The 57,671-nt window shown below is 60.4% G+C and carries 49 protein-coding genes (2 of these 49 running past the window's edge); 39 read left to right on the top strand and 10 right to left on the bottom strand.

The features are described 5' to 3' along the window. The 6 genes from ATY78_RS18035 to ATY78_RS18015 all read left to right on the top strand — a co-directional run. Positions 1-8,170, top strand: partial view of a hemagglutinin repeat-containing protein gene (locus ATY78_RS18035; protein WP_245313596.1) — the 3' portion only. It extends 62 nt beyond the left edge of the window; the window shows 8,170 of its 8,232 coding nt (coding positions 63-8,232); its start codon lies off the left edge, out of view; the stop codon is at positions 8,168-8,170. A gap of 11 nt (positions 8,171-8,181) precedes the next feature. Beyond that, positions 8,182-8,589: a hypothetical protein gene (locus ATY78_RS18030; RefSeq protein WP_088683669.1), complete on the top strand. Its 408-nt coding sequence runs from the start codon at positions 8,182-8,184 to the stop codon at positions 8,587-8,589. Positions 8,590-8,842: 253 nt separating this feature from the next. After that, a complete protein-coding gene (locus ATY78_RS18025; protein WP_245313595.1) occupies positions 8,843-9,301 on the top strand; it encodes a hypothetical protein in 459 nt (152 codons plus the stop codon). Between the two features lie 146 nt (positions 9,302-9,447). Continuing rightward, a complete protein-coding gene (locus ATY78_RS18020; RefSeq protein ID WP_088683668.1) occupies positions 9,448-9,687 on the top strand; it encodes a MafI family immunity protein in 240 nt (79 codons plus the stop codon). Between the two features lie 59 nt (positions 9,688-9,746). Next, entirely contained in the window at positions 9,747-10,112 is a 366-nt protein-coding gene (locus tag ATY78_RS28240) for a hypothetical protein (protein WP_141105652.1), read from the top strand. A gap of 170 nt (positions 10,113-10,282) precedes the next feature. Continuing rightward, entirely contained in the window at positions 10,283-10,597 is a 315-nt protein-coding gene (locus tag ATY78_RS18015) for a colicin (RefSeq protein WP_088683667.1), read from the top strand. A gap of 90 nt (positions 10,598-10,687) precedes the next feature. Here the strand turns inward: ATY78_RS18015 and ATY78_RS18010 are convergent, their stop codons facing one another. Next, positions 10,688-11,272, bottom strand: coding sequence for a DUF1349 domain-containing protein (locus ATY78_RS18010; protein WP_088683666.1), 585 nt, complete (start codon positions 11,270-11,272; stop codon positions 10,688-10,690). A 226-nt stretch (positions 11,273-11,498) separates the two neighbouring features. Between ATY78_RS18010 and ATY78_RS18005 the strand changes: the two genes are divergently transcribed. From ATY78_RS18005 to ATY78_RS17945, 12 genes are all read left to right on the top strand, one after another. Continuing rightward, a complete protein-coding gene (locus tag ATY78_RS18005) occupies positions 11,499-13,025 on the top strand; it encodes an ABC transporter substrate-binding protein (RefSeq protein WP_088683665.1) in 1,527 nt (508 codons plus the stop codon). A 225-nt stretch (positions 13,026-13,250) separates the two neighbouring features. After that, positions 13,251-14,192, top strand: a complete 942-nt coding sequence (locus ATY78_RS17995) for an ABC transporter permease (RefSeq protein WP_190237485.1) — start codon at positions 13,251-13,253, stop codon at positions 14,190-14,192. Beyond that, positions 14,192-15,061, top strand: coding sequence for an ABC transporter permease (locus ATY78_RS17990; protein ID WP_088683663.1), 870 nt, complete (start codon positions 14,192-14,194; stop codon positions 15,059-15,061). Before ATY78_RS17995 ends, ATY78_RS17990 begins: the two co-directional genes overlap by 1 nt. A gap of 47 nt (positions 15,062-15,108) precedes the next feature. Continuing rightward, positions 15,109-15,621: a RidA family protein gene (locus ATY78_RS17985; protein ID WP_088683787.1), complete on the top strand. Its 513-nt coding sequence runs from the start codon at positions 15,109-15,111 to the stop codon at positions 15,619-15,621. Positions 15,622-15,690: 69 nt separating this feature from the next. Then, positions 15,691-16,887: an aminotransferase class V-fold PLP-dependent enzyme gene (locus tag ATY78_RS17980; RefSeq protein WP_088683662.1), complete on the top strand. Its 1,197-nt coding sequence runs from the start codon at positions 15,691-15,693 to the stop codon at positions 16,885-16,887. Between the two features lie 17 nt (positions 16,888-16,904). After that, complete coding sequence (locus ATY78_RS17975; RefSeq protein WP_088683661.1) at positions 16,905-18,761, top strand: ABC transporter ATP-binding protein; 1,857 nt, start codon at positions 16,905-16,907, stop codon at positions 18,759-18,761. Positions 18,762-18,816: 55 nt separating this feature from the next. Further along, positions 18,817-19,638, top strand: a complete 822-nt coding sequence (locus ATY78_RS17970; RefSeq protein ID WP_088683660.1) for a bifunctional allantoicase/(S)-ureidoglycine aminohydrolase — start codon at positions 18,817-18,819, stop codon at positions 19,636-19,638. Positions 19,639-19,763: 125 nt separating this feature from the next. Beyond that, a complete protein-coding gene (locus ATY78_RS17965; RefSeq protein WP_088683659.1) occupies positions 19,764-20,498 on the top strand; it encodes a GntR family transcriptional regulator in 735 nt (244 codons plus the stop codon). Between the two features lie 19 nt (positions 20,499-20,517). Next, the gene (locus ATY78_RS17960; RefSeq protein ID WP_088683658.1) at positions 20,518-21,303 is read left to right on the top strand and encodes a transporter substrate-binding domain-containing protein; all 786 of its coding nucleotides are present in this window, start codon (positions 20,518-20,520) and stop codon (positions 21,301-21,303) included. A gap of 77 nt (positions 21,304-21,380) precedes the next feature. After that, a complete protein-coding gene (locus ATY78_RS17955; RefSeq protein ID WP_088683657.1) occupies positions 21,381-22,052 on the top strand; it encodes an amino acid ABC transporter permease in 672 nt (223 codons plus the stop codon). Further along, positions 22,049-22,708, top strand: a complete 660-nt coding sequence (locus ATY78_RS17950; protein WP_088683656.1) for an amino acid ABC transporter permease — start codon at positions 22,049-22,051, stop codon at positions 22,706-22,708. Before ATY78_RS17955 ends, ATY78_RS17950 begins: the two co-directional genes overlap by 4 nt. After that, positions 22,686-23,411, top strand: a complete 726-nt coding sequence (locus tag ATY78_RS17945; RefSeq protein ID WP_088683655.1) for an amino acid ABC transporter ATP-binding protein — start codon at positions 22,686-22,688, stop codon at positions 23,409-23,411. The genes ATY78_RS17950 and ATY78_RS17945 overlap by 23 nt, the downstream gene beginning before the upstream one ends. 73 nt (positions 23,412-23,484) lie before the next feature. Here the strand turns inward: ATY78_RS17945 and ATY78_RS17940 are convergent, their stop codons facing one another. Further along, positions 23,485-24,414, bottom strand: a complete 930-nt coding sequence (locus ATY78_RS17940; RefSeq protein ID WP_088683654.1) for a TauD/TfdA family dioxygenase — start codon at positions 24,412-24,414, stop codon at positions 23,485-23,487. 290 nt (positions 24,415-24,704) lie between these two features. Here ATY78_RS17940 and ATY78_RS17935 point away from each other — a divergent pair, with 290 nt between their 5' ends. Beyond that, entirely contained in the window at positions 24,705-25,112 is a 408-nt protein-coding gene (locus tag ATY78_RS17935; protein ID WP_088683653.1) for a carboxymuconolactone decarboxylase family protein, read from the top strand. Positions 25,113-25,293: 181 nt separating this feature from the next. On the opposite strand, the gene ATY78_RS17930 is transcribed toward ATY78_RS17935, so the two are convergent. Beyond that, positions 25,294-26,718, bottom strand: coding sequence for a diguanylate cyclase (locus ATY78_RS17930; RefSeq protein WP_245313594.1), 1,425 nt, complete (start codon positions 26,716-26,718; stop codon positions 25,294-25,296). Here ATY78_RS17930 and ATY78_RS28900 point away from each other — a divergent pair. Continuing rightward, a complete protein-coding gene (locus tag ATY78_RS28900) occupies positions 26,710-27,027 on the top strand; it encodes a hypothetical protein (RefSeq protein ID WP_245313593.1) in 318 nt (105 codons plus the stop codon). The genes ATY78_RS17930 and ATY78_RS28900 overlap by 9 nt on opposite strands. Before the next feature lie 129 nt (positions 27,028-27,156). Here the strand turns inward: ATY78_RS28900 and yghX are convergent, their stop codons facing one another. Beyond that, on the bottom strand, positions 27,157-28,044 hold the full coding sequence (yghX, locus tag ATY78_RS17925) for a YghX family hydrolase (protein ID WP_088683651.1): 888 nt from the start codon (positions 28,042-28,044) through the stop codon (positions 27,157-27,159). A 320-nt stretch (positions 28,045-28,364) separates the two neighbouring features. On the opposite strand from yghX, the gene ATY78_RS17920 reads away from it, so the two are divergent. The 7 genes from ATY78_RS17920 (at position 28,365) to ATY78_RS17890 (ending at position 35,721) form a co-directional block, all read left to right on the top strand. Further along, positions 28,365-29,522, top strand: coding sequence for a Gfo/Idh/MocA family oxidoreductase (locus ATY78_RS17920; RefSeq protein WP_088683786.1), 1,158 nt, complete (start codon positions 28,365-28,367; stop codon positions 29,520-29,522). 13 nt (positions 29,523-29,535) lie between these two features. Continuing rightward, a complete protein-coding gene (locus ATY78_RS17915; protein WP_088683650.1) occupies positions 29,536-30,420 on the top strand; it encodes a sugar ABC transporter permease in 885 nt (294 codons plus the stop codon). Then, positions 30,417-31,274 (top strand): carbohydrate ABC transporter permease, encoded by an 858-nt coding sequence (locus ATY78_RS17910; protein ID WP_088683649.1) that lies wholly within the window; start codon positions 30,417-30,419, stop codon positions 31,272-31,274. The genes ATY78_RS17915 and ATY78_RS17910 overlap by 4 nt, the downstream gene beginning before the upstream one ends. Before the next feature lie 74 nt (positions 31,275-31,348). Further along, entirely contained in the window at positions 31,349-32,554 is a 1,206-nt protein-coding gene (locus tag ATY78_RS17905) for an ABC transporter substrate-binding protein (protein ID WP_088683648.1), read from the top strand. 92 nt (positions 32,555-32,646) lie between these two features. After that, complete coding sequence (gene ugpC, locus ATY78_RS17900) at positions 32,647-33,780, top strand: sn-glycerol-3-phosphate ABC transporter ATP-binding protein UgpC (protein WP_088683647.1); 1,134 nt, start codon at positions 32,647-32,649, stop codon at positions 33,778-33,780. Between the two features lie 445 nt (positions 33,781-34,225). Continuing rightward, positions 34,226-34,687, top strand: coding sequence for a hypothetical protein (locus ATY78_RS17895; RefSeq protein WP_088683646.1), 462 nt, complete (start codon positions 34,226-34,228; stop codon positions 34,685-34,687). Beyond that, positions 34,687-35,721: a serine/threonine-protein kinase gene (locus tag ATY78_RS17890; RefSeq protein ID WP_088683645.1), complete on the top strand. Its 1,035-nt coding sequence runs from the start codon at positions 34,687-34,689 to the stop codon at positions 35,719-35,721. Before ATY78_RS17895 ends, ATY78_RS17890 begins: the two co-directional genes overlap by 1 nt. Positions 35,722-36,043: 322 nt before the next feature. Here the strand turns inward: ATY78_RS17890 and ATY78_RS17885 are convergent, their stop codons facing one another. Continuing rightward, positions 36,044-37,645 carry an anti-phage dCTP deaminase gene (locus ATY78_RS17885; RefSeq protein ID WP_088683644.1) on the bottom strand — a complete coding sequence of 534 codons (1,602 nt, stop codon included), beginning with the start codon at positions 37,643-37,645 and terminating at the stop codon, positions 36,044-36,046. A 105-nt stretch (positions 37,646-37,750) separates the two neighbouring features. On the opposite strand from ATY78_RS17885, the gene ATY78_RS28595 reads away from it, so the two are divergent. After that, positions 37,751-37,927 (top strand): hypothetical protein, encoded by a 177-nt coding sequence (locus tag ATY78_RS28595; protein ID WP_190237484.1) that lies wholly within the window; start codon positions 37,751-37,753, stop codon positions 37,925-37,927. A gap of 319 nt (positions 37,928-38,246) precedes the next feature. Beyond that, a complete protein-coding gene (locus tag ATY78_RS17875) occupies positions 38,247-38,786 on the top strand; it encodes an AAA family ATPase (RefSeq protein WP_280950451.1) in 540 nt (179 codons plus the stop codon). A gap of 63 nt (positions 38,787-38,849) precedes the next feature. Here ATY78_RS17875 and ATY78_RS17870 read toward each other — a convergent pair whose 3' ends face one another. The 3 genes from ATY78_RS17870 to ATY78_RS17860 are packed head-to-tail and all read right to left on the bottom strand — an operon-like array spanning position 38,850 to position 41,939. Continuing rightward, complete coding sequence (locus ATY78_RS17870) at positions 38,850-39,950, bottom strand: D-TA family PLP-dependent enzyme (protein WP_088683641.1); 1,101 nt, start codon at positions 39,948-39,950, stop codon at positions 38,850-38,852. After that, positions 39,951-41,426, bottom strand: coding sequence for a M81 family metallopeptidase (locus ATY78_RS17865; protein ID WP_088683640.1), 1,476 nt, complete (start codon positions 41,424-41,426; stop codon positions 39,951-39,953). A 30-nt stretch (positions 41,427-41,456) separates the two neighbouring features. Continuing rightward, positions 41,457-41,939 (bottom strand): hypothetical protein, encoded by a 483-nt coding sequence (locus ATY78_RS17860; RefSeq protein WP_088683639.1) that lies wholly within the window; start codon positions 41,937-41,939, stop codon positions 41,457-41,459. A 111-nt stretch (positions 41,940-42,050) separates the two neighbouring features. Here ATY78_RS17860 and ATY78_RS17855 point away from each other — a divergent pair, with 111 nt between their 5' ends. The 5 genes from ATY78_RS17855 to ATY78_RS17835 all read left to right on the top strand — a co-directional run bounded on the left by ATY78_RS17855 (position 42,051) and on the right by ATY78_RS17835 (position 46,633). Then, positions 42,051-42,437, top strand: coding sequence for a RidA family protein (locus ATY78_RS17855; RefSeq protein WP_088683638.1), 387 nt, complete (start codon positions 42,051-42,053; stop codon positions 42,435-42,437). A 22-nt stretch (positions 42,438-42,459) separates the two neighbouring features. Next, positions 42,460-43,323, top strand: a complete 864-nt coding sequence (locus ATY78_RS17850; RefSeq protein ID WP_088683637.1) for a MurR/RpiR family transcriptional regulator — start codon at positions 42,460-42,462, stop codon at positions 43,321-43,323. Between the two features lie 25 nt (positions 43,324-43,348). Beyond that, positions 43,349-44,125 carry an SDR family oxidoreductase gene (locus ATY78_RS17845; RefSeq protein WP_088683636.1) on the top strand — a complete coding sequence of 259 codons (777 nt, stop codon included), beginning with the start codon at positions 43,349-43,351 and terminating at the stop codon, positions 44,123-44,125. A 15-nt stretch (positions 44,126-44,140) separates the two neighbouring features. Beyond that, positions 44,141-45,340, top strand: a complete 1,200-nt coding sequence (locus ATY78_RS17840) for an MFS transporter (protein WP_088683635.1) — start codon at positions 44,141-44,143, stop codon at positions 45,338-45,340. Positions 45,341-45,430: 90 nt separating this feature from the next. Continuing rightward, positions 45,431-46,633: an ROK family transcriptional regulator gene (locus ATY78_RS17835; protein ID WP_088683634.1), complete on the top strand. Its 1,203-nt coding sequence runs from the start codon at positions 45,431-45,433 to the stop codon at positions 46,631-46,633. A 5-nt stretch (positions 46,634-46,638) separates the two neighbouring features. Here ATY78_RS17835 and ATY78_RS17830 read toward each other — a convergent pair whose 3' ends face one another. After that, positions 46,639-47,553: a DMT family transporter gene (locus ATY78_RS17830; RefSeq protein ID WP_088683633.1), complete on the bottom strand. Its 915-nt coding sequence runs from the start codon at positions 47,551-47,553 to the stop codon at positions 46,639-46,641. Positions 47,554-47,831: 278 nt separating this feature from the next. Here ATY78_RS17830 and ATY78_RS17825 point away from each other — a divergent pair, with 278 nt between their 5' ends. Further along, on the top strand, positions 47,832-48,572 hold the full coding sequence (locus ATY78_RS17825; protein ID WP_088683632.1) for an AraC family transcriptional regulator: 741 nt from the start codon (positions 47,832-47,834) through the stop codon (positions 48,570-48,572). Positions 48,573-48,649: 77 nt separating this feature from the next. On the opposite strand, the gene ATY78_RS17820 is transcribed toward ATY78_RS17825, so the two are convergent. Beyond that, positions 48,650-50,671 carry a beta-N-acetylhexosaminidase gene (locus ATY78_RS17820; protein ID WP_088683631.1) on the bottom strand — a complete coding sequence of 674 codons (2,022 nt, stop codon included), beginning with the start codon at positions 50,669-50,671 and terminating at the stop codon, positions 48,650-48,652. Between the two features lie 336 nt (positions 50,672-51,007). Here ATY78_RS17820 and ATY78_RS17815 point away from each other — a divergent pair, with 336 nt between their 5' ends. The 4 genes from ATY78_RS17815 to ATY78_RS17800 all read left to right on the top strand — a co-directional run. Beyond that, positions 51,008-51,916 carry a flagellin gene (locus ATY78_RS17815; protein ID WP_088683630.1) on the top strand — a complete coding sequence of 303 codons (909 nt, stop codon included), beginning with the start codon at positions 51,008-51,010 and terminating at the stop codon, positions 51,914-51,916. Positions 51,917-52,180: 264 nt separating this feature from the next. Beyond that, entirely contained in the window at positions 52,181-53,722 is a 1,542-nt protein-coding gene (locus ATY78_RS17810) for a DHA2 family efflux MFS transporter permease subunit (protein ID WP_088683629.1), read from the top strand. Between the two features lie 177 nt (positions 53,723-53,899). Beyond that, positions 53,900-54,388: a cupin gene (locus ATY78_RS17805; protein WP_088683628.1), complete on the top strand. Its 489-nt coding sequence runs from the start codon at positions 53,900-53,902 to the stop codon at positions 54,386-54,388. Positions 54,389-54,579: 191 nt separating this feature from the next. Continuing rightward, positions 54,580-57,671: the 5' portion of a cellobiose phosphorylase gene (locus ATY78_RS17800; RefSeq protein ID WP_088683627.1), read on the top strand. 184 nt of this gene lie beyond the right edge of the window; only the first 3,092 of its 3,276 coding nucleotides appear in the window; the start codon lies at positions 54,580-54,582; its stop codon lies off the right edge, out of view.

Raw genomic sequence — 57,671 nt, 5'->3', positions numbered from 1 at the left:
TGCCAATCGATCGCTTGCCGTCGTACTCAGCGCGCTGCTGGTCTTCCAGCCGATGCTTGCCAATGCCCAGTCGGTCTCGGCAAGCACGGTGCCCGCCGCCAACCAGCCGGGTGTCGGCACCGCGCCGAACGGCGTGCCGCTCATCGACATCGTCACGCCGAACAGCCAGGGCCTCTCTCATAACAAATACGACAATTTCAACGTCGGCACACCGGGCCTCATCCTCAACAACTTCAAGGGCGAGATCGGCAACTCCAATCTTGGCGGCGTAACGCCCGGCAATGCCAATCTCAACTCATCCGGTCCGGCATCGGTCATCCTCAACGAGGTGATCAGCGGCAACCGCTCGGCATTGAACGGCGCGATCGAGGTGTTCGGCGGGAAAGCCGACGTGATCATCGCCAACCCGAACGGCATCACCTGCGACGGCTGCGGCTTCATCAACACGCCGCATGCGACGCTGACCACGGGTGCGCCCGATATCGGCGCCGACGGCAAGCTCAACGGCTTTACCGTCAATGGCGGCGACGTCACCATCGGACCGAACGGCGGCAATTTCGCCGCCGGGCCCGGTGCGGTCGATCTCTTCGACATCGTCTCGCGCGCCGTCCACGTCAACGGCCCGGTCTATGGCAAAGATCTTCGGGTCACGGCCGGCCGCAATCAGTTCAATTACGACACCGGTAATGCCACGCCGCTTGCGGCGACGTCGGGCACGCCGGAATATGCGATCGACGGCACGGCGCTCGGCGCCATGCAGGCCGGCCGCATCAAGATCGTCGTCACCGAGCAGGGCGCCGGCGTGCGCATGAGCGGCAATCTGGCCGCGAATGCGGGCGAACTGTCTCTGTCGGCCGACGGCAAGATTTCGCTCGGCAACGTCTCCGGCCAGCAGGGCGTTTCGATCTCCTCGAAGGCGAAGGTGACGGCTTCCAAGGTCACGTCGAAGGCAAAGGTCGCCGTTCAGGCGGACCAGGGCATCACCCTCGATACGGTCGCCGCCGATGACGATATCCTGCTGTCCAGCGGCAGCGGGTTGTTGAGTGTCGCAGGCGAGGTGAACAGTGCCGCCAACGTCCAGATGACGTCGTCCGCCGGTATTGCGGCCGGCAGCGTCATGGCCGGGGATGCGCTCACCCTGTCCGCCACCTCGGGCGACATCCAGATTGCCGGTGCGGTAAAGAGCGCCGATGCGCTGGCGATCACGGCAACGTCAGGCTCGATCGCCGCGGCCTCGCTTGTCAGCGGCAACAATCTCACGCTATCCGCCGGCGCCGACATCGCCATATCGGGCGATGTCCTGGCTGAGGGCAACGTCACTGCCTCAGGCCGCTCGATCGCAGCCGCCACGATCGCCTCCGGCGTCGATCTCGCCGCCACCGCCCAATCCGCCAATGCCGCACTGGTGCTGCAGCCGGCGGGCGACATGAGCCTTGCCGCCACAAATGGTTCGATCACCGTTTCCAATGCACTGCTGAGCAGCGGCGATCTTTCGGCCGATGCCAGCCAGAATCTCGCCTATGCCCAAATGCAGAGCCTTGGCAGCGCAGCGCTCACGGCCTCGGGCGGCCAGATCAGCTATGGCAATCCCACCAGCGCTGCCGGCAACCTGACGCTCACCACCACCGCCATCGATCTCTCCAACGGCGGCGCCGGCAACATCGCCGCCGGCGGCACGCTGACGCTCAACGCCGATAGCGCCAATCTCAGCAATAACAGCATCACTCTCGGGAGGCTCACTCTCAATCTCTCAGGCGCTGCCGATCTCAGCGGCACCAGGATCAATGCCATTACCGATGCCGGCGGTTCCGGCGACATCGACATCAACGCCAACGGCCTCTCCACCTCGGCCGGCACGGCGCTGCTCGCCGCCAACGACCTGACCCTGACGCTGCCGTCGCTGACCAATGCCGGGCAATTGGCCGCCGGCCGCGATCTGACATTCAACATTTCCGGTGATTTCACCAACAGCGCCACGGGGCTTACCTATGCCGGCCAAGACGCCAGCCTGTTCGTCGGCGGCGTGCTCACAAACAATCAGGGCGCCATCTTATCAGGCAACGATCTTACGATTGCCGGGGTGACGGCGTTACAGAGAAATGCGGCGGTCACCAATGTTTCCGGGCTGATCCAGGCTGGAAACGACATGTCCATCCTGACCAGCAATCTGACCAACAGGCGGGCCGTCACGCCGCAATGGACGACCGCGACGCTGGTCTCCTCGGGCATCGTCAGCGGCTTCACGCTCAATCCCGTCGCTGCCGGCCTGCCCTTCGGTTATCTCGAGACCGCCGATCAGAACATGTACCAGCTCTATGCCGGCGTCGATCCGGCCTTGTGGCAGGATTATGAGCCGCTGCTCTGGTCGAAGGCGACGCTCGCCGACGGCACCGTCTATCATGCCTGGACCTGGATTTCGGCCGACGGACCCGAGAAGGTCGGCCCGATCATCGACTGGATCAGGGACCGCGTGCCGAGGGATGCGAACGGCAATCCCGTCGTCGATCCAAACAATCCGTCGCGCTATTTCATCGTCGACGAGGTCAATTTCAGCGGCTCGGACGAAAGCACGACCTATACCTGGGACTGGTCGTCCAATCTCAGCCAGTCGGTCTACGAGGACCGGTTGGTCGGTACGCTCAGCCCCGAAGCGACGATCCGGGCGAGCCGCGACCTCACCATCGACGCCACGAATCTGACCAATTCCTACAGCTCGATCGAGGCCGGCGGCGACGCGACGCTGGAGGGCTCGACGCTGACCAATACAGGCGTCAGCCTTTTTCGCACGACGACGACGACCTGCCATGCCCAGGGCACCTGCACCGCCTATAATGCCAACGGCACCGCCAATCCCTCGAAGAACATCGCCAACGGCTCTACGATCGTCAGTTCCGTCCAGGCGATCGGCGGCGTATCGGCCAACATCAAGGCCGGCGGCGTGCTCTCCGTCGATTTCGGCAGCGTCAGCAACACATCGGCGGCCGGCTCTATGGCCGGTGGCGCCAGCGTCACCGCCGCAAGCAATCCCGGCGATCCGCTGTCGGCGCTCACCGGCCTGACGGCCGGCGGCGCGCTGTTCAACGTCAATTCGGGGCTCGGCAGTGCCGCCCTTCTACCTCCCGCCAACCCGGATTCCGGCGGCTTCGGCGGTAAGATAGCCCACCAGACCTTCCTGTTCGAAACCCGCGCAGCCTACCTTGATGTCGGCAAGTTCTATGGCTCCGGTTATTTCATGGATCAAATCGGCTATCAGCCGGAGACGACGGTGCCGTTCCTCGGAGATGCCTATTTCGAGAACCAGCTGATCGACACGCAGTTGCGGCAGCTCGTCGGCGAGGGACTCGGCAGAAGCACCTTCATCGCCGGCGGCAGCGCCATCGAGCAGATGAAGGCGCTGCTCGACAACGGCGCCACCTATGCCAAGGATCACCACCTGGCCGTCGGCCAAGGCCTCACGCCTGAGCAGGCGGCAGCTCTCACCAAGTCGATCGTTCTCTATCAGTGGCAGACCGTCAACGGCGTCCCGGTGCTGGCGCCTGTCGTCTACGTCGCCGCCGCCGACCGGCAGAAGCTGACCGGCGCCGGCGCCGCCATGGCGGGCGGCTCGGTCAACATGACGGTCGGCAATCTCGCCAATTCCGGCCTGATCGCATCCAATGGCAGCCTTACCGTCTCCGGCGGCTCCATCCAGGGCAGCGGCACGTTCCTGTCGCGCGGCGACACGGCGCTCAATGCCACCAACGGCATCACGCTCGCCGCCCAGACGATGACGATCGGCGGCCAGAACGTCGTCAATACCAATGCAGGCGTGACGGCAGGCGGCGCTCTGGAGCTCGCCGGCGGCAGTGGCGATCTCGCTCTCAAGGGCGTCAAGGTCAATGCAACAGGCGACGCCACGCTCACCGGCAAGAATGTGACGCTGGCTGCCGCCAAGGTCGAAAACGCAGGTCAGCAAAATGCCACCGGCAGCCAGATCGCCAGCGGCAAGGCTCTGACGATCGAGGCCACCGACAATGTCAACGTCATCGGCAGCTCCGCCAAAGCGGGCACGACGCTCGATGTGATTGCCGACAAGGGCTCGGTGGCCGTGGTGTCGACCGACGTCGCCCGCAACAACCAATCCGGCTACACCAGGACCCTCTCCACCGACCAGCAGCAATCGCAGCTTTCCGCCGGCACGAATGCGACCATCAAGGCCGACGACGACATCCTGCTCTCCGGCTCCTCCGTCAAGGCCGGCGGCAATGTCGCGCTCACCGCCGGCGACGATATCAACATCACAGCCGCGCAGGAGCATTCCGCATCCACCTTCGGCAAGAAGTCCGCCTCGTCGATCATCCATGTCGGCTCGGAGATATCGGCCGGCGGCGATCTCTCGGTGACGGCGGGCAGCGGCAGCGGCGATCACGACCTCAACATCGTCGGCAGCAAGCTTTCCGCCGACGGCAAGCTCGCTCTCAAGGCCGACGGCGATGTGACGATCGCCGAAGCCACCGACACCGCGACCCTCGACACCAGGCTCAGCACCAAGGGCGGTTTCCTCGGCAAGAGCGAGAAGACCACCACGCATCTCGAAACGACGACAGCCGTCGGCTCCGCCATCACAGGCGGCGGCGGTGTGGACATCACCTCGGGCAAGGACACGGTCATCTCGGCTTCGAAGATCGAGGCCGGCAAGGAGGGCGGCGCCGCGGCAGACCTGAGCATCACCGCCAGCGGCGACCTCGTCGTCGCCTCCGGCAAGGACACCACCGCCAAGGACGACAAGGGCTCGCGCAGCGGTTTCCTGTCCAAGGGCTCGTCCAGCTACAAGAGCTATGACGAGACGACGGTCGCTTCCGAGCTCGGCGCATCCGGCAATATCAGCCTGAACGCTGGTGGCGCGGCAGTGATCGCGGGTTCCAGCGCCAATGCCGATGGCTCGATCTCCGTCGAAGGCGACAGCGTTTCGATCATCGGGGCGCAAGAAACCCACGAGTTCGAAGAGCAGCGCAAGAAATCCGGCTTCGGCATCGGCGGCGGTGGCGGCTTCATTTCGATCTACGGCAGCCAGCAGAACAAGGGCGCCCAGGCGTCGACGCTGAATGTCGGCTCGGCACTTTCGGCGGGCCAGGATGTCAATCTGACGGCCCGAGACACCGATTTGAACATTATGGGCTCGTCCGTCGACGCCGAGAACGACATCAATCTGTCAGCCAAGCGTGATGTCAACGTCACGCCTGGCGGAGAGAGCTTCTCGCAGTCCGAGCAGGAGAAGAAGTCCGGCTTCGGCATTTCTTTCGGTTCGAGTGGGGGCGGCTTCTCTGTAGGCATCGGCGCGCAGACGAGCAAGGACAGCTCGGCGCAGCAATCCAACACCAACGCAGCCTCAATACTGTCTGCCGGCCGCGACCTCAACATCTCCGCCGGTAACAATGTCAATCTGCAGGCTGCGGGGGCCTCAGCCGAGCGCGATGTCAACCTCTTCGCCGGCAAGGACATCAACCTTCTCTCGGCAGCGGATAAGACCAATTACGAGGAGATTCACGAAAAGACCTTCGCTGGCGTGACGCTCTCCGTTTCCAGTCAGTTGGGAAGTGCAGCCCAGAGCATCATGAACTCGTCCGAGCGGTTGACCGGCGACACTCGCGTCAACGCAGTCACCAACACCACCATCGCAGCCCTTGGCTTCTATCAGGGCTACCAGGGTCTGAAGGAAGCATATAAGCAATTGACGGACACGTCGCCCGAGGCGAAAGGTCTCAGTTTCTCGGTCTCGCTGTCGGCTGGTATCAACCATCAGGAAAGCAGTTCGTCTTCGTCATCTTCGACGCCAGTCGTGACCGGCATCCGTGCCGGCCGCTCGATCACCCTGGAGGCTGAGAACGGCTCGATCACCAGCGAAGGGGCGCAAATCGCTGCCGGTTATGACAAATTCGGCCTGCCGACGCTCTCTGATGATCCGCTGGCCGGCGATATTTTCCTGTCGGCGCAGAACGGAAATATCAATCTCAACGCCCCGATTGGCACGTCAGATACATCTAGCCAGAACTCGTCCTACAGCGTCGGCGTCGGCGTCAGCTGGAAGTGCGGCACGAAGTCCGGTTGCGGCACACCCGGCGTCAACGTCAGCGGATCCTACGGCAAGGGCAATGACGGCACGACGGGGCTCACGCATTATAATACTCATGTCAATGGCACCGGCGACGTTACCATCCTCACCAACGACCTCACTCTGAGAGGCGCTACCGTTACCGGAAATTCGGTGACCGCCGCCGTCCGCAACCTGACGGTCGAAAGCCTGGTGGACACGGCGACTGCTGAGGCCCGCCAGCTCAATCTCTCCGGTTCGATCGGCTCCGACGGCTTCAGCGCATCCGGTGCGACGCAGAAGGCGACGGGCGACGCCGCCATCGTCGCGGAGCAGTCCGGCATCCATGCCGGCACCGGTGGTCTCGATCTGACCATCGACAAGAAGACGACGCTCGTGGGCGGGCTGATCACCAGTGAGGCATCGACCAACCAGAATCAATTCAAAACCGGTACGCTCGAGGTGACTGACGTCGATACCCATTCGCGCTGGAAGGCCGACACGTACGGCGCTTCGATCGGCTCCGGCGGCCTGAGCCTCGCAAAGGTCAATGACGGAGAGAGCGAAACCGGCAAGGCCTATTCGGCCATCGGTGGCAATATCAGCATCACCATCACCGATCCGGAGCATCAGACGCAGGATATTGGTACGATCCGTCGAGATACTGACAACACCAACTCCTCGCTGCCCGGCCTGCCGGATTTGCGGAACATCCTGCGTGACCAGTACAAGACGCAGGCCGATCTGCAGGAAGCGCAGAAGACCATGGCGGGATTGGTGGGCGACATTGCCAGCGAATTCTACAAGCAGGCTGCCCTGAACGAAGACCAAGCCGGAATGGATTACTGGAAGGAAGGTGGTGTCGGCCGTGCGGCTCTCCATGCGATCGGTGGCGGTATCCTTGGTGGCGTCAACGGTTGGGAGGGAGCGATTAAGGCCGCTCTTGGCGGCGCCGCTACGACCTTGATGGCGCCGGCCATCGCCGAGCTCGTCAACGGCATGCTTAAGGGCACGAAATACGAAGGGACACCGGAGGGCGCTGCGCTCGCCAAGCTGATCGGAGCGAGTCTGACGGCGGGTATCGGCGGAATCATTGGTGGCGGCGAAGGTGCTGCCTACGGGGCGGCCAACTACCAAAACAATTATCTCAAACACAAAGAACTGCAGGAATTGTATGAGAAATTCGCCGCGTGTGAGAAAGTGGCCAACCCGGTTTCATGTCGCCAGAGCGCCTGGAACACGGCGATTGTGCAATCGCGCGCGAACCTCACCGCGCTCAAATTGTGCGGCAATAATCTGAGTTGTGTTCGTGACCACCTGAACGAAATTAAAGCCGGCGACGAGATGCGCGTCCTTATCGGGAATACCGATTGGACGCTGGATCCGAATGCGTCCCCTATGGCGATTGCAAACACACTCTACGGGTGGCAAAGCGATGTAGAAGGCGAGACTTGGCAATATCTTGCTCAGGTGACTGCGGGCACTCCTCTCTTTAGTGAGTTCGAAGGCTTGCTTGCCCGCTCGATTACCACGACTTTGGGCGCCTGCGATTTCCTGTGCATGGATGACATCCGAACTGCCGAGGGGCTGGCAGGAGTCAGACCAAAGATACAAGGTGATTTTGATCCTTCCGATCCAGCACTAAGCATTAAGGGAGATCAGCTCCTCGAAACGGCTCCTGTCACCGTTGATGGCAGGACGACTGGCGAAAGAGCAGACAATTATGAAGAAAATGTGCGAGCAAAATACGACAACGCGACAGCCGACGAGCGTAAATACCAGACCGTGATTGACGGTGAGATAGTCAATGGTGTTGCAGACGACGTCACGCGAATAGATGGAAAACTGACCGCAGTTGAAGCAAAATATGTTGCCAACTGGACAAAATCGATCCGAAACCCATTCGGCAGTATCGGTTCCTGGTCATGGTCGAAGACGGAGCAGGCGAAGGTGTTAGCACAAGCAAAGAAATATTCGCAAGCGTTTGCAGGTGGCGTAATTTACCACACTAATAGCGTCCAGTTCGCAAACTATTACTCGAAGGTGTTTCTTGCGAATGGCATATCAAACGTGAAATTTTTACTTACTCCAATCAAGTAAAGGAGGGGGTGATGACTGGCGAACTCGGTAGGCTGGAAAGAATACTCGGAGGCAAATTTGAGCGGCGTAATGCGCGGGTCATTCCCGGTACGGAGACTGTTGATGGCGTCGAGTTTTCGTATTTCTCAGATGATGGGAAAAACAAATTCGCTAAGCAGTTCAGCAATCTCACCCGAAACGTTAAGCCGAGGGCAGCGACGCGAGGAGGATTGAATGAAAGTGGGTGCAGGATTACGCCGCCGGGCGGCCCCCTATTCCATGCGATTGAGTATCACGGTGACGTCGAAGGTTGGAGAAAAGATGTTAATGCCGGCGCAATGAGTCTTGGCCTGTTGCTGGCTCGAATCGAAGATGGAAACTTCTTAATTTCAGACGGGCGCAGTTTTCCCCTGTCTGCTTGCCAAGTAGATTTTAAGTGAACAGCAAAGCGCGCCTCCGCCTGTTCCGAATTGTAGAACGCACAGCCGTTGGGTTCGCGCAAGCGGTTCTGGGAGAGGTTCTTTAAGGTTGTGGCTTGGAAAGCGGCCGGAAACCCGTCGTTCCCAACGTTGAACAACTCCAAGACGCAGTCGATATCGCCGCTGTTAAAATGCATCAGCAGGTACTTTGGATGTCCCGAAATAAATTTATGGCCGCTTTCTGTGCGGTCGTTGCGTTGCCCGCATCCACGCTATGGATTCGGCGCAGCTGATATCCGCACTCGAACGGTTTAACGACGGCAACGGTGCTCAGCAGATCGCAGTTGAACTGGCTGGGCTGGTTGAGAAGGCCGATAAGATGGGCCTGGAAAGACTCGGTGAGAGGATCGAAGCCGACGATGGAGTTTTGCTTTCAGAGATAGCGGACCTGGCTCAGCATAAGGGGGATGAAAAGTGGACGAAGGTCGCAGTGGCCATGCGGCCATGCCAATTCGCGAATATATTCATCAGAATAATCGCCCTCCAGATCGCAGGCGGGACAGTACAGCTTGTCGTCAGACGCGGAACAGTCATGATTGATGGCACGGACGTGGATTCCGATTTCGCTCAACACATGTGGGCATGTGAGTTCCTCAGCCGGTTGCCACACAAAACATCAATCGGCTCCAAATGTGTGATGACTGGAGATTGCAAGGACGACCCGGATTTTTAAAATCTCTTGCCGGTGTTTGTGCGCCGAGTTGACTGCCTTTCGGCGCCCGAAATGAATTTGGTCGACGCAGGTTAGCTGATTGGTAGTCTCGGGAATTCTTTTTCGCAGCAAGCGCTTCGTTACTCACACTCTTGAGGTGCGAATGGATGGAAATCGAGAAGCGATTAATTAAATTTATCAGTGATTTTAACGAGCGGTTAGGCGGAGAATATATTCGGGAGTACATATCTCTGGTGGAGCACAATGAATGTGTTGTCGCGTTAGAAAATCTATGCGTGCAATTGTACGAGTGCGACGTAGTGTCGAATCCAGAGGAGCTGATAGCCATTCAGGACCTAGCTAGGGAAATGAATTTGGAAGAAAATGCATGGAATTTCATTAGGTGATCTGAATTTGAGTGGGATATATATGTGTATATAATCTGAGATATTCTTGGCACGCTAAAATGAATACCGTGGCGCGAACTGTTTGTGTGTCATTTACAGCGGGGGCAGCTTTCAAATTTAAGCAGCTTGAAGATGTGTTAGCCGAACATTTGAAAGACAATGACGGTGCAATCCTGCCTCATTTATTGATGGCAGATTATTGCCGGCTTGTTGAACGCGTTCCTGACGATGAGTGGGTAATAAGCTTCCTCACCTACTTGGAGGATAATTTTGGGGGCCAAAGTGAATCGTTGACGGAATTGATATCAGTTTCCTTTATCGAGCATCTTCCACCGGACGGGTCTTCAGCTGATCCGGTCGTCAAACTTCTCGGCGAACGAATGCGGGAAGAACATCAACGTATTTTTGGACCGAATAGTCCTTGATAGAGCGGTCACGCGGTATCTGGTGGCATTTCCAGTATGTCGCATCCGGTAATTTCAGGTTAAGCGCCGGTCGCCCGCTGACCATTGACGGATTCAGCTAGGGTTCAAACCATTCTTGGCAGCCTGCTATGTGAGCTTTTGAATTAATTCTGCGTGCAAAGGCGACAACGGTGAACAAACTTCCAAACTGGCTGATCCTTCATATTTGGCAGAGCCTGCTTGGGGAGGTCTATCCAGAAATTAGGGCCATTGCTGCCGGATACGATGAGAAAACTCTTCTTTTAAGGTATTACATGGATCGTGAGCCAACTGATTTTGATATGGAAAGTATAGAAGTATTATCTACAAATATTTTCGCCTCTGTTGATTCCGGATTGGTAGAGCGTATCGACGTGGAATGTTCCCACGCAGCTTTGCCATTCAAAGACTTGGACCAATTATCTGGATTTGTGTATTGCCGTCGAGAGTACGACATGCACGAGTGAAGATGGGACTTCAGCCGCCGCCGGTTCCGCTAAAAGGCGCAGTCGGCCGGGGAGAATATCAGCCGGCGTTTGAACATATTACAGCGTTCCTCAACTCAAATCATGCAGCCCTGTCGTAATCGCCGGCCTAACCGAAAACTCCGAAAACCGCACCATCAACCCACTGCGCTCTGGCGTACACGCAGCCGGTCCCACCTCATACCGCTCGGCAGCCGGGAAGGGCGCTAGCCGCAGCAGCGGCCAGAAGCGCCCATCGCGTGAGGCCTGGATACGCATCGCTCCGTTGGCAACGGTGACGCGGATGCGGAAATCCTCGAGCTCCTTGAAGGGCTGTGCCACCGACCAGTCGGATTTTCCGTCGGTGACGACGGTGCTGAGGAAGGGTTCGCCGTCGGTGAATTCGACGCCTGTCTTCACCCAGCGTCTTTCGTCGATGCGCACCATCAGGCCCGCCTGGTCGTAGAGGGTGCGGAATTCACCCTGGATGCGGATCTGCGCGGTGAAGCTGTCGCCGGTGGGAAAGGCGAGGAAGTGGCCGGTGTCGCGGGTGAAGCCGTAATAGGTTTCGCGCCAGAAATCGGTCTTTTCGTCCGTTGTCATCGTCAGGCCGGTTTCGTCGGCGTGCCAGCTGGCCGGCTCGTTCCGCCATTTTCCCGCGTTGAAATCGATGCTCATCCCATCCCCCCTTGGTTGAAACCTGGCGCCGCCGATTCTTCATGCCTGCATGATGCGCGGTCTTTGCGCATGTGGCCAGTCGCGGCCGGTGATGTCGTGCTCTTTCAGGCGTTCCGAGCTCTGCCGACGACATAATCCGCGGCTTCGGCTTGACACGATAGTTTCCTCTCTTATTCTGTTACAAAAAGATGACTTACATAATAGTGGAACTAAACGGGAGCCTATCATGAAAACACTGGTCGCATTCCTGCTCGGCACTGCGCTTGTCGCCCTGCCGTCGACCCTGCTTGCCCAGGAAAAGGGCGGCGTCATCAATGTCGCCACCATCGGCGAGCCGCCGACGCTCGATCCGATGTCGTCGACGGCCGATCTCGTCGGCATCGTCACGCAGCATATTTTTGAAACGCTCTACACTTTCGACAAGAGTTGGAACGTCACGCCGCTTCTGGCCGAAGGCCTGCCCGAGATCAGCGCCGACGGCAAAACCTATACGATCAAGCTCCGGACCGGCATCAAGTTCCACGACAATAGCGATATGACCTCGGAAGATGTCGTCGCCTCGCTCGGCCGCTGGATGAAGATCGCCTCGCGCGGCAAGCAGGTGGCTGGCTTCATCGACAAGATCACCGCGACCGACCCGGCGACCGTCACCATCACGCTGAAGCAGCCCTATGCGCCGCTGACCTCGCTGCTCGCCTTCAACAATTCGGCCGCGATCATCATCCCCGCCGAAAAGCAGGACGAGCCTATGAAGGACTTCATCGGCACCGGCCCCTATATGCTGAAGGAGCGCAAGGCCGACCAGTATATCCAGCTCGTTCGCTTCGACGGCTACAAGTCGCGCGAAGGCGATAGCAACGGTTATGGCGGCGCCCGTCATCAATACCTCGACGAGATCCGCTTCGTGCCGGTGCCGGACCCGAACACCCGCGTCGAGGCCGCCATCTCAGGCCAGTATGATTACGTCGATTCGATTCCGGTCGAATCCTACGACAAGCTGAAGGCCTCCACAGCCTCGCAGCCGGTCATGCTGAAGCCCTTCGGTTATCCGGTCTTCGTCTTCAACACGAAGGAAGGTGTTGCCGGGAATGTCGAGGTTCGCAAGGCGATCCGTCAGGCGCTCAGCATGGAAGACATGCTGGCCGCAGCCTTCGGCGGCACGGATTTCTACGCGCTCGACGGCTCGATCTATCCGAAGACCTTTGCCTGGTCGACGGATGCCGGCGTCGAGGGGGCCTATAATGTCGCCGATCCGGAAGGGGCGGCGGCTGCCGCCAAGAAGGCCGGTTACAATGGCGAGCCGATCCGCATCCTGACCAGCCGGCAGTACGAGTTCCACTACAAGATGGCGCAGGTCGCCGCCGAATATCTGAAGCTTGCCGGCTTCACCGTCGATATGCAGGTGGTGGACTGGGCGACGCTGACGCAACGCCGCACCGATCCGAAGCTCTGGGATATCTACATCACCCACAGCCCCTTCCTGCCGGAGCCGGCTCTCATCGGCTCGCTCTCGACCAGCTCGCCGGGCTGGTGGGACACGCCGGCCCGCAAGGCTGCGGTGGATGCCTTCACTTCCGAAGTCGATCCGAAGAAGCGGGTGGCGCTCTGGGCCGATGTCCAGAAGGCGGTTTATGCAGATGCGCCCTTCATGAAGATCGGCGATTTCAATGCCGTCTCGGCGAAATCGGTCAAGCTCGAAGGTGTCGATCCGGCTCCGTGGCCGTATTTCTGGAACGCTTCGATCAAGAAGTGATGGGGTGATTCCTGTGCCCACCAGTCGCTCCCTCATTCCTGTGCTTGTCACAGGAATCCAGTGCGCCCAAGTCCTTGGGCGCGGAGGACTCTTTGACCGAATAAGGGTCAATCACGGCGCGGACGCGCCGTGGCTGGATCCCTGTGACAAGCACAGGGATGAGGGGCGGTGGGTGGCGGATTCCGTCTCGATGCCACATGCACCGATGGTAGGAGCAAGGTTCGGATGATCCGCTACATCCTCCAGCGCCTGTTCGGCATGATCGTCGTGATGTTCCTCGTCGTCACGATCGTCTTCGTCATCGTGCGCGTGACGCCGGGAGATCCGGCCGCCGTCATGCTCGGGCCGGATGCGACGCCGCAGGACATTGCCGATCTCAGAAGCCGGCTCGGCCTCGATCAGTCGCTCGGCCTGCAATATGTCTATTATATCGGCCAGTTGCTGAAGGGCGATCTCGGCCAGTCGATCTTTCTCAATATGCCGGTCACTTCGGCCCTGCTCGACCGCGCCGAACCGACCTTCTTCCTGACTCTGTTCTCGCTCGTCATCGCCAGCGTCATCGCGCTGCCGATCGGCATTTATGCCGCCTATCGGCGTGGCTCCCTGGTCGACCAGGCGGCAACGACGCTTGCCATGCTCGCCGCCAGCATTCCGAGCTTCTGGCTCGGCCTCATCCTGATGCAGTTCTTCGCGGTCAGGCTCAACCTCTTCCCGGTCTCCGGTTATGGCGGCCCCGGCTCGAGTTTCCTCGAGCGCATGTATCACCTGACGCTGCCGGCCTTTGCGCTCGGCATCGTCTCCTCGGCGCTGATCCTGCGCTTCACGCGCGCCTCGATGCTCGATGTGCTCGGCGACGATTATATCCGCACGGCGCGCGCCAAGGGGCTGATCGAGCGCAAGGTCATCCTCAAGCACGCGCTGAAAAATGCGCTGATCCCGATCCTGACGGTGATCGGCCTGACGGCGGCGGTGCTGATTTCGGGCGCCGTCGTTACCGAGACCGTCTTCGGCCTGCCGGGTGTCGGTAATCTCGTCGTCTCGGCGGTTCTGCGCCGCGACTATCCCGTCATCCAGGGCGCGCTGCTCGTCATCGCCGCCCTTTACGTGCTGATCAATTTTGCGATCGACATGCTCTACCTGCTGGTCGATCCGAGGGTGCGCTACTGATGGCCGATATCGCAATCAAGCCCGTCGAAAGCGAAGGCAGCAAATTCGCCAGGCGGCTGCTGAAGCGCAAGACGGTTGCCTTCGGCCTGCTGATCCTGACGATTTTCGTGCTGCTCGCGGCCTTCGCGCCTGTCGTGGCGCCGTATTCCCCGTCCAAGCTTTCCATTGTCAACCGGCTGAAGCCGCCGAGCGAGATTTTCTTCTTCGGCACGGACGAATTCGGCCGCGACGTCTTCTCGCGCACGATCTTCGCCGGGCGTCTGTCGCTGCTGGTCGGTGCCGCGGTCGTCGCTCTTTCGGCGCTGATCGGCGTCACCCTCGGCCTGCTTGCCGGCTTCTTCCAGAAGCTCGATACGCCGATCGCCCGGCTGATCGATGCGATGATGGCATTTCCCGATATTCTGCTGGCGATCGCGCTCGTCGCCGCCCTCGGTCCGTCGCTGACGACCGTCATCATCGCGCTGTCGATCGTCTATGCGCCACGCCTTGCCCGCATCGTCCGTGCCTCGACGCTCGTCATTCGTGAGCTGCCCTATGTCGAGGCGGCGAGGGCGCTTGGGATTTCGACCTTCCACATCATGACGCGGCATGTACTGCGCAATCTGCTGTCGCCGATCCTGGTGCAGGGCACATTCCTCTTCGCCAGCGCCATGCTCGCCGAAGCCGGCCTGTCTTTCCTCGGCCTCGGCGTCAGCCCCGAGATCCCGACCTGGGGAACGATGATCGCCGCCGGCCGGCAATATATCGGCCAGGCCGATTGGATGACGCTCTTTCCCGGTGTCGCGATCATCCTCTCCGTGCTGTCGCTGCAGATGGTCGGCGACGGCCTGAGGGACATGCTCGATCCAAGACTTCGCAAGGACCTTTAATCCGCCGACGAAACGTCGGCCAAATGACATTCGCCAATCGAATTCGCATGACAGGAGTTAGCGTGAATCAGTTTCCCGCCGCAGACACGGTTGAGAGCTCGCCCTATGAACGGCTTGCCGCGCTCGGCATCGAGCTTCCGCCGCCGCCGCCGCCGATCGCCAATTTCGTGACGCATGTGCTGGAGGGCAACATGCTCTATCTCTCCGGCCAAGGCCCGCGCGAGGCCGACGGCTATCTGCATGCCGGCAAGGTCGGCGCCGGCGGCGTCGGTGTCGAAGAGGCCTATGGCCATGCGCGGCTGACCGGTATCAATCTGCTGTCGGTCATGCATGACGCGCTTGGCGATCTTTCCCGGGTCAAGCGGGTGGTCAAGCTGCTCGGCATGGTCAATGCCGTGCCCGATTTCGAGGATCATCCGAGCGTCATCAACGGCTGCTCGGATCTCTTGATCGAAGTCTTCGGGCCGGCCGGCGAACATGCCCGTTCGGCCGTCGGCTTCGGCTCGCTGCCGGGCAACATCACCGTCGAGATCGAGGCCATCGTCGCCTTGCACGGCTGATGAGACCTTTCATATTTAGAGCAGCGTTCCATCTTATGCCGCTGCCGACCCGGAATTCTGGAGAACTTCATGCCCACTGATATGAGACCATCGATCGGCCTTCGCCCCGTCATCAACGTATCGGGCACGATGACCAGCCTCGGCGCCTCCATCGTCGTGCCGGAAGCGATCGAGGCGATGGCGTCGATCCTACCGCATTTCGTCGAGATCAACGACCTGCAGCGCAAGGCAAGCGCCGTCATTGCCCGGCTGACCGGCGGCGAGGCGGGTTTCGTCACCGCCTCCTGCTCGGCCGGCATTTCGCTCGCCGTCGCCGGCGCCATCACTGGCAACAATCTGCTGGCGATCGAGAAGCTGCCGGATGCCGTGCCCGAAAAGAACGAGGTGCTGGTGCAGATGGGCCATGTGGTGAGCTATGGCGCGCCCGTCGACCAGGCGATCCGGCTTGCCGGCGGCAAGGTCGTGCTTGTGGGACAGGCGACTTCGACCCATCGCTTCCACATGGAAAACGCCATCACCGACAAGACGGCTGCCGCCGTCTATGTCGTTTCCCATCATGTCGTCGACTACGGCCTCTTGAACCTCAAGGAATTCGTCGAGATCGCCCATGCCAAGGGTGTGCCTGTCATCGTCGACGCGGCCTCGGAATATGATCTCAGGATCTTCCTGGAGCAGGGGGCCGATATCGCGCTCTATTCCGGCCACAAGTTCCTCGGCGGTCCGACCTCGGGCATCGTCGCCGGCCGGAAAGAGCAGGTGCGCCATGCGTTCCTGCAGAATATGGGCATCGGCCGCGGCATGAAGGTCGGCAAGGAGAGCATCTTTGGCGTCATGGCCGCACTCGAAGCCTGGGAGCGCCGCGACCATGCTGGCATCCGGGAGCGCGAAACCGGCTATCTCAACCTTTGGAAAAAGACGCTCGACGGCCGTCCCGGCGTCACCGCACTGATCGAGCCCGACCCGACCAACAACCCACTCGACCGGCTGCGTCTCATCGTCGACCCAGAGCAGGCCCATATCACCGCCTGGGATCTGGCCGATGCGCTCGCCAAGGGCAGTCCGCCGATCATCGTGCGCGATCATGAGGTGGAGCACCGCTATTTCTATCTCGATCCGTGCAACCTGCATCCGGGCCAGGAAGTGATCGTCGCAAACCGCCTCGGTGAAGAACTCGACAAGGCGCGCGCCTCGAACGAGATCATCGCCACGCCCATCGAAAACCGCAGCCGGCACCGTTTCGACGGGTTGCTGCGCTGGCCGGATTGAACCCGAGAGGAGCCGATATGGCCAGCGTCCAGCCGCAACCGATAGAGACAGCCGCTCCCGTCCTTTCCGTCGACAGGCTGACGACGTCGTTCCTGGTGGACGGCGCCTGGAAACCGGTCGTGCGCGACGTCTCCTTCACCGTCGCGCCGGCCGAGACGGTAGCGATCGTCGGTGAATCCGGCTCGGGAAAGAGCGTCACGTCGCTGTCGATCATGCGGCTGCTGCAGGCCGACACCAGCCGCATCGAGGGCCGCGTCATGCTTGGTGGACGCGACCTGCTGGCCTTGCCGGAACATGCCATGCGGCAAGTGCGCGGCAATGAGGTGGCGATGATCTTCCAGGAGCCGATGACATCGCTCAATCCGCTCTTCACCATCGGCGACCAGATTTCCGAAGCGCTGCTCTGCCATTCCGATATGAGCAAGGCAGATGCCAGGGCCGAGACGATCAGGCTGCTGGAGAAGGTCCGCATCCCCTCGGCCGCGTCGCGATTCGACGAATATCCGCATCGTTTTTCCGGCGGCATGCGCCAGCGGGTGATGATCGCAATGGCGCTCGCCAGTCGGCCGAAGCTTCTGATCGCCGACGAGCCGACGACGGCGCTCGACGTGACGATCCAGGGCCAGATCCTCGATCTCATCAAGATGCTGCAGGACGAGGAGGGAACCTCGGTTCTCTTCATCACCCATGATATGGGCGTCGTTGCCGAGATCGCCGACAGGACTGTCGTGATGTATCGCGGCGAACAGGTCGAAAGCGGCGCCACCGCCGATATCTTCCACCGCGGCAGACATCCTTATACCAGGGCGCTGCTATCGGCCGTACCGGTGCTCGGCTCGATGCGGGGCCGGCAAAGGCCGCTGCGTTTTCCCGTGGTCAACACGGCGACCGGTGAATCGGACATTCCCGCCGAGGCCGCCGATACGGTGGCGGCAAAGCCGGTGCTGCAGGTGAAAAACCTCACCAAGCGCTTCGACATTCATTCCGGCCTCTTCAATCGGCTGACCAGCCGCGTGCATGCGGTCGAAAACGTCTCCTTCGATCTCCATGCCGGCGAGACGCTGTCGCTCGTCGGTGAATCCGGCTGCGGCAAATCGACGACCGGCCGCGCCATCATGCGTCTGATCGAGCCGCAGGCCGGCTCCGTGCTCGTCGAGGGCAGGGAAGTGCTCGGCCTCGACAGGAAGGATCTGCGTGAGATGCGCAAATCCGTGCAGATGATCTTTCAGGATCCGTTCGCCAGCCTCAATCCGCGCATGACGGTCGGCGCGTCGATCGCCGAACCCTATATCGAGCATGGGATGGGCAGTGCGAAACAGGCTAGGGAGGTCGTCGCCGACTTGCTCGTGAAGGTCGGCCTGTCCCCCGATATGGCGTCGCGTTATCCGCATGAATTTTCCGGCGGCCAGCGTCAGCGTATCTGCATTGCCCGGGCGCTTGCCTTGCGGCCAAAGGTGATCGTTGCCGATGAAAGTGTCTCCGCACTCGATGTTTCGATCAAGGCGCAGGTCATCAACCTGATGCTGGACCTGCAGCAGAGCCTCGACCTCGCCTTCCTGTTCATCTCGCACGACATGGCGGTGATCGAACGCGTCAGCCATCGCGTCGCGGTGATGTATCTCGGCGAGATCGTCGAGATCGGCCCGCGCGCCGCCGTCTTCGAAAATCCGCAGCACCCCTATACGAAGAAACTGATTTCGGCCGTGCCGGTGCCCGATCCGGATCGCCGCCACGAAAAGCGGATGGTGGCCAATGACGAGATCAAGAGCCCGATGCGCCCGGTCGACTATCAGCCACCGAGCGCCTCCTATCGCGCGGTCGGGCCGGGCCATCTGGTGATGGCCGATCGCTCGTCCGGGTTGGGAGTTGCCTAACGGATCAGGCGCGCATAAAGCAGATGTAGAGACACCTGCCTGGAAAGCCGTACAAATGGACAAGACAGAGTATTATTCGAAGCTTGGCGGTTTGCCGCCACAGACCCAGCTGCTTTCCGGCCGAGCCGTTTTCACCACGGCTTACGCGGTCATCCCCCGCGGTGTCATGAGCGATATTGTCACGAGCCTCCTTCCACATTGGACGGGAACGCGCGCATGGGTTCTCTCACGGCCGCTTTCCGGTTTCTCCGAGACCTTCTCGCAATATATCATGGAGGTTCAGCCGGGCGGCGGGAGCGACCGGCCGGAGCCCGACAAACGCGCCGAAGCCGTGCTCTTCGTCGTCGAAGGCGGCATGACGGTGGAACTCGACGGCGTCAGCCATGCGCTGCGCGCCGGCTCCTTCGCCTATCTCCCGGCCGGCTCGGCCTGGCGCCTGAAAAACGATGGCTCGACCGCGGCGATCTTCCACTGGGTCAGGAAAGCGTTTCAGGAGGTCGAGGGGCTGGAGCCGCCGCCGGCGATCTTCACGCATGAGGACGACCATCCGATCCGGGCCATGCCCGACACCGACGGGCGCTGGGGCACGACCCGCTTCATCGACCCTGCCGATGTGCGCTACGACATGCATGTCAATATCGTGACCCTGGAGCCGGGCGCGGTGATCCCCTTCATGGAAACCCATGTCATGGAGCATGGTCTCTATGTGCTGGAAGGCAAGGCGGTCTATCGCCTGAACCAGGATTGGGTCGAGGTCGAGGCCGGTGACTTCATGTGGCTGCGCGCCTTCTGCCCGCAGGCATGCTACGCCGGTGGCCCCGGCCGGTTCCGATACTTGCTCTACAAAGACGTCAACCGGCACATGAAGCTCTGGTAGGAGCGGCGCGCCTAATTTACGCTCAGTCGTGCATCGCCAGCGCGCAAAATATGTGCAGCAGAGCCGGGATCTCCTGAAAATCCTGAGCACGGGATTTTGGCACGTGCTTTGCTTTTCTGTCTTGTATGCAAGATAGCCACGCATCCGCGACTACGCAGAAGACCATCGAGGAGACGATCGTCTCCGGGATTCTTTCAGCCAGGATTCGTCCCGGTACGCGTCTCAGCGAAAACCAGCTGGCCACACTTTTCGGCGTGTCTCGCACCCGCGTCCGTGAAGCCATGATGCGCCTGGAAACGCGCGGCATCGTCCATGTCAGCCCGAGACGTGGCTGGTTCGTCGTCGAGCCCTCCGCCGAAGATGCGATCGCGGTCTATGAGGCGCGGCGCGTCATCGAGGCCGGATTGCTGCGCAGCATGCGGTCGCTGACGGATGCGGGACACGAAGCTCTCGCAGCGCATTTGAACGAGGAAAAGGGCGCGCTGGCTTCCGGCGACCGCCAGCGTCTCACCTATTTGATGGGCGATTTCCACATCCGTATCGCGGAACTGAGCGGAAACGGCATCCTGGTCGATATCCTCCGCGACCTGACGGCGAGGACCATCCTCATTTCGATGCTCTATCAGTCCGAGTTTCATGCGGCACAGTCTCACGACGGGCATTGCCGCATTTTCGAGGCCATGCAGGCCGGCGATTTCGTCAGAGCTGCGGAGCTCTCCGTCGAACATCTGGACGAGGTGGAAATGGGTCTCGACCTTACCTCACGCCCGGATCCGCTCTCGGAACTGCGCAACTCCCTGTCGCTCCCTCCCAGGGCCGTGTCTCCCGTTTCCCAACCGTTCAGACCTAAAAAGCCATAACCTCAAAGGAGAAACCAACATGCTGACAAGAAGAGTTTTCTTCGCAATCGCGACGCTCGCGGCAAGCTTCGGCTTCGCCCCTGCCTCTCACGCCGATGCTCTTGCCGACATCACGGCGCGCGGTACGCTGCGTGTCGCCGTACCCCAGGATTTTCCGCCTTTCGGCAGCGTCGGAACCGATATGGCGCCGATGGGCTACGATATCGATGTGGCCAATCTCATCGCTGAAAAGCTGGGCGTCAAAACCGAACTCGTGCCGGTCACCAGCGCCAACCGCATTCCCTACCTGCAGACGAACAAGGTCGATCTGGTCATTTCGAGCCTTGGCAAGAATGCCGAGCGGGAAAAAGTGATCGACTTCACCGCTGCCTACGCCCCCTTCTTCAACGGCGTCTTCGGGCCGGCCGGTCTTTCGGTCGCCAAGGCGGAAGATCTCGCGGGCAAGAGCATCGGCGTCACGCGTGGCGCAGTGGAGGATCTCGAGCTGACGAAAATCGCGCCGGCCGACGCAACGATCAAGCGTTATGAGGACAATAACGGCACCATCTCGGCGTTCCTGTCCGGCCAGGTCGATATCGTTGCGACCGGCAACGTCGTGGCCGCCGCGATCCTCGCCAAGAACCCTCCCAAGCGTCCCGAGCTGAAGTTCCTCATCAAGAATTCGCCTTGCTACATCGGTCTCAACAAGGAACAGCCGGCCCTTCTGGAGAAGGTAAACGGCATTATCGCCGCCGCCAAAACCGACGGCAGCTTGAACGCCATTTCGCAGAAGTGGCTCGGCGCCGACCTCCCGTCGGATCTGTAACGATCAAATCTCACATCCGTCATCCCGTACCGGCACGCGGGATGACGGATGTTCGTCACTGCAGGAGGGACAACTCCTTGAGCTACCATTTCGAATTCGGCTGGCTGCTTGAATATTACCCCCAGATCATCAAGGGCATATTGATCACCCTTGAGCTGATCGCGATCGGCGGAGTGCTCGGCATTTCGCTCGGCATCGTCTGCGCCTGGGTGCGCGCGCTCGGTCCAGCCTGGTTGAAGCCGGTCGTTGCGAGCTATGTCGAACTGATCCGCAACACGCCGTTCCTGATCCAGCTTTTCTTCATCTTTTTTGGCCTGCCGTCGCTTGGCCTCCAGCTTTCCGAATTGACGGCGGCCAATCTTGCGATGGTCGTCAACCTCGGCGCCTATAGCTGCGAGATCATCCGCGCCGGCATCCAGGCAACGCCGAAAGGCCAGTTCGAGGCGGGCGAGAGCCTTGCGATGACACGCTTCGAGACCTTCCGCCATGTCATTCTGGTGCCGTCGTTGCAGCGCATCTGGCCGGCGCTGTCGTCCCAGGTTGTCATCGTCATGCTCGGCTCAGCGGTCGTGTCGCAGATTGCAGCCGAGGATCTCACCTTCGCCGCGAATTTCATACAGTCGCGGACCTTCCGCGCCTTCGAGGCCTACATCGTCTCGACCGCAATCTATCTCGCGCTGGCGATCCTGCTTCGGCAGGTGCTGGGCCTGATCGGCTGGTTCATTTTCCCGAGGAGAGCAGCACGGTGATCACGTTCACACTCTGGGACATCCTGCGCAACCTGCTGCTCGCCACGCGCTGGACGATCCTTCTTTCGCTCGTCTCGTTTCTCGGCGGCGGCCTGGTCGGACTGGGCCTGCTCTTCCTGCGGATCAGCAAGCGCAGGGCATTCAGGGCGTTCGCGAAATATTACGTCGAGCTCTTCCAGGGCACGCCGCTGCTGATGCAGCTCTTCATCGCTTTTTTCGGGCTCGGCCTCTTCGGGATCGACGTGCCGGCCTGGCTTGCCGCAGGATTGGCGCTCATCCTGTGGAGCGCGGCCTTTCTGACTGAAATCTGGCGTGGCTGCGTCGAAGCGGTCGCCAGGGGCCAGTGGGAGGCTTCCGCCAGCCTCGGCATGGGGCGCCTCCAGCAGATGCGCCATGTCATCCTTCCCCAGGCACTGAGGATTGCCATCCCGCCAACCGTCGGTTTCTCCGTCCAGATCGTCAAGGGCACGGCGCTGACCTCGATCATCGGCTTCGTCGAATTGTCGAAAGCCGGCACCGTGGTCACCAACGCCACCTTCCAGCCCTTCACCGTCTATGGGCTCGTCGCTCTCATCTACTTCGCCCTTTGCTGGCCCTTGTCGAAAAGCAGCCAGATCCTGGAAAGGAAGCTCAATGTCGCTCATCGAAATCACTGACGTTCGCAAGAGCTTCGGAACCAACGAGGTGCTGAAAGGCATCAACCTCAATGTCGAGCCAGGCGAGGTCATTGCCATCATCGGCAGGAGCGGTTCGGGCAAATCGACCCTGCTTCGCTGCATCAACGGCCTGGAGACCATCACCGACGGGTCCATCTCGGTTGCCGGCGCGCAGCTGCTCGATGACGAGGTGCATCTGAAGGCGCTGCGCCTCAAGGTCGGGATGATCTTTCAGCAGTTCAACCTCTTCCCGCACCTGACCGCCGGCGGCAATGTCATGCTGTCGCAGACCGTGGTCAAAAAGACGCCCAAGGCCGAAGCCGAGGCCACCGCCCGCAAGATGCTGGAGCGGGTGGGGCTGGGTCACAGGTTCGATGCCTATCCGGACGAACTCTCGGGCGGCCAGCAGCAGCGCGTCGCCATTGCCCGCGCGCTCGCCATGCAGCCGACAGCCCTTCTCTGCGACGAGATCACCTCCGCCCTCGATCCGGAACTGGTCGCCGAAGTCCTTGCCGTGGTGCGCGAGCTTGCCGCCGAGGGAATGACGCTGCTGATGGTTACGCACGAGATGAAGTTCGCCCGCGACGTCTGCAGCCGCGTCGTCTTCATGCATCAGGGCCGGGTCCACGAAATCGGCCCGCCTGAAGAGGTCTTCGCCAACCCGCAGACCGCGGAGCTGAAGCAGTTCCTCGGCGTCAACTAGGTGTCTTTTCGCCGATCCCCTGATGAGAGGGGAGGGCATGTCATGTCGGCGTGCCTTAGCCGATGGGCCGCGCTCAGGCGGCCTGCGCTTTCGGCTTGACCGTTTTGACATGGGTTATGCTGCGGCGACCGTCGATGCTGACGGGGACGTCGCCGTCGACGGTGGCGCGGCGCACGATGCGGTGCTGGTCGCCATAGTCGTTGACGGCATAGTGCTGGGTCGCGCGGTTGTCCCAGATCGCCACGTCCCCGGCTCTCCAGCGCCAGCGCACGGTATTTTCCGGGGCGGTGACGTAGGACTGGAATACCTCATAGAGTTTGGCGGAGTCGGTCTTCGACACGCCGACGAGGCGCTGAACGAAGTTGCCGAGCAGCAGCGATCTTTCGCCGGTTTCCGGATGGACGCGCACGACCGGATGCTCGGTCTCGTAGACGGTCGACGTGAACACTTCCTCGAAATGCTTCTTCTCTTCGGCGGTGGCGCGAGGGCGCACGGCGGCGTAGTCATAGGCATTGCTGTGAACGGCCCACAGATTGTCCGCCAGCGCTTTGAGAGGCGCCGGCAGGCTTTCGTATGCGGCATGGGTGTTGGACCAGATCGTGTCACCGCCGGCCGCCGGAATGACGACGCCGCGAAGGACGGAAAATTTCGGGTAGGCGTCCACGAAGGTGACGTCGGTATGCCACTGGTCCGCTCTGCCGCCGCCGCGGCTGGAATCGAGGTTGAGGATGGAAGCCGTGCCGGCCGCCGGACCCTGGGTCGGGTGAGGCACGAGGTCGCCCAGGCGGCGTGCGAAGGATTCCTGCTCGGAATCGTCAAGATGTCCCTGATCGCGGAAGAAGATGACCTTGTGTTTCAGGAGAAGCTGGTTGATGGCCGCCACCGTTGCATCCGAAAGATCTCCGCCGAGACGGATACCCCTGATTTCGGCGCCGACACGGCCGGTCAGCGGAATGACATCGGCATCGGGAATGACTTGATTGACGAAAACCGGTTTGCTCATGGAAATCTCCTGTAGATGTTGGAAGAAGTCGGCAGGTCACATGCGCCCGAAGAGCCATTCTTCGGGCGTTCGAAAATCTCATTGCTGAAATCGACAGGGCTATGGAACAAAATAATCTATAAAATCTATAGACAAATTTTTCCAATTTTCCCTGTTTTCCTGAAACAGCCGTCTTCGATGTTTCTCCGGTGCGATGATTTCCCCGCCGATAGAAGACTGGTGGTCATTGTCCTTTCTTCGTATCGTTCGCAGGAGCGCCGCATCGCCGAGCACCCGGAAAGGAACTTTCGATGGCAACAGTCAAACTCCTATCGGACCAAGAGGCCGCAGCCATTCCGGCCGTTCAAGCCGTGTTCGAGGACATCAGGGCGACCCGCAAGACCGACTTCATCAACAATTTCTGGCGTGCCCTTGCAAACGATCCCGCAAACCTCAAACGGGTGTGGGAAACGCTGAAATCGGTCATGACGGTCGAAGGCGCGATCGATCCCTTGACGCGCGAGATGATCTACATAGCCGTGTCGACGGCCAATGCCTGCCAATACTGCATTCAATCCCACACCGCAGCCGCCCGTGCGCGCGGCATGACCGATGCGCAACATGGCGAACTTCTGACGATCATCGGACTTGCCGCGCAGACAAACCATCTCGCTCTCGCCATGCAGGTTCCGCCCGATCCGGAATTCGAGGTGCGATAGGGGATCGGTTGTATCAGCTGTCCTACAGCAGGCGATCATCTTCCTCGTCGCTGCCAATCATGCAGTTTCCATCACGATAAAATGCGCGAGCGGGGCGCTGCAATCTGCGGAATATGAATGCAACTTTAAATAGTAAAAGTGGCGTAATCTGTGTTATGGAACTTCCGCTAGCGAAGCGCCGTTATGAGACCACCCGATTGCGGCCGGCCTTTTTCGCCGTATACAGATTTTGGTCGGCGACCTCCAAGATCTCCTTGGGAGAAGCGGCGGACAAGCCGCCGGCGACACCGATGCTGATCGTGATGCGCAGGCCGTTGCAGATCGCCGACCAGTCCCAGCGCTCGACAGCCAGACGCAGCCGCTCGCAGACATCGGCGGCGGCTTTCGGAGTGCCTGTCAACACCACGACGAATTCCTCGCCGCCGAAACGAATGGCCTGGTCGGTGGCGCGCAACTGGTTGCGCAGGATGGTTCCGATGGCGCCGAGGACCTGGTCGCCGATCATGTGAGAGAAGTTGTCGTTGACCGATTTGAAATGGTCGACGTCAAGCATCGCGATCGAATATGGGCGCTTCTCGGATGTCAGTTCCTTAAAGCGGCTGTCGAGATATTTGCGGTTATAGAGCCCGGTCAGCGCGTCGAGATAAACGGCGCTGGCCAGGATATCTGTTTGCTCCTGCAGCTTCTGATAGGAGGCCTCCAGCGTGTCGGCGCGCTTCGATTCCGTTTCGGCAACTTCCTTGAGCCGCCTGGTTTCATAGTAGATTTCGGCGAGACGCGCGCGCTGCTGGGTTCTCTCGGCGCTGTTCTGCAGATAGAACTGATGGTATTTCTTGTGTGCCTCCAGCGCCAGATCGAACTGCCCCAGCCCTTCATGGGCGCGCGACAGATAGAGATAGATCTGGATATAGGAATCGAAGCTGCCGCCTTCGGCGATCAATTCCACCGCTTCGAGCAGCAGCGACCGGGCTTCCTCGAACTTTCCGTAATTATTGTAGACCTGGCCCAAAGTGTAGAGATATTGCTGCCGGTCCCTGACATAGCTGTTCTTCTGAAACTGCTGGTAGCGGAGCATGCACTGGAGCGCCTTTTCATGCTCTCCCAGATGGCCGTAGTAATCGGCCTGGTTGCCGAGGCAAATACGGGCAGCCCAGCTGTCGCCGGTCTCGATTGCGAGGTCGAGCGCCTGTTCGGTGAGATCAAGCGCTCTCGTCAGCATCCGGTGAGCTTCCTCCGGCTGGCCGAGCGCCTGCGCGATATAGCCGCCTTCCGAATGGGCGCCGCCGAGGTTGACGAGCCACCAGCATTCGTAGGTCTTGTTGCCGATCGACCGGGCGAGCTCGACAGACCTCTCGCTCATCAGGATCGCCCGGTCGGGTTGCTTGTTGTACCAGAAGATAATGCCGATGACGTTGGTTGCGAGACTCTGCGCCTTCGGATCTGCGGTCTTGTCGGCCAGATCCAAGGCGCGGGTCGCCTCTTCGATCGCCTCTTCCGGCAAGCCCAATTCCAGGAGCAGCCATCCGAAATAGGCCCTGGCATAGGCTTCCTGGATGGGTTCCCTTTTCGATTTCCAGAAGTCCACCGCCCGGCGGACATGCGTCAAACCAAGTTCGGCCGCACCGGTTTGAAAACAGTACCAGGCAATATCCGTGTCGCATTGGGCGGCAAGCCGGTCGTCGCCCCGCGATTTGGCATCGGCAAGAATTTGCCCGGCAAGTGTAAGCGCCTCATCCGATCGGCCTGTACATCCAAGGTGCCAGGCTTGCTGCAGTTCGAAATTTGCTTTTGGAATAAATGTCTCAGTATCAACAATTTGCATATCGAACGCCGTGTTTGTTCCCTGAATAGGGATAGCATTAGAAGTTTAACAATGATGCAAACTGGTGAGGAAACAGAAGGGGCGCGCGGCTGAACTTTCACCCGTAGGTTTTAGTAGCGAACGGGCGTGATGGATGATCCGTAAGACGGTGCAAGGCGCATTGGCCCATAACAGGCGGGGAGTATTTCCCCGCCTGCCATATCGTGCAAATCCAGCGCCTCGTCAGGCGAGGTATTTCGTAAACCAGTCGACCGTCCGCTGCCAGGCGAGCTTGGCTGCCGCCTCGTCGTAGCGGGGCGTGGAATCGTTGTGGAAGCCATGATTGACGTCGGGGTAGATATAGGCCTCGTAGGTTTTCCCGGCCGATTTCAGCGCTGCTTCATAGGCCGGCCAGCCTTCATTGATCCCCTTGTCCAGTCCGCCATAATGAAGAAGCAGCGGCGCCTTGATCTTCGGCACGTCCTCGGCGCGCGGCTGCCTGCCGTAGAAGGGTACGGCTGCGGCAAGCTCCGGATAGGCCACCGCCGCGGCATTGGAAACGCCGCCGCCGTAGCAGAAGCCTGTTATACCGACCTTGCCGGTGGTGAGGTCACTCTTCATCAGGAACTCGACCGCCGCGAAAAAGTCGTTCATCAGCTTTTCCGGATCGACCTTCTGCTGAAGCTCCCGTCCCTTTTCGTCATTGCCGGGATAGCCGCCGACCGAAGTCAATCCGTCCGGCGCCAGCGCAATGAAGCCGGCCTTCGCGACGCGACGCGCCACATCCTCGATATAGGGATTGAGGCCTCTGTTCTCGTGAACGACGACCACGCCCGCGACCTTGCCGTTGGCTTTCGCAGGGCGCACGAGATAGGCGCGCACGTCCCCGTTTCCTTTCGGCGAGGGATAGGTGATGTATTCGGCTGATATATCGGGATCGGTGAACTCGACCTGGGTCGCCAGCGCATAATCCGGGCTGAGCGATGCAAGGATCGCTGCTGCCGTCACTCCGCCGACCGCAAACTTGGCGGCACGGTCGAGAAACTCGCGCTTGGTGATTTTCCCATGCGCATAGTAGTCGTAGAGTTCGAGAAGTTCCTGCGGGAAGTCCTTGGCTGTCATACGGGTCATGATGGCTCCTCCTTGCCTCGGGTTCTCACAGCATCCTACACACGAGTGATAACGTGTCTTTTCAACCTTTCGCGAGCCCTTGCGTGATCGGTCGGGGGCGGTCGCGCCTTGCCGCGGCAGGCGCATAGATCCGCTGTCCTCTGCTTGCCGATGCGCCATGCTTCATTGGCCCCCGGCAGTCGGGGCAAAATCGGCAGCCGCCTATCGATCTATGAAAATCAATTTCATGCGTATGCGTTGAGGCCCGTTTTCTATTGACGCCTCCTGATTTTTGTCCCAACTTAAAGAAAATAAATTACTTAACTGGGAACATGATCGGCATGAAAGTAGGAATCATCGGGCTAGGATTCCGGCTGGGCTATCTCGGCTATGTCTTCAAGGCGATCGACGACAGTTTCGACATCGTAGGCTATGTGGATCCGGAACCCGCCGGGCTTCCAGGATTGACGGAAAAGGGTATTTCGGTCGGCAAGGCCTACGGTTCGCCGGAAGAGCTCCTCGCCTCGGAAAAGCTCGATCTGCTGATGATCGGCTCTCCCAATCACATGCATCTCGATCATATCAGGCTCGGCCTGCAAGCCGGCCTCAAGGTTTTCTGCGAAAAGCCGATCGTCACGACCATTACAGAAAGCATCGAGCTTGCCCACCTGATGGCGAAGTTCGGCCATGAGCGGCTGATGGTCGGTCTCGTGCTGCGTTATTCTCCTCTTTATAAGGATCTGCGCGCCATCCAGGCCGAGGGCAAGCTCGGCCAGATCGTGTCGATCGAGGCTTCCGAACATATCGAGCCCTATCACGGCGCCTTCTTCATGCGCGACTGGCGCCGCTACGAGCGTTATTCCGGCAGCTTCATGCTGGAGAAATGCTGCCATGACCTCGACCTTTATAATGGTGTCGTGGGCGCGCGGCCGGAGCGCGTCGCCAGTTTCGGCGGCCGCAAGAGCTTCATTCCGGCCAACGATCCGGCGCGCGAAGGCATCAACGATCTCGAGCTTTTCCATCGCAAGCCGAGCGGCTGGATGGGCTCCGACAAGGTGTTCGACAGCGATGCCGACATCATCGACTACCAGGTGGCGATCGTCGAATATGCCAATGGCGTCGGCATGAACTTCCACACCAATCTGAACGTGCCCGACCAGTTCCGCCGTTTCGCCATCATGGGCTCGCGCGGCATGGCCGAGGGTGATTTCGTTCGCGGCTATCTCGACGTCCATGAGCAGCTGACCGGCAAAAAAGTGGTCGAGAACAAATATGCCGCCACGGAACTCTCCCAGCATTACGGCGCCGATGAACAGATGGCGAGCGATCTGCTGGAAAGCGTGCGCACCGGGCTCGAACTTCCCGTGTCCACGCTGAACGCGCTGGAAGCCGGCATCCTCGCATTGGCGATGGACGAAGCGAGGATGAAGAAAACGGTCGTCGACCTGCGTCCCATCTGGGACCGCTTCGACGAGGCCCTCCACGCTAAGGCGGCTTGAGGAAGGCGGCAAGATGAGTGTCCAAAGAAGCGCCTTCATCTTCGCCTGGATCCTCCTCCTTCCGGCCGTCCTCTATGTCCTCGCCATCGTCGCCTATCCGCTGGTCGATACGTTCATTCTCTCCTTCACCGACGCGTCGCTGAAGAAGACCACCAATTGGGTCGGCTGGGTCAATTACGAAAAGATCTTCAACGCCACGTTTGCGGAAGTCATCATCCGCACCTTCATCTGGACCTTCTTCTCGGTCGCCCTGAAAATGGTGATCGGCACCTTCGGCGCATGCATGCTGAATGCGGCCGTGCCCGGCCGCTCGCTGTTCCGGCTGTTGACCATGCCGCCATGGATCGTGCCGATGGCGATCGGCATCTTCATGTGGGGCTGGATGTATAACGGCCAGTTCGGGATGATCTCGGGCCTGTTGCAGCGCTTCGGCCTCGTCGACGGCCCGGTCGCCTTCCTCGCCTATGGAAGCACCGCCTTCTGGGCGACGATCGTTACCGACGTGTGGATCGGCGTGCCGCTGGTGACGATCTATTTCCTGGCGGCGATCCAATCCATTCCGAAGGATCTCTACGAAGCCGCCTGGACCGACGGCGCCGGCCGCTGGTATCGCTTCCGCCGCATCACCCTGCCGCTGATGGTGCCCGCCATCATCACCATGTCGATGCTGTCGCTGATCGCCACCTTCAACTCGTTCGACATCATCTGGATTCTGACCCAGGGCGGCCCGAGCGGCGAGACGACGACGATGATCATCGATACCTATCAGACCGCGATCGGCTCGAAGAAATACGGCGAAGGGGCTGCGCGCGCCGTGCTGATCTGTATCTTCCTGTCGCTTTTCTGTTTTGCCTATTTCCGTGTCACCCGCCGCCTCAACCCGGAGAAACGCGCATGAGCAGCCCGGCCATGATCGACCGTTACCGCTGGTGGGAAATTATCCTGATCTATTGCGGCATCGCGGTGTTTCTGTTCTTCGTGCTGGCGCCCTTCGTCGAGGGCTTCCTCGTTTCGCTGAAGCCGCTCGCCCAGCTTTTCTCCTCGCCCTACCGCTTCTGGCCGGAGAACGGTTCGTTCGAAGCCTATCGGACGATGTGGATCAGCGTGCCGGGCTTCGGGCGCTATATCTTCAATTCCTTCTTCATCTCGATCATCGTCACGCTGATCGTGCTCTGCCTCGTCATCCCGGCCGCCTACGCCTTTGCGAAATTCGAATTCAAGGGCATGGGAATCCTGCTCGGCGCCTTCCTGACGGTGAACATGTTCTCCGGCGCCGTGCTTCTGATCCCGCTCTTCCGGCTGATGCGCAGCATGGGCGTGCTCAACACCTATCTCGCCATGATCGTGCCGGGCGTCGCCTTCCTGATCCCCTCGGCGATCTGGCTGCTGCGCACCTATATGATCCGCATTCCCCAGGAGCTCAACGAAGCCGCCTACATGGATGGCGCCAGCCATTTCTACACGCTTCGCCGGGTCATCCTGCCCATTGCGATGCCGGGGATCATCGTCGTCGCCATCACCACCTTCATCGGCGCTTACGCCCAGCAATTCATCTTCGCGCTGACGTTCAACTCGAAGAGCGAATACATGCCCTTGCCGGTGGGGCTCTTTGCTTACTTCGGCAAGCAGGAGGTCATCTGGAACGAACTGATGGCGGCCTCCTTCGTCGGCATCGCGCCGGCGATGGTCGTCATCTTCTTCCTTCAGCGGTATCTCGTCGGCGGTCTGACCGCCGGTGCGGTGAAACAATAAGAGCAAAAATAGAGTGAACAGCTAACAACCAAAACGGGAGTTGCGACGTGAGCATATCAATCAAGACAGGCCTTATGGCGCTCGCTTTGCTCGGTTCGACGGCACTGACCGCGGTCACTGCCCATGCGGCCGACAAGGAAATCAGCTGGATCTATTGCGGCGACACGATCGACCCGGTCCACACCAAATACATCAAGCAGTGGGAAGAGAAGAACGCAGGCTGGAAGGTCACGCCAGAGGTCGTCGGCTGGGCGCAGTGCCAGGACAAGGCGACGACGCTCGCCGCCGCCGGCACGCCTGTCGCCATGGCCTATGTCGGCTCGCGCACGCTGAAGGAGTTCGCGCAGAACGACCTCATCGTTCCGGTGCCGATGACGGATGAGGAAAAGAAGGCTTACTATCCGCACATCGTCGACACCGTGACCTTCGAGGGCAACCAGTGGGGCGTTCCGATCGCCTTCTCCACCAAGGCGCTCTACTGGAACAAGGACCTCTTCAAGCAGGCCGGCCTCGATCCCGAGAAGCCGCCGAAGACCTGGGCTGAAGAAATCGAGATGGCCAAGACCATCAAGGAAAAGACCGGCATTCCGGGCTTCGGTCTTTCCGCCAAGACCTTCGACAACACGATGCACCAGTTCATGCATTGGGTTTACACCAACAACGGTTCGGTGACGGATGCCGAAGGCAAGATCACGCTCGACAGCCCGCAGATTCTCGCCGCGCTGAAGGCCTACAAGGATATCGTCCCCTACTCCGAGGAAGGCCCGACGGCCTATGAGCAGAACGAAGTCCGCGCCATCTTCCTCGACGGCAAGGTCGCCATGATCCAGGCAGGATCGGGCGCGGCCTCCCGCCTGAAGGAAACGAAGATCGCCTGGGGCATCACGACGCTGCCGCTCGGCCCCGACGCCAAGGGCCCCGGCACGCTTCTGATCACCGACAGCCTGGCGATCTTCAAGGGTTCCGGCGTCGAGGACAAGGCGACTGAGTTCGCCAAGTTCATCACCTCGCCCGAGGTCCAGTCGGAATACGAGCTGCAGGGCGGCGCCGGCCTCACCCCGCTGCGTCCTTCGGCGAAGGTCGACGAATTCGTCGCCAAGGATCCCTATTGGAAGCCTTTGATCGAAGGCATCGACTATGGTGGTCCGGAACCGCTCTTCACCGATTACAAGGGCTTCCAGAATTCGATGATCGAAATGATCCAGTCGGTGGTGACGGGCAAGGCCGAGCCGGAAGCCGCACTGAAGAAAGCTGCCGGCGAAATCGAAGCCTTCAAGTAAGCTGCTTCGACGCCTTGGGATCGCGGAGGCAACAATCCGCGATCCCTCCCCTGACCGAATATGCGACGAAGACCGCCGGCGGAGACAGATTTTTGGGACAGCTTCTTCTCAACAAAGTTCAGAAATTCTACGGCGACTACGAAGTTCTGAAGGGCGTGCAGCTCGAGGTGAGGAATGGCGAATTCGTCGTCTTCGTCGGCCCGTCCGGCTGCGGCAAGTCCACGCTCCTGCGCATGATCGCCGGTCTCGATGCGACTACAGCGGGCGACATCGTCATCGATGGCGTCAGGGTCAACGACCTGCCGCCCGTCAAGCGCGGCATCGCCATGGTGTTCCAGTCCTACGCGCTCTATCCGCATATGTCGGTGTTCGAAAACATCGCCTTCCCGCTTCGCGTCGAGAAGATGGAAGAGACGAAGCTCAAGGCCAAGGTGGAAAATGCGGCGCGCATCCTTCACCTCGAACAGCGGCTGCAGCAGAAACCCGGCATGCTTTCCGGCGGCCAGCGCCAGCGCGTCGCGATCGGCCGCGCCATCGTGCGCGAACCGAAGATTTTCCTGTTCGACGAACCGCTTTCCAACCTCGACGCGGCGCTGCGCGCCGATATGCGCATCGAGCTTGCCAAGCTGCACAGGGCGTTGAAGGCGACGATGATCTATGTGACGCACGACCAGGTCGAAGCCATGACCATGGCCGACCGCATCGTCGTGCTGGACGCCGGCAACATCTCCCAGACGGGCGCGCCGCTGGAGCTTTATCACAAGCCGGCAAACCAGTTCGTCGCCGGCTTCATCGGCAATCCGAAGATGAATTTCCTGCCCGTGACCTGCAAGAGCGCAAGCGCCGAAGGCGTCGAGGTGGATTATCAGGGCCAGACCGCCCTTCTGCCGGTGACGCCGCGCGAAGGCATGATCGGCAAGACCCTGACGCTCGGCATCCGCCCGGAGCATATCCAGCTCAACGGCGGCGATATCGTCTTCACCGTAACCCCGACCGTCATCGAGCGCCTTGGCGCCAATACCGTCGCCTACGCATCGCTCAACGGCGAGGGCGAAAATTTCTGCGCCATGCTGCCCGGCAGCGTCGGCATCCGTACGGATGCACCTGTCGCAACCGGCATCAATGCCGTGGATTGCCATCTCTTCGACGAGGCGGGCATTGCCTTCGAGCGGCGGGTGGAACTGACCGAAATCGACATGAATGTGATCAATCCGACGGCGGCTTGAACCGGCTGCTGTATATCCGGCACTTAGGCTGACATGCCCCCAAGTGCGGAGATCCGCTTTCGGCCCGAAGCGGCCAATCGGGTGTCGTTATTTTTAAAGTTGGGCGGAATTGAACCAACCCCTAAAGCGTCGAGGAAACTCCGCCAACACCAGAAGCAACCAACAACCTCCGGTGCGACTCTCGAAAAGTCACTATGCTCAGGCGGCACCCAAAAGCACAATTCTTCGAAATCGTTCGGACAGGTTGGGAAAACACCTCCCCAGCACGAATTCTTCGGACGCCTCTAAGCAAACCATTGGCAAATATACTTTAACGACTTGACGCACTATTTTCGATACGGCAACTTTCGCGACACTAGGATTCGCTGATTCCCCTCTGAAGTTATCGAATGGCCCCGCCGATCGCACTCCCGAGACGTATCAGGAGCAGCGCGGAGGACAAGAAATGAGTAAACGTTGGTTAGGCGTGCATGTGTCAGGCGATGCGGTGACGATCGTATGCGCCGAAGTGGATCAGACGGGTCCGATTACAATCTTGGCTGACGAGACGTGGAAGCTTCAGAGCGGGGATCGCTCAAAGGCGTTTCGGACGATGTACACCCGGCTCGCGGACTATGCCAGCGAGCAGAGGATCAACCAGGTCGTGATCAAGGAAAGCGCAATAAGCCTCGGCGGCATGAAGAAGGCACATTTGCAGGCCGCGGAGTTGCGCGGTGTAACCATCTGTGCACTCGCTTCTGCCTGTGACGTGAAGCAAGTCGCGAAGGCAGCAATCAGCCGTAACTTCGGTGAGCGGAAGGCCGACGAGTACATAAAGGATGACGGCTTCTGGAAGGACAATCTGACTGGTGCACCGATGCGTAGCGGCAGCCGCGAAGCAGCAATGCTCATTCTCGCGAGCCGCTGATGACCGACCTTCTCTCCAGCCTCAAGATTACAGACAAGCTTGGCAACGGGCATTTCGGAGAGGTCTACCTTGGCAGCGATGACGTACATCCTCATCTGGCCGTGAAGGTTATCCGTCCGAAGACGACGGACTCGCCCGAGCGCTGGGAAAAACGCAAGGCAGACCTGATCAAGGAAGGTGCGAACCTCAAGAAGGCTGCGCACGAACACGTGGTTCAGGTGCATTACATCAACAAGGCTCCGAGCGAGGACGCCATCTACCTTGCTATGGAGCTGTGCGAGGGCGGCTCACTGCAGGGTCCTTACGAGGCAGGTCCGATGCTGTCGGGTGAGGTTCACAAGATCGCGACGCATGTATGCCATGGGCTCGGATCGCTCCATAGTCGCGACATGCTCCACCGCGATCTCAAACCGGGAAACATCCTCGTCGACAGGAAGGGGACGGTAAAGCTGGGGGATTTCGGCCTCGTGACCGACGACCTGCTCCTCGGATACGCCGACATCGAGGGATACATCTACGTCGATCATCTCGCTCCGGAAGCGTATGAATCGGGATTGGCGAGCCAGAAGACGGACTATTGGGCGCTCGGGATGACGCTCTATCGGCTTCTGCACGGAGATCGATGGTATCGCCTCAGCCCGGCGCCAAAGCATTCAGTCAGGGACGGGGGCTATGCGAATCGTCTTGCCTGGCTGCCTCATATTTCCAGCAAGTGGCGGCGGCTTATACGAGCGATGCTGAACGACGATCCGGCGAGCCGCCTCTCGACCTCCAAGCAAGCGCTGAACGCCCTCGCCGACATCGCAACGGAGTTGTCGTGGCAATGCACCTTCGGCGTGGGAAAACTAACCTGGGAAAGATTTAAGGGTGGCCGCCGCATAGAGGTCGTCCTCTCAAGCGCCGGAAAACTGGCGAGCTGGACAGCGACGAGCTACCCCATGGGCGCGGGGACGAAGAAACTGATCGACAGTTCAGGCGGACTGGTGGCAAGGGCTGTTGCCGAGAAGTCCCTCCAAAAGTTCTTCGGAACCTAGGCGCGCGAGCGCTTCAGCAACGGCAGTCGATCGACGGAACTCTCAATCAGCTCACTTGGAAGGCTTCGGCTACCGAAGTGTCGGCTGGCTATGGCCTTCCGGTCTTCCGAGCATGCCTCGCAATAGCGAGGTGGCGAGAAATCGGCCCCGTTTCTAGCGTGTGGCCGCCCGCAATGTTTGCAGTGAACGTAAATAAAAGTCGATCTCATGGTCACTCGCCGAATCCACATGCAGAAACATACCATGAACGGATTAATAGTCAATTAATAGAACTCGTTTCGTATGCAAGTCAATCTCGTAAAATGACTTAGAGCGTCCTGCTCTATGCTTCTTGTTGAGCAGCCTTTCGAACGCGAACCTTTCGCTTTGGCGGCGCTGCCTCGACCGTAGGCGCCAACGATTTTCCGAATGCCCTGATCTTCTTGACGACCAGCGAGATCGCCGGCTCCTCGTTCAGAATATAGGACGCGCCTCGGTCCTCGATGCACGGGACTGGCGCCCCTTTCGACCAGGCAACCGCCTTGCCCTGCGAGTCCTTTCTTTTCTTTTTCTCGAAGATGTCCCGGTAACGGCGGGGCGAAATACCGATGAAGGGTTCGAACAACACCTTCCTGTGGCTCTCGGATGCCGAGAAGGTAATCGAATCCTCATGAAGGTCCTTCGCATGGCTCTTAGGGTATGGCTCAAGGAACACGACCCGATGGATCCCAGATGACACGATATGCTTTGCGCACATGTGACATGGGAAGGTGGTTGTGAACAGAATCGACTGGTCCAGCGCCTTCCCCTTTCGGGCGGCATCAGTGATTGCGGACATCTCGGCATGGATAATACGGCCGAATTCAATAATGTCCATCACCTTGGAGTCCGCGATTAGCTTCTCCGAGATCAGCTTCCTGACCTGCTCTGCGGTCTCGCCCTCCTTCTTCAGGCTGTCGGAAAGGAAGTCCAAGCGTCCCATGCGGTCAACGAGATCGTGGATCAGCCGCAGCTTCCGGGAATGGTTTCCGTCTTCCCCTTCTTCGAAGTCACGATACTGTTCGCCGGGGTCATCGCACCAGTAAGTCCCGCCGAATGGCTTTGGAACCTCGTTGCATCCCAGGGTGATGATTTCCCCCCGGTCTGAAAAGATAGCGGCTCCGATCTGCCGCGAGAGGTCAAGCGAGCGCAGAGAAGCCCCCGCGGCAGCGTACATGCCGTACTCGGTCTTCGTGGGCGACAATCCGTTGTGCCCAAAGAACGCTTTCACGAACCTGTCAATGACCGTTTTCGTCCCTTTGTTCTCCTCGCCAGGGACGAAAACGTCGCCCAGATGGAAGACATCAGACACTCTCTGTCCGTAGTCGTCACCGACCTCATTGTTATCGCGCGCGATCAGATCGATCGCTGCCTTCTCAGCCTCGTCATCCTCGATGATGGTCGTGGCATAGGACTTGATCTTCTTTACAAGCCTCTTCCTGCGCTCATCCTTGTCAGAGAAGATCGACACTTGGATGAATTTCCGACCATAGACCTCGCGAAGGAGAGCAATCTCCTCCTCGCGTTTGAACTGACGCAGGATGAATGCCGTCCCTCTCATCGGCTCGTTGCGAGCGTCCTTGACCCCGGGGTGGTGCTGTTCTCGAAGTCGTCGTATCTCGCTAATGCCCAAACAAGCGAGCGCGGCCTGATTGTCGGCCTCTCGTCGCACTCGGTCAGCGTTGCCAATGAGCGAGTTGTACCTGTCGCTGTACGTAGCTTCGTCCACTGCGAGGTCAGGCAGGAGATCTCCCATGATCGATGTGATGTGGATGACATGAGATTCGTAATGGACTCGCTGAAGCGCTTCCGTCAAATGCTGGATGACAGCATCGAGGTCGACCCCGATCGGACCAACCAGACCAATAACGAGCTCAGGATTGTCGACAGTGGTTTTTGACTTCACGGCGGGAACCTAAACTGGAACTTAACGGGTCGTGGGCGATTATCATATCGCCTAGGTATTAATGGATGTATGATCGAGTCGGACATCCTTGGAGGGTATAGGATCATGGAAGCGAAGACAGTCAAGCGGGATAACGTTTCTAGCCAGACGCGTAGGGAGCAGCTCTGGTCGATCATGGAGGACGCTGCCGAAAACGTGTTGCAGCGTCCGCAGAGCCGTCGTGGCCCATATGTCATCCCTGATAATGATCTCAAGATACCCAAACAGGCCAACGGCCAATGATATCAGCCCGCTTCGGCGGGCTTTTTCTTTGTCGTCGTTTGGCGTTGCGGAAGTCGGCCTACTTCCGCTGTCGGCTCATTCGCGACGGAAGTCGATTTCTGCTCGACACTTTGAGCGACGAGTTTGTGGGGGATGCAGATAGTCAGCTTATTATTGGAGGTTCCACAAAGGAGCCAGTGGGTTGTGCGACCTCACCTGTGAGCTCACTCATGCGCTCCATCTTGACCCCCGAGCAGAGCGGTCCTACAAGATAGGCTATGGCAACAAACCTTTGATTGGCCGCGCCCAGCGCGCATGGAGCGAAGCGCAGTCCTGCACAGTGCCCAGGGCCACGTCCACTTGCCAAGCCAAAAATCAGAGATTTTCGATGCCCACGCTCTACCTCACTTGCGGTCTTCCCGGTTCAGGGAAGACGTCGCTCGCCAAGATAATCGAACAAGAAGCATCTGCCCTCCGTCTGACTGGAGACGAGTGGATGCACAAGCTTTACCCCGGCATCTCCACTTCAGAAGCCGAAACCGGCCCGTGCCGAGGTAGAGTCGAGAGCCTACAATGGCAAATGGCTCTGCGTGCCATCAGGCTTCAGTGTAATGTTGTGGTGGATTGGGGAGTGTGGTCACGGGCAGAGCGGGACTCCTGCCGGGACGAAGCTCGCGCAGTTGGTGCCAGCGTCGTCCTTTGCTTCCTCGACGTTCCCTTCGATGAGCTTTGGGACCGGGTCTCCCAAAGAAACGCCGAGCTTCCGGTCGGCACGTTCGATATCTCGCGGGCCGATCTGTTGAAGTGGTCGAAGCTGTTCAAGCCACCAACCGCCGAGGAGTTGGCACTTTACGATCGGCAAATTCCCCGTAGAGGCTAACTCCGCCGTTCGCGCAGCGAAGTCGTCTGCTCCGTGCATTTCGCCCTCAAACGAAGCCGCCCTCTACCAGACCAAGCCACGAGCAGCGACCTTCTCGACGCGGGTCACGACGCCACCGCGATGAAAAACCATCGTATCGAACAGGTTCGACACCACGCAGGTGTGGTTCGGGATGATGAAGAGCTTCTCGCCGATCTGCGGCCGGGGGCCGGTGCAGTTGGAAAGATCGATCACACCATGTTCTTCCGAGAGGCTGGTGATGCGTGCCTGAGGATAGCCGACGATCAGGCCGTAATCGCTGAAGCCCTGAAGGTCCGAGGTCAGGGCCTTCGAGCCGGCATCAATGACGGCGCGGTCGGCGTTCGGGCGTGAGACGACGGTCGCCAGCACATGCATGGCGCAATCGTCCTCGGTGCAATGGCCCATGCGCACCATCTGGCGATCGTTGTAGATATAGGTGCCGGCGCGGTGTTCGGTGGCTGATGTGACGAGATGCGCCTCGAACAGGCTCGGCGTTCCACCGTTGCTGACGATGGCGCAGCTTATGCCTTCCGATTTCAGGCGGTTCACCGTCTCAGTGATGAAGGCTTCCACGGCAGTGGCCGATTGCGGCTTCGGGTAGGTCACGATGCCGCCGAAGGTGAGGCCGTCGGCGGCGGCGATGCGCTTGGCGAGCGAGGTCGCCTCCTCGGGCGTCTGCACGCCGCAGCGGCCGGCGCCGGTATCGCATTCCACAAGCACCGTGAGCGGCTTGTGGCCGGAAAAATGCGCGGCGAGCCCGTCGACCGTCACTTCGCTGTCGGCGACGACTTTCAGGGCCGGAATTTTCTCGTTCAGCCTGGCCAGGCGTTCGAGCTTCTGCTGCCCGAGAATGTTGAAGGTGATGAGGATGTCTCCGAAGCCGGCTTCGGCAAAGACCTCGGCCTCCGTGACCTTCTGGCAATTGATGCCCTTGGCGCCAGCGGCGACCTGTGCGACGGCGAGCGCCGGGATCTTGTGCGTCTTGATGTGCGGGCGGAAGTTCAGGCCGTGTTCGTCCATATAGGATTGAACGCGGTTGATGTTTGCAGCCAGCCGGTCTTCGTCGATGACAGGGCGCGGCGTCGAGAGATCGGCGATCCTGTCACCTGCCTTGGCAATGACGGCGAAGCTGGCATCATGCATTTAGGCTGCTCCGCGTTCTATCCCATGTGGATCGGCCACGATCGGCCAGATGGTCTTCGGCGCCCGCCGGTATGGCGTCGTCGCCGGATTATTGGGATAGGGCGTTCCGGCGGAGCAGTAAAGGATCTCCGCCGCAATCTTCGAGAAGGACGCGAAGAAGTGATTGGTGGATTTGATCACCAGGATCTTCTGCTTGGTGGGATCGATGCCCATCACCGAAAAGAGGCTCGGATCGAAGCTCTGGGCGCGCGTGGAATTGAGAATGATGTCGATGCCGTCGAGCACGATATGCGCGGCATCGCCGAAGGGCGCCAGGCTTTCGCCGAATTGCATCTCGGCATTCTTTACGAGTTTGACGACCTTCACGGTGCCGTCGATGGGATTGCCGGTGCCGGGGGCTGACTTGGCGCCGAAGCGCAGCGGAATTTCCGCCCCCTCGCCCGCCGCAAAACAAATCTGCACGGCCATCGGATCCCAGATGGTGCCGATCGCGGCACTTTTGACGCCGCGGGCGATCAGTTCTCCGAGCACGACCGTCGCATCCCCTGCGGTGCCGCCGCCCGGATTGTCCCAGACGTCGGCGATGACGACGGGCCATGCGGTCGCGGCAAGCGCGCGAGAAACGGCTTGCCTCTCGTCGATCTGCGGAACCATGAAGGTGCCGCGCTTGGAAAACAGTTCGAGGCCGAGTTCGCGCGCCAGAGCCGCGCCCTTTTCCGGCTTGTCGTCGGTGACGACGAGCAGTTTCGTTCCCATTTCGGGAACGTCGCCGACCATGAAGCCGTGGATCACGGAGATCGACAGAATATCCGGATCATCCTTCTCGATCTGCATGATCTTGTCGACGAAGGAGCGCATCGGCTCGCGCGATGTCGGGAAGACGTCGATCATGCGGCAGTCGAACACCGAGATGCGAGGCTTGACCCGACCCTCCAGCGTGTCGACCGCGATGCGCCACAGATCCTCGGCACGGTCGACGAAGTCCGTATGCGGGAATTCCTTGAAATAGACGGCGAAATCGAGCGCGGCCACCCGCTTTGCCGTGAGGTGGCTGTGCGGATCGAGCTCGGCGCAGATGAGGACGTCAGGGCCGACGATCGCGCGCATGCGCTGGAGAAGATCGCCTTCCGTATCCTCGTATCCGGCCGCCACCATGGCGCCGTGCAGTCCCATGACGACGGCATCGACAGGCATTGCAGCGCTGAGCTGGCCGAGGATTTCGTCGCGCAGCTCTTCGTAGGTCGCGCGGTTGACGAGGCCCGCCGGATCGGCCCAGGTGGCCGTTCCCTCGATCAGTTCCCAGCCCTTTTCTTTTGCGACGCGCCTGCCGACGGTGATCGGCGCGGTGCAGAGCGTCGGCGTTTCGGGATGCTGGCCGGGCGGAGCATAAAGAGAGGCTTCGAATGCGCGGCGATCCACGCAGATCGGGGAGAATGTGTTGGTTTCGGTCGCCAGTGCTGCCGTGAAAATGCGCAAGAAAGTGGCCTTCTTCTGATCGGCTCCGCGTCAACCCATGGGGTTCGGCAGGTAGCCGGTGAAACCTGAAATTTTCCAGCGTCCTTGGTGAAGCCTGCAATAATAGAGCGTCTGCCATTGCAGGACGTCCCGGGTGCCGTCGGATTTGGTAATGCCGCCGTCGAATTTCTTGCGGACGAGCGCCATGTCGCCTTCGATCTCGATATCTTCGAGCGTCGTCGTGGTGAAGATCGCGGTGCGCGGATCTTCCGCGAAGCTCTGATCGGCGAAATCCTTCGCTTGTCTCAACCATTCATCGCGATAGGCAGACAGCGTCGGGAAGGCCAGGCGCCACTTGTCGGGGCTGACTTCCTTCCGGCCGTCGATGCCGATGAAACCCTCTTCCACGAAATCATGCTCCACCATCGACCAATCGGCAGCCAGAAAGGCATCGATATCGCGGGGAACGAGCATTTCCCAGATGGCGTGGCGGGCGCTGTCGGACGGGAAAGGATTCTGGAAAGGATCGCGCATGCTGGCCCCGGATTGAAATTCTTTTCATAAAACACGTTTTTCACTGGTCAAATTCCGCTTTCTATGGTCATTTGTCAACTTATAAAGAAAATAATTTGCAAGGACTCGGGAATGCCTATCAAGCGCTATGGCTCTGTTCAAACCGGCGCCGGCGGCAAGGCGCTGCCTTTCGCGCGCGCGGTCGAAGCCGACGGATGGCTCTATGTATCCGGACAGGTTGCAATGGAAGATGGCGAGATCATCGACGGCAACATCATCGCCCAGACCCATAAGACGATCGCCAATGTTCTTGATATCCTCGAAGAGGCCGGATACGGCGTCGAGGACGTCGTGCGCGTCGGCGTCTGGCTGGACGATCCGCGCGATTTCTGGACCTTCAACAAGATCTATCAGGAGTATTTCGGCGAGCATCCGCCGGCGCGTGCCTGTGTGCAATCGTCGATGATGGTCGATTGCAAGGTTGAGATCGACTGCGTGGCCTATAAGAAGAAGGATTGACGGAGCCATCGGGGGAGCGACTTTGGATATTTTTTCGACATTGCAGGAAGACAAAGGCCGGCTCTCCCCCTCTGAAAGCCGCATCGCGGAGATCATCGTCAACGACTTCGAATTTGCCGTGAATGCCTCGATCATCGAGCTTGCGGAGCGAGCCGAGGTCTCGCCGCCGACCGTCACGCGCTTTTGCCGGCGGCTCGGCTGCGAAAGCTTTTCCGATTTCAAGGTGCAGCTTGCCCGCACCGCCCATATCGGCGTGCGCTATCTGAAACCGGAATCGAAAAGCACCGATCCGGCCGATGTCGCCCAGGATATCATCACCAAGGCCCAGAACGCGCTCTTCCTCCTGCATCGGTCGCTCGATCTTGCCGCGATCGAAGCCGCCGTTTCCCATATTGCCAAGGCCGATATGATCTATGCCTTCGGCTCCGGCGGCAATTCGTCGATGATCGCCGACGAGCTGCAGAACCGCCTCTTCCGCCTCGGGCTGCGCATCACCGCAAGTTCCGATCACAGCATGCAGCTGATGATGGCGGCCGCGGCAAAGCCGGGCGACGTGCTGATCGGCTCGTCCTTCTCCGGGCGCAATATGGAGCTGGTGCGGGCTTTCGAGCTTGCCCGCGACACCAAGGTGAAGACGATCGCTTTGACCCAGACGGAGAGCCCGGTCGCCAAGGCGGCCGAAATCGTCGTGCCGATCGATCTTCCCGAGGGCAACAATATCTATCGCCCGACTTCCACGCGCATCGCCTACATCGCGATGGTCGATATCCTGTCGAGCCTGGTCGCATACGCCGTCCAGCCAAAGGCGACCGTGACGCTGCGGCGCATCAAGCAGCAGCTCGTCCTTCACCGGGACGGCGATGACCGGCAATTGCTTGGAGATTGATGTCCATGAACGGGAGCGACAATAAATGACCCAATCGATCGCCATCGTGACGGGTGCCGCGGGCGACATCGGCGCGGCGATTGCCGCGCGGCTCGCCGATGACCATGATGTCGTCCTGCTTGCCGACATCGATGCGGCTGCCGCCGCTGCCGTGGCTTCGAAGCTCGGTCCGGAAAATCGTTTCGTGGCCGTCGGATGCGACGTGACCAGCGAGGCGAGCATTGCCGAATTGGCAGAACGCGCTGCCGGCAGCGGCGTCGTCCGAACTCTCGTCAACAATGCCGGTGCTGCCCGCGCGACCAGCCTGCACGATACGACGCCCGAGATCTGGCGGGCCGACAATGCGCTCAATCTCGAAGCGGCATTCTTATGTTTCCGCGCCTTCGAGCCGATGCTGAAGGTCTCGAAAGGGTCCGTCGTCAACATCGCCTCGGTCAACGGCATGAATGTCTTCGGACATCCCGCCTATAGCGCCGCCAAGGCCGGCCTTCTGCACTTCACCCGGCTGGTCGCCGTGGAATACGGCAAGTTCGGCATCCGCTCCAACGCCGTCGCACCCGGCACGGTGAAGACGCAGGCCTGGGAAGCGCGCGCGAGCGCCAATCCGAACGTGTTCGAGGAGGCGCGCCGCTGGTATCCGCTGCAGCGCGTCGTCGATCCCAAGGATGTCGCCAACGCCGTTGCCTTCCTTGCCGGGCCGTTGGCCGCAGCCATCACGGGCGTCTGCCTGCCCGTCGATTGCGGCCTCACGGCCGGCCAGGCCGAGCTCGCGCGGACCTTCTCCCAATCGGAACACTACTGAAACTCACATGACCGCATGAGCCGCCTTTTTCCCGACGTCTTCCGCAATCCGGCGATCCGCGCCAGCATGATCGCCATCTTCACCTTCGGAATGGCGGGGGCGATGACGGCGCCCTATCGGTCGATCGTGGGTATCCGCGAACTGGGGTTGAGCGACGGTCTCTATTCCATCCTGAGCTTTGCCTCGGCGGCGGTGAATGTCGTCGTCAGCGTCCTGCTCGGCAATCTCGCCGACCGGCTCGGCGAATACCGTTCGGCGATGATCGGCGCCTGCGTCTTCGGCATCGTCGGCTACGGCATGGTCTACGCCTTTCCCACAGCGGCAGTCTTCATCATCAGCGGGCTGCTGCCGCTGCCAATCTACGGGGCGCTGAATTCGCTGCTGTTTGCCAATGCGCGCGCGGCGATGCAGGGCATGAGCCGAAGCGACATGGTGACGGCCAATTCAGGCGTGCGCGCGATGATTTCGCTTTCCTGGGTGCTGATCCCGGGCGTTACCGGCCTTGTGCTCTCCGGTGCGTCGAGCATGCTGCCGGCCTATCTTTTCGCCGCCATCTCGTGCCTGATATGCCAGGGCATCATCCTCTTCGCCCTGCCGAAGCGGGCGGCAACGGAGATGGCCGCCACCCATCATCTCACCTATCTCGGCGCGCTTCGCCAAGTGGTTTCTCCGCGAATTTCGGCGCATATCCTCGGGGTGGCGCTCATCACCAGCACGCTCCATCTCAACGATGCCCTGCTGCCGCTGATCGCCACCGGCGCTGCGCATGGTGCGCTCAGCGATGTCGGCATTCTCGTCGGCATCGTCGCATTGCTGGAAGTCGTCTTCATCATCGTCTGGTCGCGGATTGCCCGCAAGACCGGCCAGATGACGGCGCTTGCCGCCGGCACCATCGTCTATGCCGTGTTCCTCAGCCTTCTCGGCTTCGCCTCCGAGCCCTGGCACCTCTATGCGCTGACCTTGCTTGCCGGTATCGGTGCGGCGGCGATCATCAGCATTCCGATCACCTATCTGCAGGATCTCATTGCCGATCGGCCGGGGCTCGGCAGCGCGCTGATCTCCGTCAATATCTTTGCGAGTGCGGGGATCGGCGCGCTGGTCTTTGCCGCCGGCACTTCTGTGACAGGTTATTCCGGCACCGCCGTCCTCAGCGCCGTCACCGGCCTGTCGGGAATGGCGATCCTCGGTGTCCTGCAGAGACGCAACGCCCATTGAACCGATTGACGCGCGGGCTCGGGAAATAAGCGGCTTTCATCGGCGTCCGTCTTGTGACAAGGGTGATGCACCATTTCCTTTGAAGGCGACATGAAGGCGATCTCCGGCACGAATCTCGAGCAGGCCAAGTCTCACAACCGCCGTGTGGTGATCGAGGCCGTGCGCACGAACGGTCCTCTGTCGCGCGCCGCGATTGCCCGGATGACCGCGCTGACCGCCCAGACCGTGTCCAATATCGTCGAGGAGCTGGAGAGGTCGCATCTTCTCGTTCCCGCCGAGGCGCAGAAGCTGGCGCGAGGCCAGCCGATCATTCCCTACAGCATCAATCCGCACGGAGCCTATTCGATCGGTCTCGAACTCGGCCGGCAGCGCGCCAGCGGTGTTCTGACGGATCTGTCCGGCGCCGTCTGCGCGCGCATCGAGCGCCATGTCGACCATCCCGATCCGCAACGGGCGATGCCGGCGTTGCAAGCAATCGTCGAGGATCTGCAAGAGGCTTTCCCATTCGACCGAAGCAGGCTGCTCGGCGTCGGCATGGCCCTGCCCGGCCGCTACGGCGATGGCGGCACCACCTCCCTCAGCCCTCACAGCCTGCCCGGCTGGCAAGGCTTTCCTGTCGGGCACGAACTGGAGCAGCGGGTAAAGGTGCCGGTACTCGTGGAAAACGATGCGACGGCGGCGGCCATCGGTGAGCGCCTTCACGGCGTCGCCCGCGGTTTCGCCAGCTTCGTCTATCTGTTTCTTTCGGGCGGAGGCGGTATCGGCGCCGGAATGTTCCTCGACGGCCACCTCTACAAGGGCAGCCGCAACAATGCCGGCGAGATCGGGCATATCATCGTCGAACCGCACGGCAAGCTCTGCATCTGCGGCAAGCGCGGCTGCCTGGATCGTTATCTCTCGCCAAGCGTCGCATACGAATGCATGGGCATTGCGAATGCGCGGGAGCTCTCGCCCGACGATCTCGACGCACTGATCGCCAAAGGCGGCGAAGGCCTGGATGCCTGGCTGGATCAGGCCGTCGAGCCGCTGCGCCAGACCGTCGACTTTCTGGAGCTTGCCTTCGATCCGCAGACCGTGGTGCTCGGCGGCAGCGTATCGACATCGCTGATGGCCCGGCTCGCCGAGCGGCTGGAGCCGTTGCACGTGCCGATCGATCCCGACCGGAAGCGGACGATACCCCGCGTCATGATCGGCATGACCGGCAAGGATACGGCGATCCTGGGTGCAGCCGCCCTGCCGATCTTTTCCGAAACCAATCCGCGCTTCGACGTCCTGCAAAAGCCGGTCGGCTGACACCCTCACCCGCCTGCCGGCAGCCGCGCATCTGTTTGCGGTGGGCGGCGGACCAGAGGCCGCGCGAATATGACCACGTTGCCGAGGAGCGTCAGCGCTAGGCCGATCAGGCCGAGACCGCTCCAATGGTAGCCCTCGAAGACCGTCGACAATGACAGGGCGACGATCGGGAACAGGACGGTGGCATAGGCCGCGCGTGAGGAGCCGATGCGGGAGACCAGCATGAGGTAGGTCGTGAAGCCGATCACCGATCCGATCGCCGCGAGATAAAGCAGGGCAGTGAGATAGGTGATGTCAGGCGGCGCCACGATCGGCGTTTGCGTCGCGGCAATCAGGAAGAGGAGGAAAACCGAGCCATAGGTCATGCCCCAGGCATTGGCGGTCGCCGGTGAAATTCCGGCCGCGCTGTTTCGACGCGACGCCATATTGCCGAGCGAAAAGAAAAGCGTGCCGAGCGCCGCGAGCCCGATCCCTTTCAACGTGCCCATATTGAAATCGACGACGACCTCCTCTCCGAAAAGCAGCAGGAGGCCGGTTGCTCCGAGCGCTGCTGCGAGCAGCGTGCGACCGGTAATGCGGTCGCCGAAGAAGAGGCGCGCATTGACGGCATTGTAGATCGTGGCGAGCGAGAAGATGACGGAGATCAGGCCGGAGGGGATAAAGCCGGCTGCGTTGTAGAAACAGATGAAATTGAGGCTGAACAGGCAAAGCGCTTGCGCCAGGATGAAGGGTTGATCGCGCAAGGCAGGGAAGTTGAGCCGCCGCATGAACGCCAGGATGGCGACGAGGATCGCGGCTGCGACCGCAAACCTGTAAAAGACCGAAACCAGGACTGGAACGGGACCGACCTGCATAGCAATGGCGATCCAGGTCGTCCCCCATATGAGAACGGTCGCGATGAAGAGAGCGGCATTTGCCATGAAGCGATCCTCTTTTTCTCGACCAATAGGCGAACCTTGAGCAGGTCTCTTGCACATTCTTGCTATGAAATTCGACTTGCCCGGAGTTCCCACTCGCCACGTGGGTCGCCCACCGGTATTGTTCGCAAGGCGTGGCCTTATGTGGGGAAGAATTGGTGAAAGACAGCCGCCTCTCGGTTTTCAGCTTTTTGTCCGCGTCTCCCTCTGCTCGGACGTTACAGTCCATCGATCTGGGGTTCGGCCGATCGGCGGCCCTCTGGAGCAATGGCAGCGACAGGATGAGCTACGAGCGGCCGGACGGACATACGTTCAGTCTGTATCTCACGGGCGGCGCCGGAACGCGCCGTCTGGATGGCAGCCCCGCCGCGCAAGGCCGGCCCGGAGCCCTGTGCATCATGCCACAGGGGCACTCGTCCGAATGGGAAATCACCGACCCCTTCGAATTCGTCCATCTGTATATTCCGGACGATCAGATGCGCCGGATGTTTGCCGAGACGTTTGACCGCGATTCCAGGCTCATGGTTCTTCCCGAAGTGACCTTCGAAAATGCACCCGCCTTGGCGCGCAGGCTTCGGCAGATGACGCAAGCGATGTCGGCGGGCGATCATCTGCTGGCTGAAGAAGCGATGACGCAGACGATCAACGATTTCTTCGTTGATCCGCGTTTTGGCGGCATGCGCCCCTGCGCCATCAGCGGCGGGCTCGCTCCTCATATCAGGCGCCGGAGTCTGGAGTATATCGAGGCCCATCTCGGCGAGACAATCCGCCTGCAGGATCTGGCGGCGATCGGGCAGCTCAGCGCGTTTCATTTTCAGCGGATGTTCCGGGCAAGCTATGGTGTGTCCCCGCATGGCTGGGTGGCCCACCGGCGCGTCGAGCGCGCCAAATCGATGTTGCGCGGCATGGACCCGATCGCGCAGATCGCTTCGGCCTGCGGCTTCAGCAGCCAGAGCCACATGACACGCGCATTCAAGCTGGGCACAGGGGTCACGCCCTCTGCCTACCGGCAGCGACAGTGACGCGCGTGGTCATCGATCGCGCGGCCTCCTGTTGAGCCCGCTCTATTATAATATTGCTGCGTTGCCTAATCCGAGCGCTACGACTCCTGCAGTCCGTAGAGCAGCGGCATCAATCCCGCCAAGGCCCTGAAACGCTCCCATGACTTGGATGACGGCTTCGTCCAGCCTGTCTCGGCAAGGGCGGAAAGACGCGGGAAGACGAGACGGTCGAAAACGGCGCGGTCCGTCATCGGCTCGGACCAGATGCAGGCCTGAATGCCGAGAAGTTTCTCTTTCTGCGCCGCCGTCCAGCCGCCGATGGGATCGAAAGTGTAGAGCTTCTCCGCGTCCGATGTGCCTGCCCAGCTGGCGCCGGGCTCGTCCCAATCCGGCCTGAGCGCCATGTCGAGGTAATAGACCTGCCCGGGGCAGACGACCATCTGGTAGCCGCGTTCGGCGAGTTCCGCCGAGACTTCGACATTGCGCCAGCTGCAGAGATAGCTCTTCGACTTGTCGATGACATCGCCGTGGGCGGCCTCTTCCCAGCCGCCGGTGACGCAGCCCTTGCTGGCCAGGAAGCGCTGGACGCGCTCCAGGAATTCGGCCTGCAGAATGGCCGCACCCGAGCCGTGGATATCATCGGCGCCATGCGTATTGGTGACGACATTCAGCCGTTTGGCGTGCGCGTCGGCAACGGCGTCGCCGGCAACGGCACGCAAGCGGTCGAGCGCTTCCGGCGAGCCGGACCATGCGCCGAGGGGCACTTCGTCGGCGCCGAGATGGATGGTCTTGAACGGAAAGAGTTCGATCAGCTCGGAAAGGATCGTCTCGACGATTTCGTAAGTCTGTTCTCGGGCGGGGTTGATGCAGTTGTCGGGAAAGCCCTGGACCGAATAGTAGCTGCCGGTTTCATCGGGATCGCGCAATTCCGGTACGGCCTTCTGCATGGCATAGCAATGGCCGGGCATGTCGATCTCCGGCACGATTTCCACGCCGAGGCCCTTTGCATAGGCGACGATATCGCGGATGGCGGCCTTGGTATAATAGCCGCCTGTTCGGGCCGGGCTCGAGCCGAGGAGCGGCGGAACCGCAAGGCCGTGGCCGCGCCAGGCGCCGATTTCGGTCAGCGCGGGATAGGCGTCGATTTCCACGCGCCAGGCTTCGTCATCGGAAAGGTGCCAGTGGAAGCGGTTGAGCTTGTTCCAGGCCAGCACCGCAATCAGCTTCTTGACTTCGGCTGCGGCATAGAACTGGCGGGCGACATCGAGATGCAGCCCGCGCCAGCCCATCGACGGCTCGTCGACGATCTCGCCGGAAGCAGGAAATTGGAAGACGCCGGGATGCAGCCTCGCGCCGCGCCAGATCTGGCCGAGCGTCACGAGGCCATAGAGAAAGCCGGTCCGGCCGCTCGCCTCGATGGTGATCGTCTCCTCCTCGAAGCTCAGCCGGTAAGCCTCCGGCCCGAAGCCTGAGGCGTCCTTCAGGGAAACAGGAACCGCGCCTTCCGCTTCGCTTCGTACGATACCTTCGACAGCGAAGAGATGGTCCACCAGGGCTGCGAAGCTTCGAGCAGCCGCCTCCCCTTCGCCGTTCTGCGCCTTCGGCGCAAAACCGGCCGGCAGCGGCCGGCGTGAGGCGACCGCGACGTGGTTCGGCCAGGGAATGATCGACACTTGAACCGGCGCATTGGCGGGAACGGGATAGATTTCGGCGCCGCGCTTCAGCGGCGCGTTGCTGACCGACGAGCGTGTCGGCTCGACGGAAAGCACGATCGTGCCGCCGTCGCCAAGCGCGAGATAGGCGCTCGTCGCGCCGTCCGTCCAGTGACGGAACTGCCAGCTGAGCGCATAGACGGATATCGTCCAGGTCTCACCCGGGCCGAGAACGAAATTGGCGGGCGGCTGGAATTCGGTGAAATTGGAAAGCCGCTGCGAGACGGTGGCGCCTTCGACGCGGCCGGCGGGATCGACGCGACCTGGGCCGCTCACACAGAGCGAGAAACCCGAAAGCGGTTCGGCCCCGAGGTTCCTCAGGCGCAGGACATAGGAAAATTCCTTGCCGTCCGCGGGAGGGTTCCAAAGGGTTTCGAGCCGCAGGGCTTTCGGTCGCGGTGTGGACATGGTCACCCATTCCTTTGAAGTCAATCAAATTGATTTAATATTGATAGCCAGTTTCCTGACGAGGCGTCAATTGCCGAATTCGGAATTTGCGCGGCTCCTGCCTGATCCCCACCCAGAGCCGGCACAACGGAGCAGTCGAGGCTGCGCATCAGATTTTTGCAAAAAAACACACCAGCCCTCGCGGCGTTAACGATTAAGGTACCTTTAAGTACCATAATTGACCCAACGATGGCGAATTGACCTACCCGAAGGAGTCGATAAGCATGAGGCTGCTCGCCACGGCCCGGATGTTGCCGGGATGCACCACATCCAACTTCCGAAACAGGCGAATTTCCAATGACGAGCATCAATACGAACAATTCGGCGATGGCAGCCCTTCAGACGCTGCGCTCCATCAACTCCGGTCTCGAATCGACGCAGAACCGCGTTTCCACCGGTTATCGCGTCGATACCGCATCCGACAACGCCGCCTACTGGTCGATCGCGACCACGATGCGGTCCGACAACAAGGCCCTTTCCGCCGTGTCCGACGCGCTCGGCCTCGGTGCCGCAAAAGTCGATACCGCCTATACCGCAATGGACAGCGCGATCGACGTCGTCGACGAGATCAAAGCCAAGCTCGTGGCCGCGACCGAAGACGGTGTCGACAAGTCCAAGGTCCAGGAAGAAATCAGCCAGCTGCAGGAGCAACTGATGAGCATCGCCCAATCGGCGTCCTTCTCGGGCGAAAACTGGGTCGCCGGCGCTGACGGCACCGTGAGCGTCGTATCGTCCTTCGTCCGCGACGGCTCCGGCGCCGTTTCGGTGAAAATGACGGACTATGCTCTGGATACCGCCTCGATGGGCAACGTCCTGTTCGGCATGAGCGGCGGCTCGATCGAAACCTCCACGGGTATTCTCGGCACTTCGTCGGGCGCGACCGGCTCGGTCTATTCGATGGATATCACCGACTTCACGCTCGGCCAGATCCAGTCGGCGCTGACGACTGTCGAATCCGCGCTGTCGGCAATGACCTCTGCGGGTGCGCAGCTGGGTTCGATCTCGACCCGCATCGAATTGCAGGAAGACTTCGTCGGCGCACTCTCCGATTCGATCGACTCGGGCGTCGGCCGGCTCGTCGATGCCGACATGGAAGAGGAGTCGAGCAGGCTTTCTGCCCTGCAAACCCAGCAGCAGCTTGCAATCCAATCGCTGTCGATCGCGAATTCGTCGTCCCAGAACATCCTGTCGCTCTTCCGCGGCTAATCGTACTGGCCAACGCAAAGGGAGCCGGGCGCATAGAACGCCCGGACCATATTCGCTGATCGAACACCGAGCCTGGCCTTCCCGGTCAGGCTCGGTCGCGTTTTCGGCAATGACGTAAGCGACGCCACGATGCCGATGCCGATGCTTGATCTAGAGTTGCCTCCGCCGAAGCGTGCCGGTTGACATGCCGATCGTTTCGATCGCAAACATGTTGGCCTCAGATATTCTCATCGACGCAGACAATGCCGCTGGCGGGATCATAGCATGTCGGAACGACTTGAAGCTGCTCGTCCTGACGGGGCGCCGGCCATCGTCTGGCTCGGCTTCCTGGCTATGTGCGTCGGCATGTTCATGGCGATCCTCGACGTTCAGGTGGTGGCGACGTCGCTGCCGACCATCCAGTCGGCGCTCGATATCGGTCCGGATCAGATGAGCTGGATACAGACGGCCTATCTGATCGCCGAAGTGGTCGCCATCCCGCTGACCGGCCTGCTGACGCGGCTTTTGACGATGCGATGGCTGTTCGTCGTCGCCGTCGGCCTGTTCGTCGCGGCCTCTGCCGGCTGCGCGGCGAGCGGCAGCTTTGCGGAATTGGTCGCCTGGCGGGTGCTTCAGGGCTTTTGCGGCGGCACGCTGATCCCCTCTGTGTTTTCAGCCGTGTTCATCCTTTTCCCAAATGAGCGGCAGGCGCTTGCGACGACGATCGCCGGTGTGCTTGCTGTGCTTGCGCCGACCGTCGGACCGATCGTCGGCGGCTGGCTGACGCAGACATATTCCTGGCACTGGCTGTTCCTGATCAACATCCTGCCGGGGATCGCCTCGGCCATCGTCGCGGCACGCTTCCTGCCGCGGCAGGCGATCGATTCGTCCGAACTCGGGCACATCGACATCCTTTCGCTGCTGCTGATGGCAACCTCATTGACGAGCCTGGAACTCAGCCTGAAGGAGGCGCCGACCAGCGGCTGGACCTCCGCCTATGTGCTGAGCCTGCTCGCCCTTTGTCTTGTGTCGGGAGCCATCTTCACAGGGCGAACGCTCCGGCGAACACGACCGATCGTCGATCTCGGCAATTTCGCCGATCGGAACTTTCTCGTCGGTTCGATCCTGAGCTTCGTGCTCGGCATCGGTCTCTTCGGCTCGGTCTATCTCATGCCGGTCTTTCTCGCTTTCGTCAGGGGGCACGATGCTCTCGAAATCGGCATGACGATGCTGGTCACGGGCATCGCGCAACTGATCACGGCACCGGTCGCCGTTGCGTTGGAGAAGCGCATGGATGCGCGGCTGCTGTCGGCTGTCGGTTTTGCCCTGTTTGCGATCGGTGTCGGTATGAGCGCATTTCAGGATCCGCGCTCGGATTATGACGCGATGTTCTGGCCGCAGGTCGTGCGCGGCGTCGCTATCATGTTCTGTCTGCTGCCGCCGACGCGGCTGGCGCTCGGCACGCTTCCGGCCGATCGCATTCCCGATGCGAGTGGTCTTTTCAACCTGATGCGCAACCTCGGTGGCGCCATCGGCATTGCGCTCATCGACACCATCATCTACACGCGCTCGGAACCGCTGGGACAGGGTCTCTGGACGCGCCTTCAAGCCGGCGACATCGAGGCCGCGACATTCGTCGGCGCGCCTCTCCAGGCCATATCGGGGCATAGCGGCAGCTTCGATGCGGATGCGACGGCGCTGCTCGATCCTCTCGTCCAGACAGCGGCCAGCGTTCAGGCGATCAACGAAGCCTGGATGGTCGTCGCCGTTCTGACCGGCTGCGCCCTGCTCTCAGTGCCCTTCGCCAGGCGGCCAGCGCCGGCATGAGACCCGTCACGTGACGATCTGCTTAAGCAGAATCGTTTAACATATTGATTGAAGGAACTGTTGGCGGTCGCCAAAGTTTAGCCTTTTGAAGCCATCGCAATCGCATCGAACTCGCTCACCAGCGCGGATGGCCCCCAACTATCGTGTCAAGGCCCTCGCCTACCGTGGGAATTCAGCATGAACACCGAGACGATTATTTTCGAGCAGAGCGACTGGGTTCCAAACAACCCGCGTCTTCCTGTATTGCTTTACCGGGATATCTTTGCCGATGGTGGACCTCGCGATTTCGAAGGTCGCTTCGCGGCAAACGGTTGGACTGGTATCTGGACAAACGGTGTCTTCGACTATCAGCACTACCATTCCGGTGCCCATGAAGTGCTGGGAATTACACGTGGCGGCGCCACGCTGCTGATCGGCGGTCCCGGCGGTCAAGCATTGGAGGTTGCGGCAGGAGATTGTTTGGTGCTTCCTGCCGGAACCGGGCACCAAAATCTCGGCTGCACGCCGGACTTCCAGGTGATCGGCGCATATCCTAAGGGGCAGCATGCGGACATTCAGACCTCGGCTGCTTCAAGCGAAATGCTGACGAAAATCTCGTCAGTGCGTCTGCCCGATACCGATCCCCTTCAAGGACGGTCCGGATTTCTCATTGAGAAATGGCGGTAGTTATACGGGCACCGCGACCGATTTCACGGCGATGTTCAGTTTGCGAGGCTAACCTGGCCGATGCGACACACAACCGCAAGAGTTGATCGTCACGTCACGACACTTGCCGATCTTACGGCCGTCAGTAAGATTTCTCTCAATCTTTTTGCGTCATCCTTCGATTCCCTCTGATGCCAATCGATGAGATCCTGATGTCCCCGGACTTTACGCGCAGTTTGCAAATGCCCCGCCGCGATGATCTCGGCCTCCGCACCATCAGCAACGGTTCCGGCCTGTCGATATCGGCGCTGCCCAACGGCACGCTGTTTGCCATCGAATATGCCGACGACAAGGGATCGGTGCAGATCAACCAGATTCAAGGCTCGCCGCTCATCGGCGGCATCGGCCGCCTTTACCTGCGCATCGGCGGCGCCGCGCCTGATGTCGTCGAGATCGTCGGGTCTCGGGCCGCTGGCAGATTCGGGCATAATGCGACGAGCTTCTCCTGGAGCGGCAAAACAGGCGATATCGGCTATAACGTCCGCCTCGAACTTCATCCCACCGAAACGGCCTGGTTCTGGCGCGTCTCGCTCACGTATCCGAAGAAGGGAACGCTGCCGGTCGATCTGGTGCTGATCCAAGACGTCGGCCTCGGCGATCGCGGCTTCCTGATGAACAGTGAGGCCTATGCCTCGCAATATGTCGATCACCATATTGCCGATCACAAGACCTATGGATGGGTCGTGATGAACCGGCAAAATCTCAAACAGTCGGGCGCCCGCAATCCCTGGCTCGCGCAGGGCTGCCTCGATGGCACGGCCGCCTATGCCACGGATGCGATCCAGCTGGTGCAGGCGAAAGACCGCCTCGGCGATCTGCTGGTCGGCCCGTTCGGCGCCAGCCTGCCGAGTGAACGGCGGCAGCAGGAAACGGCATGTCCTGCCATCCAATCGAAATCCCTTTCCGTACCGACAAGCGGGGTGAGCGCGACCTTTTTCGCTCTGTTTGCCGCCGATCATCCCGAGGCTTCGAGCGATGCCGATCTTTCGCGGCTCGATGGGCTTGCGGCCACAGAAAGCGCCGCCGCTGAGATTGCCGAAGCCGAGCCCGCCCGCAGCCTGCTGCAGGATGCTCCTCTGCTGGAGGCCGAGCCGCTCGATAAAAAGGCGATTGCGCGGCTTTATCCTGAACGGAGCCTGGAGGAACGCGCCGACGGAAAGCTCCTTTCGTTTTTCGTGGCCGATGGTGTCTTGAACCGCCACGTCGTCCTCAGCGAAAAGGAACGCCTGGTGGCGCGCCGCCACGGCGCGATCGTCAGGAGCGGCCAGAACATGCTGCTCGACGATTCCACGCTTGCCGCGACCTGCTGGATGCAGGGCATTTTCGCCGCGCAACTGACGATCGGCAATACCTCCTTTCACAAGCTCTTTTCGGTCTCCCGCGATCCCTACAATCTGACGCGCGCCAGCGGGCTGCGCATCATGACGGATGTCGGGGCGGGTTGGCAGCTCCTGGCGGTGCCTTCGGCTTTCGAGATGGGGCTCAGCGATTGCCGCTGGATCTATCGCTGCGCCGACCGCACCATCACTGTCGCGGCCGTGGTTTCCGGCGAGGATGCGGCCATGCAATGGACCGTCTCCGTCGAAGGTAAGCCTTGCCGCTTCCTCGTGTTCGGCCATGTCGTCCTCGGTGAGCGCGAATATGATGCGGGTGGGCGGATCGACTTCGATGCGCCGGGCAAACGCATTCGTTTCCTGCCCGATCCGGCCTGGCTCTGGGGCGAACGCTACCCCGACGCCGGCTATTGGCTGGTGAGTTCGACGCCTGATGCCATCGAGGAAATCGGCGGCGATGAGCTTCTCTACACAGACGGCGTTGCGCGCAACGGCGCCTTCGTGGCGCTTCGCTCCCGGTCGACGCAGGTTCTTTCCTTCGCCGTCGTCGGCTCGATGACCGATGCGAAAGAGGCCGAACACCTGGCGCAGCGGTATGAAGCCGGCGTTACCGATGAAGCGATGCTGGTGCCGGCATCTAAATTCTGGCGGAAGACCGTGCGCGGCCTGACGATCGGCGGCACGGCGCCCGACCTTGCCGCGCAGACAACCCTCCTGCCCTGGCTTGCGCATGACGCCATCGTGCATCTGAGCGTGCCGCACGGCCTCGAGCAATATACCGGTGCGGCCTGGGGAACGCGCGACGCCTGCCAGGGGCCGATCGAGTTCCTGCTTGCCTATGAGCATGATCGCGAGGCCAAGGAGGTGGTGAAAACCGTCTTCAGCGAACAATACCTGGAAAAAGGCGACTGGCCGCAATGGTTCATGCTGGAGCCCTATTCCAACATCCGGGCCGGCGACAGCCACGGCGATATCGTCGTCTGGCCGCTGAAGGCGCTCTGCGACTATATCGAAGCGACCGGCGATCTCGCCATCCTCGACGAGGAAGTTTCCTGGCGTGACGAAAAAACCATGCAGAAGGCGTCCGAAACCGACACCATCGCGACGCATGCCGAGAAGCTGCTCGATACTGTCCGCGAACAGTTCATTCCGGGAACGCATCTGATCCGCTACGGCGAGGGAGACTGGAACGATTCCCTGCAGCCGGCCGATCCGCATCTGCGCGACTGGATGGTGAGCAGCTGGACGGTTGCCCTTCTCTACGAGCAGGTCGTCCGCTATTCCGCGATCCTGCGCCGCCACGGCCGGGGCGACAAAGCCAAGGCGCTCAGGAAGATCGCGACGGCGATGCGCCGGGATTTCAACCGTCATCTCATTCGTGACGGCGTTGTTGCCGGCTATGGTATCTTCGATCCCGAACATGACGGCGTCGAATTGCTGCTGCACCCGAGCGACCGGCGCACCGGGCTCTCTTTCTCGCTGATCTCGATGACGCAGGCGATGCTCGGCAGGCTGTTCACGCCGGCGCAGAGGCAGGCTCATATGCGGCTGATCGAAGAGCATCTGCTCTTCCCTGATGGCGTGCGGCTGATGGAAAAGCCGGCGACCTATGCCGGCGGACCCGAGACGCTGTTTCGCCGCGCCGAATCCTCCTCCTTCTTCGGCCGCGAGATCGGGCTGATGTATGTGCATGCGCATCTGCGCTATTGCGAAACGCTTGCCCTGGGGGCCGAGGCGGATGAACTCTGGAAGGCGATATCAGTCGTCAATCCGATCGCCGTCACATCAGCCCTGCCGCACGCTTCGCTGCGCCAGCGCAACACCTATTTCAGCAGCAGCGATGCCGCCTTCCCTGACCGCTATCAGGCGGCGGCCGATTGGGAGAGCGTCAAGGCCGGGAAGATCGCCGT

The sequence above is a fragment of the Rhizobium sp. R635 genome (assembly GCF_002211285.1).
Classification (GTDB): Bacteria; Pseudomonadota; Alphaproteobacteria; order Rhizobiales; family Rhizobiaceae; genus Rhizobium.
This window is presented reverse-complemented; position numbering and strand designations above follow the sequence as displayed.

What these genes read in the sequence shown, in the direction of transcription:
- ATY78_RS17970 (WP_088683660.1), top strand. Translation starts at nt 18,817, where the DNA reads ATGGACAAGACAGAGTATTATTCGAAGCTTGGCGGTTTGCCGCCACAG.
- ATY78_RS17820 (WP_088683631.1), bottom strand. Translation starts at nt 50,671, where the DNA reads ATGTCCACACCGCGACCGAAAGCCCTGCGGCTCGAAACCCTTTGGAAC.
- ATY78_RS17965 (WP_088683659.1), top strand. Translation starts at nt 19,764, where the DNA reads ATGCAAGATAGCCACGCATCCGCGACTACGCAGAAGACCATCGAGGAG.
- ATY78_RS18010 (WP_088683666.1), bottom strand. Translation starts at nt 11,272, where the DNA reads ATGAGCATCGATTTCAACGCGGGAAAATGGCGGAACGAGCCGGCCAGC.
- ATY78_RS17830 (WP_088683633.1), bottom strand. Translation starts at nt 47,553, where the DNA reads ATGGCAAATGCCGCTCTCTTCATCGCGACCGTTCTCATATGGGGGACG.
- ATY78_RS28595 (WP_190237484.1), top strand. Translation starts at nt 37,751, where the DNA reads ATGGAAGCGAAGACAGTCAAGCGGGATAACGTTTCTAGCCAGACGCGT.
- ATY78_RS17845 (WP_088683636.1), top strand. Translation starts at nt 43,349, where the DNA reads ATGACCCAATCGATCGCCATCGTGACGGGTGCCGCGGGCGACATCGGC.
- ATY78_RS17985 (WP_088683787.1), top strand. Translation starts at nt 15,109, where the DNA reads ATGACAGGAGTTAGCGTGAATCAGTTTCCCGCCGCAGACACGGTTGAG.
- ATY78_RS17995 (WP_190237485.1), top strand. Translation starts at nt 13,251, where the DNA reads ATGATCCGCTACATCCTCCAGCGCCTGTTCGGCATGATCGTCGTGATG.
- ATY78_RS17835 (WP_088683634.1), top strand. Translation starts at nt 45,431, where the DNA reads ATGAAGGCGATCTCCGGCACGAATCTCGAGCAGGCCAAGTCTCACAAC.
- ATY78_RS17940 (WP_088683654.1), bottom strand. Translation starts at nt 24,414, where the DNA reads ATGAGCAAACCGGTTTTCGTCAATCAAGTCATTCCCGATGCCGATGTC.
- ATY78_RS18025 (WP_245313595.1), top strand. Translation starts at nt 8,843, where the DNA reads ATGGATTCGGCGCAGCTGATATCCGCACTCGAACGGTTTAACGACGGC.
- ATY78_RS17825 (WP_088683632.1), top strand. Translation starts at nt 47,832, where the DNA reads ATGAGCTACGAGCGGCCGGACGGACATACGTTCAGTCTGTATCTCACG.
- ATY78_RS17910 (WP_088683649.1), top strand. Translation starts at nt 30,417, where the DNA reads ATGAGCAGCCCGGCCATGATCGACCGTTACCGCTGGTGGGAAATTATC.
- ATY78_RS17855 (WP_088683638.1), top strand. Translation starts at nt 42,051, where the DNA reads ATGCCTATCAAGCGCTATGGCTCTGTTCAAACCGGCGCCGGCGGCAAG.
- ATY78_RS17960 (WP_088683658.1), top strand. Translation starts at nt 20,518, where the DNA reads ATGCTGACAAGAAGAGTTTTCTTCGCAATCGCGACGCTCGCGGCAAGC.
- ATY78_RS17870 (WP_088683641.1), bottom strand. Translation starts at nt 39,950, where the DNA reads ATGCATGATGCCAGCTTCGCCGTCATTGCCAAGGCAGGTGACAGGATC.
- ATY78_RS17905 (WP_088683648.1), top strand. Translation starts at nt 31,349, where the DNA reads ATGGCGCTCGCTTTGCTCGGTTCGACGGCACTGACCGCGGTCACTGCC.
- ATY78_RS17860 (WP_088683639.1), bottom strand. Translation starts at nt 41,939, where the DNA reads ATGCGCGATCCTTTCCAGAATCCTTTCCCGTCCGACAGCGCCCGCCAC.
- ATY78_RS17915 (WP_088683650.1), top strand. Translation starts at nt 29,536, where the DNA reads ATGAGTGTCCAAAGAAGCGCCTTCATCTTCGCCTGGATCCTCCTCCTT.
- ATY78_RS17890 (WP_088683645.1), top strand. Translation starts at nt 34,687, where the DNA reads ATGACCGACCTTCTCTCCAGCCTCAAGATTACAGACAAGCTTGGCAAC.
- ATY78_RS18005 (WP_088683665.1), top strand. Translation starts at nt 11,499, where the DNA reads ATGAAAACACTGGTCGCATTCCTGCTCGGCACTGCGCTTGTCGCCCTG.
- yghX (WP_088683651.1), bottom strand. Translation starts at nt 28,044, where the DNA reads ATGACCCGTATGACAGCCAAGGACTTCCCGCAGGAACTTCTCGAACTC.
- ATY78_RS18020 (WP_088683668.1), top strand. Translation starts at nt 9,448, where the DNA reads ATGGAAATCGAGAAGCGATTAATTAAATTTATCAGTGATTTTAACGAG.
- ATY78_RS17895 (WP_088683646.1), top strand. Translation starts at nt 34,226, where the DNA reads ATGAGTAAACGTTGGTTAGGCGTGCATGTGTCAGGCGATGCGGTGACG.
- ATY78_RS17990 (WP_088683663.1), top strand. Translation starts at nt 14,192, where the DNA reads ATGGCCGATATCGCAATCAAGCCCGTCGAAAGCGAAGGCAGCAAATTC.
- ATY78_RS17805 (WP_088683628.1), top strand. Translation starts at nt 53,900, where the DNA reads ATGAACACCGAGACGATTATTTTCGAGCAGAGCGACTGGGTTCCAAAC.
- ATY78_RS18030 (WP_088683669.1), top strand. Translation starts at nt 8,182, where the DNA reads ATGACTGGCGAACTCGGTAGGCTGGAAAGAATACTCGGAGGCAAATTT.
- ATY78_RS17815 (WP_088683630.1), top strand. Translation starts at nt 51,008, where the DNA reads ATGACGAGCATCAATACGAACAATTCGGCGATGGCAGCCCTTCAGACG.
- ATY78_RS17980 (WP_088683662.1), top strand. Translation starts at nt 15,691, where the DNA reads ATGCCCACTGATATGAGACCATCGATCGGCCTTCGCCCCGTCATCAAC.
- ATY78_RS17975 (WP_088683661.1), top strand. Translation starts at nt 16,905, where the DNA reads ATGGCCAGCGTCCAGCCGCAACCGATAGAGACAGCCGCTCCCGTCCTT.
- ATY78_RS28240 (WP_141105652.1), top strand. Translation starts at nt 9,747, where the DNA reads ATGAATACCGTGGCGCGAACTGTTTGTGTGTCATTTACAGCGGGGGCA.
- ATY78_RS17945 (WP_088683655.1), top strand. Translation starts at nt 22,686, where the DNA reads ATGTCGCTCATCGAAATCACTGACGTTCGCAAGAGCTTCGGAACCAAC.
- ATY78_RS17920 (WP_088683786.1), top strand. Translation starts at nt 28,365, where the DNA reads ATGAAAGTAGGAATCATCGGGCTAGGATTCCGGCTGGGCTATCTCGGC.
- ATY78_RS17810 (WP_088683629.1), top strand. Translation starts at nt 52,181, where the DNA reads ATGTCGGAACGACTTGAAGCTGCTCGTCCTGACGGGGCGCCGGCCATC.
- ATY78_RS17840 (WP_088683635.1), top strand. Translation starts at nt 44,141, where the DNA reads ATGAGCCGCCTTTTTCCCGACGTCTTCCGCAATCCGGCGATCCGCGCC.
- ATY78_RS28900 (WP_245313593.1), top strand. Translation starts at nt 26,710, where the DNA reads ATGCGTCAAACCAAGTTCGGCCGCACCGGTTTGAAAACAGTACCAGGC.
- ATY78_RS17935 (WP_088683653.1), top strand. Translation starts at nt 24,705, where the DNA reads ATGGCAACAGTCAAACTCCTATCGGACCAAGAGGCCGCAGCCATTCCG.